The 57,671-nt window shown below is 50.8% G+C and carries 42 protein-coding genes and 2 tRNA genes (2 of these 44 running past the window's edge); 26 read left to right on the top strand and 18 right to left on the bottom strand.

Annotated features, from left to right (window positions below):
* Nucleotides 1–2,143: the 3' portion of a glycoside hydrolase family 78 protein gene (locus Q0577_RS02825; protein ID WP_298732592.1), read on the top strand. 623 nt of this gene lie to the left of the window's left edge; the window shows 2,143 of its 2,766 coding nt (coding positions 624–2,766); its start codon lies off the left edge, out of view; the stop codon is at nt 2,141–2,143.
* A gap of 222 nt (nt 2,144–2,365) precedes the next feature.
* Here Q0577_RS02825 and Q0577_RS02820 read toward each other — a convergent pair whose 3' ends face one another.
* Nucleotides 2,366–3,253, bottom strand: a complete 888-nt coding sequence (locus Q0577_RS02820; RefSeq protein ID WP_298732590.1) for a 3-hydroxybutyryl-CoA dehydrogenase — start codon at nt 3,251–3,253, stop codon at nt 2,366–2,368.
* 97 nt (nt 3,254–3,350) lie between these two features.
* Nucleotides 3,351–3,998, bottom strand: coding sequence for a carboxypeptidase-like regulatory domain-containing protein (locus tag Q0577_RS02815; RefSeq protein ID WP_298732588.1), 648 nt, complete (start codon nt 3,996–3,998; stop codon nt 3,351–3,353).
* A gap of 134 nt (nt 3,999–4,132) precedes the next feature.
* Between Q0577_RS02815 and Q0577_RS02810 the strand changes: the two genes are divergently transcribed.
* A complete protein-coding gene (locus Q0577_RS02810) occupies nt 4,133–5,230 on the top strand; it encodes an Mrp/NBP35 family ATP-binding protein (RefSeq protein WP_298732586.1) in 1,098 nt (365 codons plus the stop codon).
* Between the two features lie 2 nt (nt 5,231–5,232).
* Nucleotides 5,233–5,880 (top strand): FMN-binding negative transcriptional regulator, encoded by a 648-nt coding sequence (locus Q0577_RS02805; protein WP_298732584.1) that lies wholly within the window; start codon nt 5,233–5,235, stop codon nt 5,878–5,880.
* Nucleotides 5,881–5,968: 88 nt separating this feature from the next.
* On the opposite strand, the gene Q0577_RS02800 is transcribed toward Q0577_RS02805, so the two are convergent.
* Both Q0577_RS02800 and Q0577_RS02795 read right to left on the bottom strand, forming a co-directional pair.
* Nucleotides 5,969–7,321: a Gfo/Idh/MocA family oxidoreductase gene (locus tag Q0577_RS02800; protein ID WP_298732582.1), complete on the bottom strand. Its 1,353-nt coding sequence runs from the start codon at nt 7,319–7,321 to the stop codon at nt 5,969–5,971.
* A gap of 84 nt (nt 7,322–7,405) precedes the next feature.
* Nucleotides 7,406–8,263, bottom strand: a complete 858-nt coding sequence (locus Q0577_RS02795) for a sugar phosphate isomerase/epimerase family protein (protein WP_298732580.1) — start codon at nt 8,261–8,263, stop codon at nt 7,406–7,408.
* Nucleotides 8,264–8,668: 405 nt separating this feature from the next.
* On the opposite strand from Q0577_RS02795, the gene pyrF reads away from it, so the two are divergent.
* Entirely contained in the window at nt 8,669–9,487 is an 819-nt protein-coding gene (gene pyrF, locus Q0577_RS02790; RefSeq protein ID WP_298732579.1) for an orotidine-5'-phosphate decarboxylase, read from the top strand.
* Between the two features lie 349 nt (nt 9,488–9,836).
* On the opposite strand, the gene Q0577_RS02785 is transcribed toward pyrF, so the two are convergent.
* The 4 genes from Q0577_RS02785 to Q0577_RS02770 all read right to left on the bottom strand — a co-directional run bounded on the left by Q0577_RS02785 (nt 9,837) and on the right by Q0577_RS02770 (nt 15,760).
* The gene (locus tag Q0577_RS02785) at nt 9,837–11,132 is read right to left on the bottom strand and encodes a RagB/SusD family nutrient uptake outer membrane protein (RefSeq protein ID WP_298732577.1); all 1,296 of its coding nucleotides are present in this window, start codon (nt 11,130–11,132) and stop codon (nt 9,837–9,839) included.
* Nucleotides 11,133–11,150: 18 nt separating this feature from the next.
* On the bottom strand, nt 11,151–14,258 hold the full coding sequence (locus tag Q0577_RS02780; protein ID WP_298732575.1) for a SusC/RagA family TonB-linked outer membrane protein: 3,108 nt from the start codon (nt 14,256–14,258) through the stop codon (nt 11,151–11,153).
* Nucleotides 14,259–14,383: 125 nt separating this feature from the next.
* Nucleotides 14,384–15,130, bottom strand: a complete 747-nt coding sequence (locus Q0577_RS02775; protein WP_298732573.1) for a DeoR/GlpR family DNA-binding transcription regulator — start codon at nt 15,128–15,130, stop codon at nt 14,384–14,386.
* A gap of 201 nt (nt 15,131–15,331) precedes the next feature.
* On the bottom strand, nt 15,332–15,760 hold the full coding sequence (locus tag Q0577_RS02770; RefSeq protein WP_298732571.1) for a YciI family protein: 429 nt from the start codon (nt 15,758–15,760) through the stop codon (nt 15,332–15,334).
* Nucleotides 15,761–15,831: 71 nt separating this feature from the next.
* Between Q0577_RS02770 and Q0577_RS02765 the strand changes: the two genes are divergently transcribed.
* Nucleotides 15,832–17,010, top strand: a complete 1,179-nt coding sequence (locus Q0577_RS02765; protein WP_298732569.1) for an acyl-CoA dehydrogenase family protein — start codon at nt 15,832–15,834, stop codon at nt 17,008–17,010.
* Nucleotides 17,011–17,070: 60 nt separating this feature from the next.
* Nucleotides 17,071–18,066 carry an FAD:protein FMN transferase gene (locus tag Q0577_RS02760; RefSeq protein ID WP_298732567.1) on the top strand — a complete coding sequence of 332 codons (996 nt, stop codon included), beginning with the start codon at nt 17,071–17,073 and terminating at the stop codon, nt 18,064–18,066.
* A gap of 211 nt (nt 18,067–18,277) precedes the next feature.
* Here the strand turns inward: Q0577_RS02760 and Q0577_RS02755 are convergent, their stop codons facing one another.
* The 4 genes from Q0577_RS02755 to Q0577_RS02740 form a co-directional block, all read right to left on the bottom strand.
* Nucleotides 18,278–18,904 carry an OmpW family outer membrane protein gene (locus tag Q0577_RS02755; protein WP_298732565.1) on the bottom strand — a complete coding sequence of 209 codons (627 nt, stop codon included), beginning with the start codon at nt 18,902–18,904 and terminating at the stop codon, nt 18,278–18,280.
* 44 nt (nt 18,905–18,948) lie between these two features.
* Nucleotides 18,949–19,617, bottom strand: a complete 669-nt coding sequence (locus Q0577_RS02750) for a DUF4136 domain-containing protein (RefSeq protein WP_298732563.1) — start codon at nt 19,615–19,617, stop codon at nt 18,949–18,951.
* Nucleotides 19,618–19,902: 285 nt separating this feature from the next.
* On the bottom strand, nt 19,903–20,517 hold the full coding sequence (locus tag Q0577_RS02745) for an HAD family phosphatase (RefSeq protein WP_298732561.1): 615 nt from the start codon (nt 20,515–20,517) through the stop codon (nt 19,903–19,905).
* A 61-nt stretch (nt 20,518–20,578) separates the two neighbouring features.
* Nucleotides 20,579–21,829, bottom strand: coding sequence for a DUF2130 domain-containing protein (locus tag Q0577_RS02740; RefSeq protein WP_298732559.1), 1,251 nt, complete (start codon nt 21,827–21,829; stop codon nt 20,579–20,581).
* Nucleotides 21,830–22,300: 471 nt separating this feature from the next.
* On the opposite strand from Q0577_RS02740, the gene Q0577_RS02735 reads away from it, so the two are divergent.
* The 15 genes from Q0577_RS02735 to Q0577_RS02665 all read left to right on the top strand — a co-directional run bounded on the left by Q0577_RS02735 (nt 22,301) and on the right by Q0577_RS02665 (nt 48,080).
* Nucleotides 22,301–22,666, top strand: coding sequence for a hypothetical protein (locus Q0577_RS02735; RefSeq protein WP_298732557.1), 366 nt, complete (start codon nt 22,301–22,303; stop codon nt 22,664–22,666).
* 177 nt (nt 22,667–22,843) lie between these two features.
* Entirely contained in the window at nt 22,844–23,464 is a 621-nt protein-coding gene (locus Q0577_RS02730) for an RNA polymerase sigma-70 factor (RefSeq protein WP_298732813.1), read from the top strand.
* 35 nt (nt 23,465–23,499) lie between these two features.
* Complete coding sequence (locus Q0577_RS02725) at nt 23,500–24,501, top strand: FecR domain-containing protein (RefSeq protein WP_298732555.1); 1,002 nt, start codon at nt 23,500–23,502, stop codon at nt 24,499–24,501.
* On the top strand, nt 24,479–27,802 hold the full coding sequence (locus Q0577_RS02720; RefSeq protein WP_298732553.1) for a TonB-dependent receptor: 3,324 nt from the start codon (nt 24,479–24,481) through the stop codon (nt 27,800–27,802). The genes Q0577_RS02725 and Q0577_RS02720 overlap by 23 nt, the downstream gene beginning before the upstream one ends.
* Nucleotides 27,803–27,818: 16 nt before the next feature.
* Nucleotides 27,819–29,303 carry a RagB/SusD family nutrient uptake outer membrane protein gene (locus Q0577_RS02715; protein ID WP_298732551.1) on the top strand — a complete coding sequence of 495 codons (1,485 nt, stop codon included), beginning with the start codon at nt 27,819–27,821 and terminating at the stop codon, nt 29,301–29,303.
* Between the two features lie 7 nt (nt 29,304–29,310).
* Complete coding sequence (locus Q0577_RS02710) at nt 29,311–31,740, top strand: glycoside hydrolase family 38 C-terminal domain-containing protein (protein ID WP_298732549.1); 2,430 nt, start codon at nt 29,311–29,313, stop codon at nt 31,738–31,740.
* A gap of 10 nt (nt 31,741–31,750) precedes the next feature.
* Nucleotides 31,751–33,124 carry an SGNH/GDSL hydrolase family protein gene (locus Q0577_RS02705; protein ID WP_298732547.1) on the top strand — a complete coding sequence of 458 codons (1,374 nt, stop codon included), beginning with the start codon at nt 31,751–31,753 and terminating at the stop codon, nt 33,122–33,124.
* A gap of 5 nt (nt 33,125–33,129) precedes the next feature.
* Entirely contained in the window at nt 33,130–35,442 is a 2,313-nt protein-coding gene (locus Q0577_RS02700) for a GH92 family glycosyl hydrolase (protein ID WP_298732545.1), read from the top strand.
* A 183-nt stretch (nt 35,443–35,625) separates the two neighbouring features.
* Nucleotides 35,626–37,335, top strand: a complete 1,710-nt coding sequence (locus Q0577_RS02695) for a RagB/SusD family nutrient uptake outer membrane protein (protein ID WP_298732543.1) — start codon at nt 35,626–35,628, stop codon at nt 37,333–37,335.
* 11 nt (nt 37,336–37,346) lie between these two features.
* On the top strand, nt 37,347–37,784 hold the full coding sequence (locus Q0577_RS02690; protein WP_298732541.1) for a DUF5004 domain-containing protein: 438 nt from the start codon (nt 37,347–37,349) through the stop codon (nt 37,782–37,784).
* Nucleotides 37,785–37,800: 16 nt separating this feature from the next.
* Complete coding sequence (locus Q0577_RS02685) at nt 37,801–38,763, top strand: DUF4961 domain-containing protein (protein ID WP_298732539.1); 963 nt, start codon at nt 37,801–37,803, stop codon at nt 38,761–38,763.
* Nucleotides 38,764–38,773: 10 nt separating this feature from the next.
* A complete protein-coding gene (locus Q0577_RS02680) occupies nt 38,774–41,848 on the top strand; it encodes a SusC/RagA family TonB-linked outer membrane protein (protein WP_298732536.1) in 3,075 nt (1,024 codons plus the stop codon).
* Nucleotides 41,849–41,870: 22 nt separating this feature from the next.
* Complete coding sequence (locus tag Q0577_RS02675; protein WP_298732534.1) at nt 41,871–43,577, top strand: RagB/SusD family nutrient uptake outer membrane protein; 1,707 nt, start codon at nt 41,871–41,873, stop codon at nt 43,575–43,577.
* 23 nt (nt 43,578–43,600) lie between these two features.
* Nucleotides 43,601–46,669 carry a TonB-dependent receptor gene (locus Q0577_RS02670; protein WP_298732532.1) on the top strand — a complete coding sequence of 1,023 codons (3,069 nt, stop codon included), beginning with the start codon at nt 43,601–43,603 and terminating at the stop codon, nt 46,667–46,669.
* A 7-nt stretch (nt 46,670–46,676) separates the two neighbouring features.
* A complete protein-coding gene (locus Q0577_RS02665; protein ID WP_298732531.1) occupies nt 46,677–48,080 on the top strand; it encodes a DUF5005 domain-containing protein in 1,404 nt (467 codons plus the stop codon).
* Between the two features lie 526 nt (nt 48,081–48,606).
* Here the strand turns inward: Q0577_RS02665 and Q0577_RS02660 are convergent.
* On the bottom strand, nt 48,607–49,101 hold the full coding sequence (locus tag Q0577_RS02660; RefSeq protein WP_298732530.1) for a PaaI family thioesterase: 495 nt from the start codon (nt 49,099–49,101) through the stop codon (nt 48,607–48,609).
* Between the two features lie 329 nt (nt 49,102–49,430).
* Between Q0577_RS02660 and Q0577_RS02655 the strand changes: the two genes are divergently transcribed.
* Nucleotides 49,431–49,664 carry a hypothetical protein gene (locus tag Q0577_RS02655; protein ID WP_298732529.1) on the top strand — a complete coding sequence of 78 codons (234 nt, stop codon included), beginning with the start codon at nt 49,431–49,433 and terminating at the stop codon, nt 49,662–49,664.
* A gap of 76 nt (nt 49,665–49,740) precedes the next feature.
* Here the strand turns inward: Q0577_RS02655 and Q0577_RS02650 are convergent, their stop codons facing one another.
* Nucleotides 49,741–50,661, bottom strand: a complete 921-nt coding sequence (locus Q0577_RS02650) for an AraC family transcriptional regulator (RefSeq protein ID WP_298732527.1) — start codon at nt 50,659–50,661, stop codon at nt 49,741–49,743.
* Between the two features lie 54 nt (nt 50,662–50,715).
* Nucleotides 50,716–51,555 carry an SDR family NAD(P)-dependent oxidoreductase gene (locus Q0577_RS02645; protein ID WP_298732525.1) on the bottom strand — a complete coding sequence of 280 codons (840 nt, stop codon included), beginning with the start codon at nt 51,553–51,555 and terminating at the stop codon, nt 50,716–50,718.
* 204 nt (nt 51,556–51,759) lie between these two features.
* On the opposite strand from Q0577_RS02645, the gene Q0577_RS02640 reads away from it, so the two are divergent.
* Nucleotides 51,760–53,343, top strand: coding sequence for a DHA2 family efflux MFS transporter permease subunit (locus Q0577_RS02640; RefSeq protein WP_298732524.1), 1,584 nt, complete (start codon nt 51,760–51,762; stop codon nt 53,341–53,343).
* An 81-nt stretch (nt 53,344–53,424) separates the two neighbouring features.
* Here the strand turns inward: Q0577_RS02640 and Q0577_RS02635 are convergent.
* Nucleotides 53,425–53,511 (bottom strand) — tRNA-Leu (locus Q0577_RS02635).
* Nucleotides 53,512–53,571: 60 nt separating this feature from the next.
* Entirely contained in the window at nt 53,572–54,720 is a 1,149-nt protein-coding gene (locus tag Q0577_RS02630) for an ATP-binding protein (RefSeq protein ID WP_298732523.1), read from the bottom strand.
* A 168-nt stretch (nt 54,721–54,888) separates the two neighbouring features.
* On the opposite strand from Q0577_RS02630, the gene Q0577_RS02625 reads away from it, so the two are divergent.
* The 3 genes from Q0577_RS02625 (at nt 54,889) to Q0577_RS02615 (ending at nt 56,395) form a co-directional block, all read left to right on the top strand.
* A complete protein-coding gene (locus Q0577_RS02625; protein WP_298732522.1) occupies nt 54,889–55,914 on the top strand; it encodes a glycosyltransferase family 2 protein in 1,026 nt (341 codons plus the stop codon).
* A gap of 143 nt (nt 55,915–56,057) precedes the next feature.
* A complete protein-coding gene (locus tag Q0577_RS02620; protein ID WP_298732521.1) occupies nt 56,058–56,258 on the top strand; it encodes a hypothetical protein in 201 nt (66 codons plus the stop codon).
* 64 nt (nt 56,259–56,322) lie between these two features.
* Nucleotides 56,323–56,395: transfer RNA gene (locus Q0577_RS02615), tRNA-Gly, on the top strand.
* A gap of 70 nt (nt 56,396–56,465) precedes the next feature.
* Here Q0577_RS02615 and Q0577_RS02610 read toward each other — a convergent pair.
* On the bottom strand, nt 56,466–57,671 hold the 3' portion of the coding sequence (locus tag Q0577_RS02610; protein ID WP_298732520.1) for a two-component regulator propeller domain-containing protein. 3,138 nt of this gene lie beyond the right edge of the window; 1,206 of the gene's 4,344 nt are visible here — the last part of the coding sequence; its start codon lies beyond the right edge, outside the window; its stop codon occupies nt 56,466–56,468.

The raw sequence follows: 57,671 nt of genomic DNA, 5'->3' as shown, positions 1-57,671 counted from the left end.
CGGTCCGACGGAATATAACAAACGTGTTTTCTACAACACATTTGACGTAACCAGCGAACTGAAGGAAGGCGCTAACGTATTAGGCACAATCCTGGGTAACGGCCGCTTCTACCAGATGCGCTATTCTGCGCCGGGCTTACCGGGCATCACGCATTACGGCTATCCCAAAATGATCCTGCAGCTCAACCTGGTGTATGACGACGGCAGCACTGCCAGCGTGATCAGCGATGGCAGCTGGAAAGTAACTGCAGCTGGTCCCATCATCGCCAACAATGAATATGATGGTGAAGAGTACGATGCCACCAAAGAGCTGACAGGCTGGAGCCAGACCGGCTACGATGCCGCCAGCTGGCTGCCCGTGCAGCTGGTGCAGCAACCCGCTGAATTGCTGGTTGCCCAGCCCAATAACAACATCAAAGTGATGGATACCGTGAAGGCCATCAGCGTGAAAGAGATCAAACCCGGTATGTTCATCTATGATATGGGACAGAACTTCGTGGGTTGGGTGCGCCTTACCGTAAAAGGTGATAAAGGCGCCAAAGTGAAAATGCGCTTTGCCGAACGCCTGAAAGATGACAGCACACTGTACATGGATAACCTGCGTTCTGCAAAGGTAACGGACATCTATACACTGAAAGGCGAAGGCACTGAAGAGTGGGAGCCCCGCTTTACCTACCACGGCTTTCGCTACGTGGAAGTGACCGGTTATCCCGGCAAACCAGACCTGTCTGCCATTGAAGGCAGGGTAGTGTATGATGAAATGGAAACCACCGGGCAGTTTGAAACCTCCAATGAGGTGATCAACAAAGTGTATAAGAACGCTTACTGGGGCATCCGCGGCAACTACCGTGGTATGCCTACTGATTGTCCGCAGCGCGACGAACGTATGGGATGGCTGGGCGATCGTGCCGTAGGCGCCAGGGGAGAAAGCTTCATCTTCGGCAACCACCAGCTCTATGCCAAATGGCTGCAGGATATTGAGGATGCACAATCCCCCGAAGGCAGCGTACCCGATGTAGCGCCCACCTACTGGAAAATATATTCTGACAACATGACCTGGCCCGCGGCTTACGTGATCATCGCCAACCTGCTGTACGAACAGTATGGAGACGATCAGCCGCTGCGCAAACACTATCCTTCCATGAAGAAATGGATGGCCTACATGAAGGATAAATACATGAAGGATTACATTCTTACCAAGGATACCTATGGCGACTGGTGCATGCCGCCGGAATCACCGGAGCTGATCCACTCCAAGGATCCTGCACGTAAAACAGCCGGCGATTTCCTGGGCACCGCTTTCTATTATCACCTGCTCACCGTGATGGAGCGCTTTGCCACCATCACCGGTAACACGGCAGATGTGGCGGCATACAAGGAGCTGGGAGAAAAAGTGAAAGCAGCGTTCAATAACAGATTCCTGAACCAGCAGGAAGGTTATTACGCTAATAACACGCCTACTGCCAACATCTTCTCACTGGCTTACGGGCTTACGCCTCCTGAGCGCCAGGATACCGTATTCCGTCATGTAGTAGATAAAACGCTGCAGGATTACAAAGGGCACATCAGCACAGGCCTGGTAGGCGCAGAATGGCTGATGCGCGTGCTTACCAAATATGGCCGTGGCGACCTGGCCTATCAGCTGGCGACCAACACCACCTACCCCAGCTGGGGATATATGGCAGAACATGGCGCCACCACCATCTGGGAGCTCTGGAACGGCGATACGGCAGATCCGGCTATGAACTCAGGCAACCACGTTATGCTGCTCGGAGATCTGGTGGTATGGTATTACGAGAACCTGGCAGGTATCAAACCTGATCCATCAGCGCCCGGTTTCAAAAAGATCATCATGAAACCGCTGCCGGTGAAAGATCTGAATAAGGTAACGGCCAGCTATCATTCTGTACACGGCTGGATCCGCAGCGCCTGGGAAAAGCAGGGCGGCAGCTTCGACTGGAAGATCTCCGTACCGGCTAATACCCGTGCCACTGTCTACGTACCCGCCGCATCTGAAGATAAAGTGAAAGAGGGCAATGCCGCTATTTCAGCAGATAAAGGTGTGAAGTTTGTAAAGATGGATGGAGCGTATGCGGTGTATGAAGTAAGTTCCGGTGAGTATCATTTCAGCGCAGGGGAGTAGCGGTGTAGGTAAAAACGGGTCTTCATCCCGGTCATTGAGGAGCTGCGCAGGGCATAGTGCGGAGCGCGACGAAGCAATCTTTTTAACGGCAAACGTATAGCAATAAACGTAATTCCGCCATTTATTAAAAGATTGCTTCGGCCCGGCTCCCCGCTGGAGCCCTTCGGGCCCCGCAATGACGGGAATGAAGGCCCGTTTACACATAATACAGCCACCCGTCTGTCATTTAAACCTTTCACTCACTACCAGCTCCTTACTCCCCTTCGTATACTTATAAAACCCTTCTCCGCTCTTCACACCTAAATACCCGGCCGTTACCATATTCACCAGCAGCGGACAAGGCGCATACTTCGGGTTACCAAAACCATCATGCAGCACCTGCAGAATAGACAAACAAACATCCAGCCCGATGAAATCTGCCAGCTGCAAAGGCCCCATCGGATGCGCCATACCCAGTTTCATCACGGTGTCTATTTCGTTCACGCCTGCTACGCCTTCATACAGAGAGCAGATCGCCTCATTGATCATCGGCATCAGGATGCGGTTGGCAATAAAACCCGGATAGTCGTTCACCACACAAGGTACTTTCTCCAGCTTTTCACTCAGTGTTACAATGGCGCTGGTTACTTCCTTTGCAGTAGCATAACCGTTGATGATCTCTACCAGCTTCATCACCGGTACGGGATTCATGAAATGCATGCCGATCACTTTCTCCGGTCTTTTGGTAGCAGCGGCAATGCGGGTAATGGAGATGGAAGATGTGTTGGTAGCCAGTATCGCATCTGCAGGAGCGTATTGATCCAGTTCTGCAAAAATTTTCAGTTTCAGGGTGATATTTTCGGTAGCGGCTTCCACTACGAGGGATGCATCTTTTACACCTTCAGCCAGTGAAGTAAAGGTGCGGATGTGCTCCAGCGTGTGCGTTTTGATCTCTTCCGTGATAGTGCCTTTGGCCAGCTGCCGTTCCAGGTTCTGCCGGATAGTGGTCAGCGCTTTTTCCAGGGCCGGGGCAGCAACATCTATCAGGTTCACCTGGTACTGATGCTGTGCAAATACGTGTGCGATGCCGTTACCCATGGTACCGGCGCCAATAACTGCAATTTGTTGCATAATGCAAATGAGTTTACGACTTGGAATTTAGATTGATTGGTGTAAAAAATCCCTCAAATAAACGGGAATTATAGCAAATAACCTGAAGCGGGCAAGGCTAGTCCTTATTCTTGAAATCACCCCGTTTCCAGGCCTGTATGAACTGCGCCCAGGCCATCGGGTTGAAGATATTCTGCGGAGCCTGCTGACCTGCGTAGTAGAGCGATTGCGCCTGCCGCTTCATATACATATTGGTGCCTTCACGCCCGTCTATCGGCGTATAGCGGGCCAATGCGCGCATTTTGGCGGCGTCGGTGTTCTTGCGGGCAATCTCGTAAGCGTCGTCGGGTATATCGTCGCTGATAAATGCTTTCTCAAATTCCTCTTTGGAAGGATAGGGTTTGATGATGGTCACCGGCAGATAGGTGGTATCTTCCACCATCAGCTGGATCATGGAGAAATTATTCCCCCTGAGATCCGGCGGAATGTGATACACTTTCTTTTTGAAACCTACAGCAGTAAAAGTAAGGGTATCACCTTTAAAGGCCACAATTGAAAATACGCCCTGGCTGTTGGAAATGGTACCTCTTCCCTGGCCTTTGATCACCACACTCACGGCGGGTATGGCCCGCAGGCTGTCTGCCGTCATGGTAATACCGGAAATCTGAATAAGGCTGTCTTTAAACTGCGTGAACTGAGCTTTCAGCAGGACGGGAGACAATACCAGGAATGTAGCCAACAGTATGTAGGGACGAATCTTTCGCATGCGGTCCTAAGATAAATGAAATTGCCAGAACGATCAAGGACATTGATAGATTGACAAAATTCTATATTTAAACGCCCAAATTAACCACCGATTAGGTTAACTTTGCTTTCTGGAATCAAATTTAACAACATTTTATGATCACAAAAGAGCAGGTTTTACAGGCCTTAAGCCACGTTGAAGAACCGGATCTGGGAAAGGACCTGGTAACGCTGAACATGGTGAAAGACATAGAGATAGACGGCAATAAAGTTAAATTTACCGTGGTGCTGACCACACCCGCCTGCCCCCTGAAGGATATGATCCGCAATGCCTGCGTAAACGCCATCCAGCTGATGGTGAGCAAGGAAGCAGAGGTGCAGGTGAACATGACCGCTAACGTAAATTCCAACCGTAAAGACGGCAAATCCACACTGCCGAAAGTGAAAAATATCATCGTCGTAGCGTCTGGCAAAGGAGGGGTAGGAAAGTCAACCGTAGCCGCCAACCTGGCCCTGGCCCTGGCAGAGGGCGGCGCCAGCGTCGGACTGATGGATGCGGATATTTACGGTCCTTCTGTGCCTATTATGTTCGGCGTACGCGGAGAAAGGCCGATGATGGTGAACATAGACGGCAAAGGCATGATTGCGCCCATGGAAAAATACGGTATCAAGCTCATGTCTATCGGACTGCTGATAGATGAGAAGCAGGCAGTAGTATGGCGCGGCCCTATGGCCAGCAGCGCACTGCGCCAGTTCATCACCGATGTGTACTGGGATGAGCTGGACTACCTCGTGATCGATATGCCGCCCGGCACCGGGGATATTCACCTCACCCTTGTGCAGACCGTACCCGTTACCGGCGCCGTGATAGTGACCACCCCGCAGGATGTGGCGCTGGCCGACGCGAAAAAAGGTATCATGATGTTTGCAGGTCAGCAGGTGAATGTGCCCATTATCGGCCTGGTAGAGAACATGTCTTATTTCACCCCGGCAGAGCTGCCCGATAACAAATACTACATCTTTGGTAAAGACGGTGGCAAACGCCTGGCAGAAGATATGGAAATACCTTTCCTGGGCCAGATTCCCCTGGTACAGAGCATCCGGGAAGGCGGCGACGAAGGCGTTCCTGTAATGGTGGCCGGCGATGAGGTGACTAAAAACGCATTCATCGAATTTGCCGGTAATGCTGCGCGCAGCATCGCTATGCGGAATGCGAACATGGCGCCTACGAAGATCGTGGAAATTGCCCTGTAATTATGCATATCCCCAGATACAACCAGGAAAAGGACTGGCAGCGGATCTCCGCATTCATTAAGGAGAACAGCTTCGGCATACTGGTGAATGTATCCAACGGTGTTCCGCTGGCTACACACATTCCCATTGAGCTGGAAGAAAAGCCCGGCGGCACGGCGGTACTGCGCGGTCATGTGGCCAGGCAGAACCCGCAGTGGGAGGCTTTTACCAGCGGTACTGCGCTGGCTATCTTTACTGATCCGCACGCCTATATCTCCTCTTCCTGGTACGAAAAGGAAAAGATACCTACCTGGAACTACATCGCCGTACATGTATACGGACAGCTGCGCCTGCTTTCCGAAGCAGAGCTGCTGGACTCGTTGTCTAAACTGATGCACCGCTATGAGGCCGCATCAGCCAGGCCGGTGAGCATGAATGATATTCCTGAAAAAGAGCTCCACAATAACCTGAAAGCCATCGTAGGCTTTGAGATGAACATCTCCGATGTACAGGCCCGCTTTAAACTGAGCCAGAACAGGAACGCGCACGACTATGAAAGCGTGATCACCCACCTGAAGGAGCGGGGAGACGAAGGATCACTGAAAATTGCAGCCGAAATGACTAAGCGTAAATCCAAAATCCAGGGTCCGGATTCCAAACATTTGCAGTGAGTCACAATATGATCCAGTGCATTTGTTTGGAATCCGGACCCTGGATTTTGGTATTTCCTTTAACAGCATTGCCCCAAAGGAAATGCGGTTAAAGGGTAAACACTTTACCCCCCACCATCACATTCTGGCTTGCTTCATCAAAAGTAGCTTTCATACCTGTTCTGTATGCTGCTGTTCCCATGATCAATGCAATGGAGTGAGAATAGGCTGCTTCTATCGGTGCATTGGGTTGTTTGCGTGAACGCACACATTCCATCCAGTTACGTACATGTGAATTCGTCAGGGGATCGCCGCCGGTATTGGCGCTGGTCTCCACTTTGCTGCCTTCCAGGCTCAGTGAAGGCAGCAGGTTGGCGTGCATACCCATTTCCTGCGCTTCGCGTTCTCTGAGACCGCCGGTCGGGCTGATCTTGTTATCCGCCATATCGATGGTGCCGCCGTTGGAGAAGTACACTTCTTTGGTGCCACCGGCAGAGTTGTGGAAACGGGAGCTGTACATTACCTGGAAACCGCTTGTGGGATCGTTTTCCGGTCCGTATTCAAATACGGCGGTCAGTGTATCCGGGTTGGCGCGTCCGTCTTTCCATACGTAGATGCCGCCGTTGGCTACTGCAGTGCGGGGGTGTTTCAGTCCGCTGAACCAGTGTACGGTATCTATCTGGTGGGTCATCCACTGGCCGAAGATGCCGCTGGAATAAGGCCAGAAAAGACGGTATTCCAGGTATTTGCGGGGATCCCAGTTGTCTTGCGGACGGCTTGCCAGGAAGCGTTTCCAGTCGGTATCAGATTCACGGATGCTCTTCACCAGGTCGGGGCGGCGCCAGCGTCCGGGCTGGTTCACGTTCCAGGTCATTTCCACCATGGTGATGGGCCCGAATTTTCCTTCCTGTATAAATTTAGCGGCGGCATGATAGCTGGCGCCGCTGCGGCGCTGGGTACCTACCTGGAAGATCTTGCCCGATCCTTTCACGGCTTTCAGCGCGTTACGCGCGTCTTCCATGGTTTCTGCAAAAGGTTTTTCGCAGTACACGTCCATTTTATTGCCTACGGCTTCAATGGTATGAAAAGCGTGCTGGAAATCGGCAGTAGCAATGATCACTGCATCCAGGTCTTTGTTGCGGTACAGCTCATCATTGTTCATACAGGCCTGCACGTTATGCCCGGTCTTCTTTTCCAGGAATGCCTTACCTTCTTCGCGGCGGCGGTTCCAGATATCGGATACGGCAATAAGGTCGAAGTTCAGTTCCTTGTTATTGGCAAAAAAGCAGGGCAGCAAAGCCTGCCGGGCCCTGTCAGAAAAGCCAACCAATCCTACATTTACACGGTCATTGGCGCCCAGGATACGGGCATAACTGCTGGCGGGCATACCCATGGCAGTAAGCGTAATACCGGCGCCACCCATTAATGATTGTTTCAGGAATTCACGACGTGATTTTTTCATATGTCTTTTTTTAGCGTTTAGCGGTTAGCAGCTGGCCGTTGGCTGTTGGCGCTTAGCTAAAAGCTAACGGCCAACAGCTGACAGCTAATTTTTATATGCCTCTTCCAGCTGGCCTTTCAGGTAATCATAAACAGGCTTGCTTTGCGTGGCCACATCATCCCACCTGCATTCTACCATGATACGGCCGCTGAAGCCGATCTTGTGCAGGGCGGCAAAATAAGGGCGGAAATCCTGCCCGGCTACCCCGGGGGCGGCCCTTTTCTCCCTTTCTGCAATGTGACAGTGTACCAGGTTCTTACCTGCCTTTTCAATGGCGGCAGCCGGCTCATTTTCCTTCAGCATATGATAGATGTCGGCGGTCAGCTTGAAATTGGGATGGTGAATGGCGTTCACCACTTCGTTCGCTTCTTCGAGGGTATTGATAAAATTGGTTTCTGTGCTGTTCAGGTTTTCCATGGCGATGATGCGGCCGTAGCGGGCGGCCACCTCGGCCATCTTGCGGCACAATACAATGAACTGAGCTTTCACCTGTGCGTGATCCACGCCTTCGGGTATCTTGCGGGCTTCGCCGCTGCCCAGTACGATCAGCTCAATACCCGCCTGCCTGGCGCGATGCATTACCGTGTCTACATAGCCCAGTACCCGGGCTTCGTCTACCTGCGGCCCAACGATCTTGATGGTGCCCGGAATAAAACCGTTGCAGCTCTGTACACGGCAATGGGTGCGCTGCAGCTCCCCCGCCTGGGAGGCAAACTGCTGTTCATTTACCGTAGGCGCCAGCAACCTGGAAACACCATCTTCAATATATGCATATCCTGCTTTTGCAAACAGGCTGTCGTTCTTATAACTATTACACACACCGATGGAAGGCAACTTTTGTGCATTCGATTGCAGGGTGAGGCATAAAAGGAGGGAAAAAAGAAAGAAACAGTGCTTTTGCATGGGTTGTTTTTTCAGTTAACGTGGAATGAAACAGGGCATGGATCAGTACGTAAACAGTTGTGGATCAGATCATGCGAAGCTTCATTTTGCTCCAGGAATATTAAATAAAGTTTCTGTGGAAAAGTTAATAAGTTAATCGCTAAGATCAAAATTTAAATATTTGAGCGGTTGGGCCACCGGCTTTGCAAAGCGTTAACTAAAAGAATGCAGGAATTTGCCAAAAATAGCTGAACTTTAGATGGTGGTCATGCAGGATTGCCAACAGACAGTAACCATTTGTTGTATTTCGCCAACCCGGTGTACGCTGAGACCCAAGGATAAACGACCGATTATCTATGTTAATATAATTCAATCACTTGCATTGATTAAGTTTTACTTAACTTTGCGCCCCAAATTTAACTGACTATGAACCGACAGGAATTAGTGGGCCTGATCAAGGAAAGGCAATCTTATCTGTGTGTAGGACTGGACACAGACATACACAAGATTCCCAAACACCTGCTTTCTCACGCCGACCCCGTATTTGCATTCAACAAGGCTATTATCGACGCTACAAAAGACCTCTGCGTGGCTTACAAGATCAATACCGCCTTTTATGAATGCATGGGCATCCGTGGCTGGGAAACATTGCAACGCACGGTAGAGTATATTCCTTCCGGTATTTTCACCATCGCCGATGCAAAGAGGGGCGATATCGGCAATACTGCCACCCAGTACGCCAAAACATTCTTCGATACCTATAATTTCGATGCGGTGACCGTGGCGCCGTATATGGGCAAAGACAGCATCACCCCCTTCCTCAACTTCTCAGAGAAATGGGCCATCGTACTTGGACTCACCTCTAACGAAGGCAGCCGGGATTTCCAGCTGCAGCGCATAGGAGAGGAGTACCTCTACGAAAAGGTGATCAAAACCACCATGGAATGGGGTAGTCCTGACCACCTGATGTTCGTGGTTGGCGCTACCCAGACGGCACAGCTGGCAGCCATCCGGCAGCTGGCGCCGGATCATTTCTTCCTTGTGCCGGGCGTGGGCGCCCAGGGCGGGAGCCTGCAGGAGATCTCTTCCCTGGCCATGAATAAAGATTGCGGGTTACTGGTGAACGCCAGCCGCGCCATTATTTACGCCGGAAACGGGGAGGATTTTGCAGCAGACGCCCGCCGGGCGGCCTTGCAGTACCAGCGGGAAATGGCGGGATACCTGGAGGCAGCGGTGAGCCTGTAACTATTTAAATACGTTCCATACGGTATCTTTTACGGGTAAAACAGGGTATTGCTCCGGTGGATCTTCGGCTCTCACCCGGTATTGCTCCCAGGATATAGTACTGATATAGTATAGATAAAGTAGTGATGATGTACCTCTTTAAAGGGGTGCCACATGGATACGATATCTATGCCACATGTATACAATATACCGAAAGTAATACCGGGTGCAACACGGGTTTGGGCCGGAAACCTGTTACTAAACAGGCGGGTTTGAAGAGGTATTACCAGGTTAATAAATAAAAAGACCGGCGCCTGATTTGGCGCCGGTCTTTTTATTGTAACAGTTGAAGGCTAACAGTCAATGGCTGTTAAAGGTCCGGATCTTTGGGCGTATTTGGGTTATTATCCCTTTCAGAGAACGGGTACGGGAAGTAGTTCCGTTTGCGTTCTGTCAGCGGCCTTCCAAAGCGGCGCATGTCTTCCATTTTAAGGCCGGACATATACAGCTCTATACAGCGATGCTGATAAATGGCCGTTAGCTGCGCTTCCTTAGACAGCGGACCGCTGATGGCAGGCAGGTCTGCACCCACCCCCAGGGGATCTGCTGCAGGGCTTTTAGTCACTATTTTGTTCAGTTCTGCCAGCCCGGTGGCCAGGTCATCCTGGCGGGTGTACACTTCTGCCTTGATCAGCGTGATCTCACCCGGCAGGTAGATGGGGAACGGCGTCTGTCTGTCAGCGCCAAATCCCCTGATCCGGTAACGCGGCAATATGGTAGCATTGATGGATGTATAGAAAGGCACCCGTTTGTCTGCCAGATCAGGTTGTAACGCTACCGGCAGCCCTAAGGTGGAATCGATCACCTGGAACACGTTGTTGGTGGAGGTGGCCGTTTCCCAGATCGGGTTGGTAAACACCGCATCGTAAGTAAACACCGAAGATTTTGTAAGGTCTACTTTTTGTGCAGTGGTCAGCGCCAGGGGATAGTTACCTGCAAATAACGCATAACGGGCTTTTAAAGCCTGCAATGTATTGACGATGTCAAATCCCGCAGGGATATTGTTCATAAAGCCTGCGCTGGGCGGGTTGGCAGCCGCTAAAGCGAGGGCTTCATCGATCCATACGATGATCTTGTTAAAGCCCGCTAACCGGTCTGTAAAGGTAGCGCCCTGCTCCAGGGAACCGGTGGAATCCGGCACGTTGGTCCAGTACATGGCCATGTTGCCCATCGCAAGCGCTTTTAAGATCGTAACATAGCCTGTCAGGCCGCTGGCGTAGGCTTTATCATCCATCGTTCTGGCGTAAGCAATTACGCGGTTGGCGTCAAAGATAACCTTGTTGCTGTTGGCCCAGAGGTTGCCGAGAATAGTGTTGGTGCCATCTACCGTTCCGCCGCCCACACTCAGCTGGAATTCCGGTATGTTACCTTCGTTGCGGAGTGAGAGCTCATTGGTGCTGAAGCCATTGGCGGCCACCAGGTTATAAACCGAACCTGCGCGGCCGGATGAATAGATGCGTTGCAGGCCCACCGCTACACCCGTTACCGCCTGTGTGGAGGTAAATACATCTTCATCCCTGGCTGCGGAAGGGCTGGTAAAATCTTTCTTGCAGGATGCAGCAAACAGCGTGCTGAAGAGACATATACCTGCTACTATTTTTTGCATAAGCTACTTTTTAAATGGTTAGAATTTTGCAGACAGGCCTACACTGAAAGTCCGGGGTACCGGTACTGCACCAAAGTCAATACCGCGCAGCACGGTGCTTTGTCCGGCTGCATTCACTTCCGGGTCATAACCCTTGTAATTGTCCCGTGAAATAAGGTTACGGCCGCTTACGTTGATGGTCAGATCGCGGAAGCCTTTGATGCGGCCTACATTGTAGCCAAGGTATACTTCGCGCAGCTTTACAAAGGAGCCATCGTCCACACGCCATTCTTCCGTAGCATACACCCCGGAAATGTAACCCCTTGGCAGTTGTCCCAGGTACTCCTGTTCTGCTACTTTACCATTACCAACGCCCTGGCGGGTTCTCCAGTCTGCATTCCATACGTCGTTGCCCTGTACCGCATCCAGCTGTACGCGCAGGTTGAATTTCTTATAGCTGAACTCATTCACCAGTGAAGCGGTATAATCCGGGTTGGGATCACCTACCACCTTGCGGAGCGGCGTAGCGGTGGCTAACGGCAGCCCGTTGGCATCACGTTGTGGGGTATACGATAACGGCCCGTTTTGTATACCTCTTTCCATCTGCGGAATGCCGCTTGCATTCTTGACCTGGTTGCCACTGCCATCTGTGGCAAAGAAAGTACCGTAGAAAACGCCGATAGGCTGTCCTTCCAGGATGGCTACAGGAGCGCCGCCATTGGTATTATAGAGGATGAGCGATTGCCCGATCTTCAATGCCTTGTTGCGGTTGCGGTTAAAGATGGTGGTGAGGTCCCAGCGGAAATCTTTGGTTTGCACCGGCACCAGGTTCAGCACCACTTCTATCCCTTTATTCTCGAGCGAGCCTATATTGTTGCGGTAGCCTGTATAGCCGGTGGTGGAAGCAATTACGCGGTCCAGCAGCAGGTCATCCACCTTCTTGATGTAGTAGTTCACCTGGAGGCCTATACGATTGTTCAGGAAAGCCATGTCGGTACCGAACTCGGTTTCCTGCTGACGCTCCGGTTTGATATTTTCGTTGGCCAGGGTATTGCTGCCCGCAAAGGAGGTTTTGTTGTTGAATGCGTTGGGCGTGTAGGAGTTAAAACGGTCGTATGCGCCGATACCCGTAAGGTTACCGGATTGACCGTAGGCAGCCCTGACCTTTAACAGGTTCCACCAGTTAGCTACAGCAGAGTTTTTCCAGAAATCGCCTTCAGACAATACATAGCTGCCGCTGCCCTTTACGTATACCTGGTTGCGTTCGTTCTCACCGAACACGGAGGAGCCGTCCATACGCACCGCACCTGTAAGGAACAGCTGGTTTTTGTAGCTGAATGTTTGCTGCAGGTAAACCCCTGAAATGGATATTTCACTGCGGCTGTCTGCAGCAGGCAGCACGGTAGCCGCGCTGTTGGCTGCTTCCACAAAAGGAGCCAGGCCCCTGCCTTGTGTAAGGAGATAATTGTTCTTTTCGTATTGCACAGAATAACCCACCTGTGTGGTAGCGCCAACTTTTTCGGAGATATCCCATTTATAGTTGGCGTTTAGGTCATGGTTGATCTGGAAGAAATTATTGGTGGCGGAGCTGGCGTAACCGTTCTGGGTAGCATCCAGCGAGGGGCCGCCGCCAAAGAAGCCGGTGCTCACATTGTATGCGTAGGGAGGCATAAAGGTGTTACCGCGCTGGCTGTAATTATCTATACCCAGGTTATAGCTGATGCTGAGGTTCTTTACCGGGTAAAGTTTCAGCCCCACATTTGCAAGCACGCGGCTGGTTTGCTGCTGCTGTTTGAAATCCTCTATTACCGATACCGGGTTTACCCTTCCTCTTTCACCTACTGCCTGCAGGTTGCCGGCGGCATCGCGGGTGTAGATGTCATGTATGTTACCGATGATGGTCACGGAGTTCATGGGAGAGAAGAAGGAGTTGCCATCCGGTTTCTCATCCGCTGAGCTGTTCACATAGTTCACACCGGCTGTAAAGCTGAGCCAGTCTGTCATTTGCTGATCCAGGTTGAGGCGGAAGCTGTAGCGCTGGAAGTCGGTATTCTTAATGATACCCTGGTTATAGAAGTAGGAGGCGGATGCATAGTATCTGGTTTTATCTTTACCGCCGCTAACGGATACGTTGTTATCCGTACCGATACCGGTTTGGAAAATATAGTCCTGGTAGTCGTACCGTTTTACCGGAGTAGTTTCGGTTAAAGAAGGGGTCAGAATATCCTGGGTCACATTTTCCGGTCCGAATTTCACCGGCGCCTGGTTCACTTCCACTTTTTTCCTGACCTGGTTCACCATGAAATTGGTGGAGAAGCTGACAACCGGTGCACCTGAGCTGCCTCTCTTGGTAAAGATCTGCACCACGCCTGCGTTGGCCCGGGAACCATATATGGCAGCTGCGGCTGCGCCGTTCAGTACTTCTATACGTTCAATGTCCGCCGGGTTGATATCCACCATCCTGTTCTGACCGATGGTGCCGATGAAGTTAGTGCCATCATATGTACCGGCGGTATTGGTAACGCGGTTGGTGGCATTGTTTACAATGATACCATCTACGATATACAGCGGATCAGAAGAGCCGGAGATTGTACTGATACCTCTCAGTCTTACGGAGATACCGCCGGCCGGATCGCCGGAATTCTGCGAGATCTGGGCGCCTGCGGTTTTTCCCTGCAGGGCGGCCAGCGCATTGCCGGTGGCGCCTTTGGTGAGCTGATCGGCTTTTACCGTACTGATATAATTACCCAGCTGTTTACGTGTAGTACCTTCCGTGGTGCCGGTTACCACAACTTCATCCAGGCCGAGCGCGTCTGCTGTTAGCTGAGTGATAACGGAGTAGGTACCTGCATCGCCTATTTGCAGGGACTGTTCACGGGCGGCAAAGCCCACACCGGAAAACTTAATGGTATAAGGGCCCGGTTGCAGCGAGGCGTTAAAGCTATAGTTGCCGTCCGGATCTGTTACAGCGCCATAGGTGGTATTCTTTACCTGGACAGTAATACCGGGAATACCGTTCCCTTCCGGGCTGGTAACTTTACCGGCTATACGTACCTGCCCCATCGCGCTGGAAATGCCAAGTCCCGTAAGCAGGAACAGGAAAAGCAATGGCCATTTCCTGCAAGTTAAGAATAACAAATTGATCATAAACAAGTTTTTAATGTGAAAGAACAGTACAGTCAACAGTTTGAGCGTTTGAGCGTTTGAAGGTTTGAAGGCGACCTGAGTGGGAGGTCTGCTTCAAACGTTTAAACTTTCAAATGTTTAAACTTTCAGATTACTTCCAGCCCCTCCTTTATATAGTTTTTTAACAGCTGGTTGTCAGGAGACAATTCAGTGATCAGCGTATGGATCTCGTGGATACCGCATACCTGTATACGCTGAGCAGTGTTTACTTTTTCTGCAATGGTGAGTGATACCACTTTTTGAGCGGTGCTGACCATTGCCTTTTTGATCTGCATTACTTCCCAGTCATTTTCAGTAAGACCATGCGTAGTATCGATTGCGTTGGTGCCTAAAAAGCAGATGTCTGCCTTGATCTGCCGGATCTTTGCCTGTGCTTCTCCGCCTACCGTGATCTGCGCATTCTTTGACAGCTTGTCCCCGATGAGGATGATCTCGATGTTGGGATGCCGCATGTATTCTACTGCGGCCGTGAGGCTGACGGTAAAGAAGGTAGCTTTCAGATCAGGTGGCAGGGCTTTGGCCAGTTCGATGATGGTAGTTCCCCCGGTGGTCAGCACAAACATGCCGTCTTCGATCAGTGTTGCGGCTTTTTGCGCAATTCTGCGTTTTTCATCCAGTGAATAGATCTGTTGTGCGTTCAGGGAATAATGATACCCCTGTGATAAGGCGCCCCCATGCACCTTTATTATTTTCCCCATATCTGCCAGCTCTGCCAGGTCGCGACGGATGGTATCTTCCGATACTTTGATCTCCTGGCTAAGGTCGGCCGACAATACCCGGTTATGCAAGTTCACCTGGCGTAATATATAGGCTTGCCGTTCTTTTTTTAGCATGACAAAGACGATATAGATATTGGTTGCTACTGTTAATGTCGGCAGAAACCCGCAAATAAACAAGCAGAAAAATGCATCTTATAGAAAAAAGCCTGCAAAGACCTGCAAATTGATCTTGTGAGGGGAATAAAGTACAGGGTAGGAGGTATGTGGAGGATGTATGGAAGGTATATGAAGGGTAGGCGGGGGTTATACCGGCTGTTATTTAAAGACACAGTTCTTGGCCGTCCACCAGGCTTTGATCTCATAATCCAGGCGGCCGCTGATAATAGCGGTATCAGTTCTGACCAGGGCATTTGCTTCGGCACTATCGGCACAATCCAGTATAAAAATGCCCCGCAGATCGCCGTCATCTTCAAAGGGTCCGGCTACCAGCATTTTTCCTGATTTTGCCAGGCGTTCTATGTTGGCAATATGTTTTTGCTGTATCCGGTTTGCAAGGGCGGTATCCTGGTTGCGCTGAGGCCCTTTCTTCAGCAGTACCATCCAGTATTTTTTCATTACCACCTTTGTGGTGTCTGCAGCGGTGGTGATGGTATTGGCAGAACGGTTATGTGAGGGCCTGAACGACACGATCAGCAGAATAAGGAATCCCACTAACAACAGTGCCGGGAATACTTTACTTGACATGCTCCCTTATTTTCGGCCCAAGGTACATCTAAAATTGTAAATCGTTATATTGCTGATAAAACGTGGCCAACATGGGGAAAGACCTTTTCCAGTCACCAGATTATTTTTCATTGGATGAACTGTTAACCGAAGAACACCGGTTGGTACGGGATGCCGTACGCCAGTGGGTAAAAAAAGAGATATCGCCTGTTATAGAAGAGCATTGCCAGCAGGCCACCTTTCCCTCCCATATTATCCAGGGGCTGGGACAGCTGGGCTGTTTCGGGCCTACCATCCCAACGGAATACGGCGGCGGAGGTATGGACCATATCGCTTACGGGCTCATGATGCAGGAACTGGAAAGAGGGGACAGCGGTGTACGGTCTACTGCGTCTGTACAAGGCTCCCTGGTGATGTACCCGATCTTTACTTTCGGCAGTGAAGAACAGAAACGGAAATACCTGCCAAAACTGGCTACCGGCGAATTGATGGGATGCTTTGGGCTCACTGAGCCGGATCATGGTTCCAACCCTGCGGGTATGCTTACGCATTATACCAGCTCCGGAGACGAGGTGATGCTGAATGGTGCCAAAATGTGGATCTCCAATGCGCCCTTTGCGGATATTGCCGTGGTATGGGCTAAGAATGAGGAGGGGGAGATCAGGGGACTGATCGTGGAGCGTGGCATGGAAGGGTTCAGCACCCCGGAAACAAAAGGTAAATGGAGCCTGAGGGCCAGCGCTACCGGCGAGCTGGTATTTGATAATGTACGGGTGCCCAAAGCCAATATATTGCCCGGTGTAAAGGGCCTGAAAGGGCCTTTAAGCTGCCTTTCTTCTGCCCGTTATGGTATTGCCTGGGGCGTGGTGGGCGCGGCGATGGACTGCTACGATACAGCCCTGCGGTACGCAAAGGAAAGGATCCAGTTTGACCGGCCGATAGCCGGTTTTCAGCTTACACAGAAAAAGCTGGCAGAAATGATCACGGAGATCACCAAGGCGCAGCTGCTGAACTGGCGTTTAGGGGTGCTAAAGAACGAGGGCAAAGCAACCCCGGCGCAGATATCCATGGCTAAACGCAATTCCTGCGAAATGGCCACTAAAATAGCGCGGGATGCCAGGCAGATACTGGGTGGTATGGGCATTACGGGAGAATACCCCATTATGCGCCATATGATGAACCTGGAAAGCGTGATCACCTATGAAGGCACGCATGAGATACACCTGCTGATCACCGGTATGGATATTACAGGAATAGATGCATTTCATTGAGAGCGGTTAACTGCTGGCTGTCAGCGGTTAGCTGCCTGGTTTTTTAGAATAGAAAGGAGCATGAGGAAAAGTTTGGGGTTTATTCTTCTGGCTATATGCTGTAGTACCTGTGCGTATGCCCAGCGCTTACAGGTGTGTGAAGGGAAAGCGCAGGGCACTTATTACATTGTTAAGTACCTGCGTGATGATACTGCTTCCCTTCAGCCACAAATAGAAGCTGTTTTTGAAGAGATCGATCAGTCCCTGTCGCTCTACAGGCCCGGATCACTGATTAACCGCTTTAATGCAGGAGACAGCATCCGTATGGATGCCCATATGCAGGCGGTGGTAAAGCGGGCTTTGGAGGTCAGCAAGGCTACCAGGGGCGCTTTTGATATCACCATCAAACCCCTGGCGGATGCCTGGGGATTTGGGGTAGTAAAGCCTGCCTGGAAAGGCATTCCCCCGGCAGATACCCTGCGGCAGCTGTTACAGCGTACGGGGCACCGGTACCTGGAAGTAAAAGATTCCCTGCTGATAAAGCGGCAACCGGGGGTGGAAATAGATTGTAACGGTATCGCGCAGGGCTATACGGTAGATGTGCTGGCGCGCTTTCTTGAGCAGCAGGGCATCCGGCATTACCTGGTGGATGTAGGCGGTGAGCTGCGCGCCAGCGGACACAATGCCGCCGGGCGTAACTGGACGGTGGGGATTGAAGGCCCTGCGGCACATGGAGACAAGCACCCGGTTCAGGAATTAGTATCCCTGCAGGATGAAGCCATTGCTACCAGCGGCAATTACCGCCGTTTCTTTGACCAGGGCGGTACCCGTTTTGCCCACACTATTGATCCGCACAGCGGACAGGCATTGCATAATAACATCATCAGTGTAACCGTACTGGCGAAAGATTGTATAACCGCAGATGGTTTTGACAACGCCCTGATATTAATGGGGGTGAAGAAAGCACTCGCCTTCATAAAAAAACACCCTGAATACGGCCTGGAGGCCTATTTCATTTACAAGGACAAAAAGGGAAACATTCGTGTGGCAGGAAGTACGGGGTTTAAGGGAGTTTGAGGTTTGAGGTTTAAAGTTCGTTAGAGGTTCCAGGTTCGCTGCTGTTGTCTACCCTGGAAGGAAATTGCGCTATAACGGGAGGCGCTTGTCCTGAACTTTTTAACCGCCGGCGAACTTCAAACCTACCTTCAAACCTCAAACAAAAAAAGCCCCGGAACATGTTAATGTCCCGGGGCGCACTCTCACAGCTTCCCTAGAATATGGACGAACTTTAGTTGATATGCCATCTCAACCCAATATTCCCTTGTATAGTACTAAAGTTGGTGATCTCGGCTAATTTGTAAGGAGAGTAGTTGTATTGCACACTCGCGTTAAATAATAACGGTGAAGCCTTGCCAAATGGTATGTTGATACCCAATTCGGGGCTTGCCATGAACTGCCAGCTATTGTCCTTGTCAACAAACATGCCCCAGTATTTTTCGTAATTCATATTGGCTACACCCAGGCCCAGTGATGCATAGGGAATTACAACTGCATCCGGTTTGGTGAACTGGTATTGTACGGTGGCCAATACAGGAATTACCTGCAAGGTACGTGTTTGCACTGCAGAAATATCGCCGGACTTGGTAGGATACACGGCGCGCGGCGTTCTGTAGTAAAAGTCCTGGAAGCCGGATTTAATGCCTACTCCCACCTGGTCGGTCAGCATGTATTGTAAACCAGCCTGCCAGCCCCTGAAACTTGTCTTGTCACTATAATTTTTTACAGCGCCCAGTGGCTGCGCTATAGAATAGTTAAAATTAAAGGACAGTGGTGGGCGCACCTGTGCGGATGCCGCCTGTACGGCCAGGCATGCGGCAATGGCCAATATCCAGATCTTCACGTTTATCAGTTTCATTATATTCCGTTTCATCGTCTTCTTTTTTTAGGTGAACCACAGATTTATTTCTTCAGGTAAGCTGACTGGTTGAATGCGCCGTTGATCATATTGTTGATATAGCCGCTGTTCCATACACCGGCGCCTCTGAACATGGCGTTCCAAACCACTTTCACTTCCTTGTCGGCCTCCGCATGCTGCAGGTCCAGCAGGTCTATAGACACCGCTCTTTCCCTGGTGTACACGGTATAGTAGCTTGGCCAATAGTAACCCAGGCCGGGGTATCCCCAGTAGAAAGGATCCCAGTAACCGCCCCATCCGGACCAGTAACCCGGATCATAATAGGTGCTGGCGAAGGTTTCGTCGATGCGGGTGAGGTTGATGGCCAGGTTGGGTTTAGCGGATTTATCCACCAGTGTATACCCTCTTGACTGCATGGCAGATTTGACTGCCGCGATCAGTTGTCTGTCATAGTCTGTCAGCGCTCTTCTTGCGGTGTCGCCATTACCTGCAACAGCAACGGAATCGACGATGCTGAAAGTAGTATAGGAGGAAAAATCCGCAGTCGTATCCCGGTTGGTGATATAGATCTGGGATTCTTCTTCTGTCATGTCGTTCAGCGGATCTTTACGGCAGCTGCCGAGGGATAGTATTACTGCAGCAGCTACGATGGCGCCCAAAAAGACCTTTCTTCTCACACTAACAATTGTAAAGTTTTTCTTGCCCTTTTTCATATTACACACGTATTTAATTCATTAATGCTAATGCCCATATTAATCAGTGCTCTACCTGGATTTGTCATACACTAAGTATGCCAATAGTACGCGTACAGATCGACAGAAAAGTATTATTGAAGTGCCTGCATCATGGTTTTTGTTACATGCTGGTTAAGCATCTAACGTTCAACGGATTAGAGGGGTGCTTGTTACAGAAGTTTATTCACGAAATGTTAATGTATTCCTAAAGTTTTGTTAAAGGAACAGGGGATCAGTGTGTTATGACGGGTTTGGGAAAGATGATCAGCTCAGTACGGCTTTCTCAGTGAGGATATGTTTTAGCTGCCCGGGAGAGGTGAAATGAATGCTTTCTATACCGCAGGCTTCGGCGCCGGAGACGTTGCGCAGGTTGTCGTCAATGAACAGTGCTTCCCGTGCATTTACCCCGTAGCGGTCCAGCAGGAGCTGGTAAAAGGAGGGGTATGGTTTACGCATTTTTTCACGGCCGGATACCACGATGCCGTCAAACCATTGCAGGAAGGGATAGGATACCAGGGCAATGGGAAATGTTTCGTTAGACCAGTTGGTGAGTGCATAGAGTTTGTAACGCCGGCTGTCTTTCAGCTGCTGGAGGATCTCTACCGAGCCGGGAATGACGCCGCCCAGCATTTCTTTCCAGCGGCCGTAGTAAGCGCGTATCTGGGCTTCATATTGAGGATGGGTGCTAACCAGCAGCTCAGTGGCTTCTGCCAGTGCTCTGCCCGCGTCCTGTTCTTCGTTCCAGTCTGCGGTACAGATATGCTGAAGGAAATGTTCGGTTTCGCTTTCCGTGCTGAAGATCTTGTTATAGAGGTAGCGCGGGTTCCAGTCAATGAGCACGGCGCCAAGGTCAAAGATGATGGTTTTATATTGCTTCATGATAGCATACCTGTTTGCAGGTTAAGCGTAAAGGTAAAACAAATTTAATAAAAACATAATGTTACTCAGCCGGCGCGGCGCCGTTGCCCATGAGCAGTTCGTCTGCCGCATCTTCGAGGAGCTTGAGATCGACAGAGTCGCTACCGGCGATGCCTTCTACTGCGCCTTTGATATGGGCAGCGTTGAGCAGTACTTTTTCCAGTTGTTTTTCGCGGGCTTTCCATAGTTTTTCCATGGCTTCGCGTTCTTTCTGTATGGAGGTTTTCATGGCGAGGAATCCTTCGCGGATGGCTTTCCATTGTTCTGCAAACTCGCTACTGGTAAGATAATTATACAGCATATGCATTTTGTCGCCTTTGTTTTCCTGGCTTTTGAGGGCGCCGGCAATGCGGATCACCCCGTCGCGCAGTACGAGGGCCAGGGCTTTTACTTCTGCGAAGGAGCAGATCCATACGCCTTCCCGTTCGCCAAAGCGCTCCATATCTTTGGGCATGGCCTGTGTAACGAGTATGGCTACATCGGCGCCCTGGCTGCGCATATCGGCTTTCAGTTTTTCAACCCAGTCTTTGGAGAAATCTTTGGTGCGTTTGCTTTCATAGATGATACGGCCGCAATCCTGTCCATACTGGTTACGGATGATCTGAATGCAGTCTGCCCCTTTTACGCCTTTGCCTACTTCCGTCACTTCATCGAATGGGAATGCCTGTCTCAGCATCTCTTCGAGGGCCAGCTCCTGGATCTCTCCCTGCAGCTGTGTGGAGCCTTGTTCGGCTTTACGTTTCATCTCTTCCGCCAGTTTACGCTGATCTTCGAGCTGTTTCTCCATTTCGCGGAGGCGCAGCTGAAATTCGGTTTCCCTGAGTTGGCTGCGTTCTGCTTCTTCCTTACGGATCACTTCTGAAAGCTGGTTCCGGGCTTCCAGGATTTTTTTCTGCATGGCGATCTCCAGTTCCTCCTCCTTGTTGCGCAGTTCCTGTTCCCGGCGAAGGAACTCCAGTTCCTGGCGGCGGGCCTCCTTCAGGCGGGCTTCCTGTTCCTGGTTGGTCTGCTGCAGCATGCGCAGCTGGTTTTCAAAATCCGCGCTGAGGCTTTTGCGTATATTCTCAGAGAGGGAAGCCTGGAGCTTCTCCTTTTCTGATAAAAGACGTTTATTCAGTTCTTCCTCCTGTATCTGCCTTTGCTGCTCCACCAGCTGGCGTTGCTGCGCCAGCTGCTGTTTTTCTGCCTGCAGTACTTCCATCCGTTTACGCCACTCAGATTCCAGTTTGCCGCGCATTTCCTTTTCAATATCAGCAGCAAATGCATCTTCCATAACAAACTGGTGTTTGCAGCTAGGACAGGTAATTGATGTTCCCATATTTCACAAGACTAGTATCGATTGTAAACTAATTTTTTACTACGCAGTGTATCGGCGTAGCAAGCTGTAAAGGTAGGATAAAAAGAAAAAAGGAAGCAAAAACAAACAATAAGGAGAACGGGCACGAAGGCAATAAAGCATAGGTGTTATTCCTCCTTCGCTTACCGAATTTCGTAAGGAGATGTTAGGTGGAGGTTAAGGGTGGATTAAATGAAAGTTAAGCATCCTTTGTTTTTTACTGATGTGAGTAGCGGCCGCCGGTATGCGTAGTAAACTTTTCACACATTGTTGCTCCATGTGAATGAACGTGTAGCATTTCACCCGTCTCAACTGTATAAATTGTGTGTACATCAACGTAAACGCGTATTGCTGTAATTGGCACAGTGCTTGTTTTAGCAGAGTGAAAAAAGGGTTATGAAAAAGAGCATGAAACTTTTAGGAATCTTCTTTATTGCTATGCTGGTTTTTGCAGTTGGATGCAGCAAGGATGACGATCCTGCTGACAACGATTTTTTTGTAGGAACATACAATGGAACGATTACCTACAATGATGGAACGGAGTCTCATAACGACGAAGACGGACGTGTAACCGTGGTTAAGGTAGACGATACTTACACCTTTGATTTCGGAAGCGGTATTCCGAATATCAGCGGCGTAAGATTCCAGAAAGAAGGGGATAATACCTACGTCAGTGTGGGCGATGGCGTTACCGGTATCACCATTACAGCCAACACGCTGAAAATGCTGGTATCTAACAGTGAGGGAACATGGACAGCAGATTGTACGAGATAACATTACATTTTTACATCTTATCAGACAACAGCACCCGCGCATTCGGCGCGGGTGCTGTTGTTTTATACCGACACACACCTTATACGGCAAAAAAAATGTGCAAATAATCAATTTTACGGGAAGATTAAGAAAATACTGCTAAATCGATTAAATTAGCCGGTAGATTGAATTCCCGTGATGCGACAAGACCTTTCCACGTATGTTGATGAAGAATTATTCCTGCAGGTAAAGCAGGGAAATAAAGAAGCGTTTGAAGAGATCTTCCGGCGCTTCTGGCAGGAGCTGCTGGATGCGGCCTACCGGCGCGTAAAAGAGCGGGAAACAGCCATGGAGCTGGTACAAAGCCTGCTGGTGAACCTGTACCTGAAAAGGGAAACCATCATATTGCACACCTCTCTCCGCAGTTACCTGCATATATCTCTGAAAAATAAAGTGCTGAATACCGTACGGGCAGAGCTGGTACGCAATACCTATCGGCAGCGGATGCTGAAAGGCGGCGAGCCTTATCAGCACGATGCCGCCAGCCGCCTGCAGTTAAAGGAACTGCAGCAGCGGATAGACGAATCCTGCGCCAGTATGCCTGAAAAGTGCCGCGAAGTATTTTACCTGAGCCGCAGAGAACATTTGTCGTACCAGCACATTGCAGAACAACTGGGTATATCAGTGAACACCGTGGAGAAACACATGGGCAAAGCCCTGAAAATACTGCGTTCGCGCCTGAAGGAATACAATTTTACATTGTTCTGGTTCCTGGCCTTGCTGCTGCTGTTAGTGGAAAGATTTTTCAAACTATTTTGAACCACAATGGCGGTAGACCATTTTCCAGGTGTCTAATGTTAGAGACTATCAATATGAACAACGACCGGCTAAAAGCACTATTGACTAAATACCTGGACGGAACCGCCACGGAAGAGGAAGTCCGGGAGGTAGACGAGTGGTACCGCTCTTTTGAGGGGCACGCCGGTTTGACGGAACGGCTCAGTGAAGGGGAACGCAACGCGCTGGAGCAGCTGCTTTTCCTGCGCATCAGCCACGGAATAGTGGCCGGCTCCCCTGCCGCAAGGGTGGTAAAAGGTTCCTTCCGCCGTTACCGGTGGGCAGCCGCCAGTGTCCTGGTATTGGTGCTGGCGGGCGGCATCTATCTTGCCCGCAACCCGGGAAAAGGACCTGCCACAACGGGGCTTACAGTAACTGAGCAGGCAGACAGGAGCGCTGTCAAAAAGATCGCCTTGCCGGATGGAACGCTGATCTGGCTGAACTTTGACAGCAAGCTGCGTTATACGCAGGCGTCCAGCCGCGAACTGTGGCTCGAAGGCGAGGCCTATTTTGAAGTGGCGCCGCAGCAGGGGAATGCTTTCCTGGTGCATGCAGGAAAGCTGGATGTAGAAGTGCTTGGCACCAGTTTTAATATCGACGCCTATACGCCGGAGGCAGCCATCACCGTAACCGTGTCTGGAGGGAAGGTGGCTGTGGGAAATGAGCAGGGCCGCCTTATTGCGCTCAGCGAAAATCAGCAGGCGGTTTATTACAGCGAAAAAAATACAATAGATACAGCAAGGATCAACGCGGCAGATTATAACGCCTGGCGGGAAGGGCAGCTGGTGTTCAGGAACCTTACATTTGCCAGGATTGCACAAAGACTGGAACGCGCCTACAATGTGCGGATCCGCTTTGCAACGGCGCCTGTCGCCAACGCCATGCTCACCGCCCGTTTTGACAGGAACACCGCGTTGAAGGATATACTGAAAATGCTATGTGATATTTATGGATTCAGCTACCGGGAGGCGCCGGGTGGCAATGAATACCTGGTATATGATGATCAACCAAAGCATTAGGCGAATAATATGGCTGGCCTGCCTTGTACTGGTATTGTGTGGCGGGATCCTTCAGCCGATAGCCGCACAAACGGGAACAACGGAAGAGCTGCAGCGTACCCTGGTGAATATACAGGTAGTGAACCAGGGATTCGATAAAGTATTTGAACAGATAGAAGCCAATACACGGTTCAGGTTTGTGTACAATCCTGCAGAAATTGCAGGCAGCGGTAAAATAACGATCAGCAAAAAAAAGATTTCCCTGGCACAGGTGCTGCAACTGCTGCCGGCTGCCCTGCAGTATGAGCTGAGGGGCAGGAACATCCTGATCACGCGGCAGGAGAAAATGGCTGCTGAAACGGCTCCTGTACAGGAAATAAGCGGTCGTGTAACGGATGAGCAGGGCAATGCGCTGCCGGGTGTGAACGTGTTCACAAAGGGAATGCAACGCCGTGTGATGACCGACCAGGCAGGTGGATTTAATATCCGCGCAGGTCCGGGAGACACCCTGCTGTTCCGCCTGATGGGCTTTTACGAGGAAGCGCTACCGGTTACAGGTCCGGTATCCCTATACGTTACCTTATTGCCCAAACCGTCTCCACTGGGCGAAGTAGTGGTGATCGGCTACGGCACTTCCAGTAAAGAGCACCTCACCACGGCTGTTGGCACAGTGAAGGGGGAAGACCTGAATGAACGGGCCACCACCATGAACGTGATGCAGGGCCTGGCGGGTAAAGTAGCCGGTGTAAGCGTGATGATGAACTCCGGTAAGCCGGGCGGCAATCCCATTGTAAAGATCCGAGGCACGGGCTCCATCAATGCGTACAACGGGCCGTTGTACGTGATAGATGGCATTGTGGGCGCTGATCCACTGGTAATCGATCCGAATATTGTTGCCGCGGTAGACGTGCTGAAAGATGCAGCTGCCTCGGCTATTTATGGATCAAGAGGATCCAACGGCGTGATCGTGATCACCACTAAGAAGGGAGGAAAGGACAGTCCGGGTATTACATTCCGCAACACGCTCAGCTTTGGCACCCTGGCCCGTAAAGTAGACCTGATGGATGCCGGCGAAGCACTGGAAATGTTCAAACGCCAGTATGAATACGTGCCGGGCCGCCTTGCACCGCACCTGGATCCTGACTGGAAGTTCCCGCGCAAGGAAGAGTTGTTCAATGCAGACGGTACGCCAAAGTATCATACTGATTGGCAGGATGCCGCGAGCCGTCTGGCCATTTCGCACGAGCATGCGCTCTCTTTTTCTCTGGGGAAAGATGATATCAGCGCCCTTGCAAGTCTTTCGTATAACGATCAGCAGGGTATCCTGATCAACAGCTATTCGCGGCAGGTGAACGGGTTTATTAACCTGGGCTGGGACGTGAAGAAATGGCTGCATCTTCAGGCGGTGATCAACAGCGGTGCGTATAAACAGAATAATGTAGACATCAATACTTTCGGACTGAATGCCGTGCGGCAGGTCTATGAATTCCTGCCCTTTCTGCCGGTGAAGTATGCAGACGGCACCTATTCACGTAAAGGCGATTACCCGGGCGCAGAAGATTCTGAGAACCCGGTGCGGCTGATGAGAGAAGTTGAGTCTGTAGCCAGCCGTACGTATACGATGGGCAACCTGCTGGCCACTTTTTACCTGAGCAGCAAGCTGCAGTTTACCGCCAGCTTCAGCGGGCAAACCGGCGCTACTTATGACCTGTACTATTCAGGACGCGACATACGCGGTTATTCTGATACGCAAAAGGGCGTAGCTACCCGCGGACATGGCAATTCCGGCTCCTGGACAACGGAAGATTATTTTACCTGGAACGAGCAGCTGGGCAAACATAAGCTCACCGGCGTAGCGGGCGCCAGCTGGTATTACTTTGCCAACATGAGCACCAAAGCAGGCAGCGAAGGGTTCTTTGATGATTTCTTTTCGTATAACAGCCTGCAAACGGGCCTGGTGCCGCAACGCCCGGAGTCAGGATCCAGCAACACCGCCATGAACTCGTACTACATGCGGTTCAATTATGATTATGATAACCGCTACCTGTTCGGTTTTTCATTCCGGGCAGACGGCTCATCACGTTTCGGCGCCAATAACAGGTACGGCTATTTTCCCAGCTTCTCTGCTGCCTGGCGCTTATCTTCAGAACCCTTCCTGCGCGATGTGCGCAGGCTCAATGATCTGAAGCTGCGCATGAGCTACGGCATTGTTGGGAATGCAGATATCGGCGATTATGTAACGCAGGACAAGATCAACAGCGGCCAGGCGGCGTTTGGCGGACAGGTAGCGCCTTCGGCCACGTTAGCGGGACTGGGTAACAAGAACCTGAAATGGGAGAAGGCCCACCAGTTCAATTTCGGTATCGACGCCCTGCTGCTGGACGGCAGGCTGCAGTTCACAGGCGATATCTACAACCGGGTAACAAAAGATCTGCTGTACTATAAGTTATTACCTGCTACTACAGGTTACGCAGGGGCATTTGACAATATTGGTTCTATCCGTAACAGGGGACTGGAACTATCGCTGGTAACGAACAACGTCCGGCGCAGGTACTTTTCATGGAATACTTCACTGATCTACTCCATGAACCGCTCCCGCGTACTGGAACTGAACGGCGATATCATGTATCCATGGGCAGGCCGTATTATGGAAGGCCGTCCGCTGAATGAGTTTTACGGTTACCTGCGCCTCGGCACCTGGGGAACACAGGAAGCGGCAGCAGCAGCGGTATATGGCAGGCAGCCGGGCGACCTGAAATATGCAGACCTGAACAACAATAAAGTCAAAGACGCAAACGACCGTACGGTGCTGGGTAACGGCATGCCCGACTTTGAAGCCAGTATGGTCAACACCTTCAACTACCGCAACTTTTCGCTGGCGGTAGACCTCCAGGTGATCTACGGACACAGCCTGGCCAACCTGACGCGGCTGATCATGGAGAGTTCGGCGCCTACCACCAACAGCTACCGCAGCGTGCTGGATGCGTGGACACCACAGCACCAGGGTGTGATGAACGCCGCCCTGCGCCTGCCCGGCGATGGGCTTATCAATGAGATTGACAGCTATAATGTAGAGAAAGGATCTTTTCTGCGGGTGCGGAATATTACGCTGGGTTACCGGCTGCCTGCCGGATGGCTGAAGCGCCTGCACCTGAACACGGCGATGCTGGGCATCAGTGCAGAGAATTATTTCCTGTTCACCAAATACAGGGGATATGATCCGGAGGCATCGTCTTTTGACGGCGACTTTAACCAGGGCGTAGACCTGTATCAATACCCGAAGGCGAAAACGCTGGCCTTCACCATAAACATTACACTCTGAACAAAGAGATGATCATATGAAACGACCTATCGCGCTGCTGATCCTGGCAGCCCTTACCTCCTGCAGCAGGTTCCTGGAAGAGGAACCTTCAGGCTCACTGAGCCTGGCGCATTACTATAAAACGCCGGAGCAGGTGAGCGCAGCGGTGAACGGCTGCTATGAAGGACTGGCCACTCCCTTTGTAGAGAACATCGGTGTATCTGTAAGCCCGGTATACTCGCTGGAGTACATCACCGGTTATAGCCGCAGGCCGCGACCCTCGGGCTTTGAAGATGATCAGTTCCTGCGGCTGGAAAAACTGGATAATGCAAATACCAGGTTACAGGGATGGTGGGTGGCTACCTATTACCCGGTGGAGAACTGCAACAGCGTGATAGCGCATGTAAGTGTAACGGACCTCGTAGATGAAGTCACCAAGCAGCGCTACCTTGGGCAGGCTTATTTCCTGCGGGCGTGGTATTATTTCCAGGCAGTGCGCCTGTTCGGGGATATTCCCCTGAAGCTGGCTACCACAAAAGATCTGAACGATGTGAAGATCCGCCGTTCACCAAAAGAAGCAGTGTATGAGCAGATCGTGAAAGATCTTACCATGGCAGAGAACAGCGGATTGCCCTGGGTGGATCCCAGCGGGCATGTAAGTCTTGGCGCGGTGAAATCGCTGCTGGCGAAAGTATATATCACCATGGCCGGTTATCCTTTGCAGAAGGGAATGCCTTATTATGAAAAAGCATATGCCAAGGCAATGGAAGTGATAGACAGCCACCAGTTTTCCCTGTTTGAACAGTATAGTGATCTGCGCAATCCTGCCGTACAGAATACCCGCGAACATATTTTCATGATACAGCATCATCCTACGGTGGCGGTGAGCAATATACATGGTGCTTACCTGCCGTACCCGGTAGAGCCCATTTCCATACAACCTGCCTATGGCGGAGCAATGGCGCCCACACAGGCGTTCTATGATTCCTATGCGGCTGATGACGGCCGTAAACAGGAGCAGGCTTTCTTCTATACAAAATACCCGCGTTATGGGTACCCGGCTGAAATGATCCATCTGCCAGCGCCTTATATCTTTAAATTCTGGGACAACGATGCAGAGAAGACAGGCCGCTCCGGCGCCAATTTCCCGCTGATCCGTTATGCAGATGTATTGCTGCTATGTGCAGAAGCAAAGAGCCATATAGATGGGGGCACTACTTCAGACGCTGCTGCCATTGATGCTTACTATGCCGTGCATCACCGGGCTTTTCCGACGGCCGTAAAACCGGCGGCATTGAATACGGACGATATTCTGAAGGAAAGATACTGGGAGCTCTGCTTTGAATTTCAAACCTGGTATGATATGCTGCGCACCCGCAGGGCCTTTGATGTAGCCAGCGGCCGTATCACTGCGCTGATAGGATACAGGGCGCCGAATCATACCCGGGCGTTTATTGAAAGTGATCTACAATTTCCATTACCATTCGCTGAAGTTCAGAAGAACCCGGACTTGGCACTTTAACAACAGCATGAAAAGAATTTTTATTGGCCTGGCGGTATTGCTCACCGTTGTGGCACAGCGATCTTTTGCGCAGCACTATTTTATTGACGGTTATCATGGCGGCAGGTATGGACATTACCCGGAAGGATATACGGCGTTTATGACCAGCCAGCTGCAGGCGCACCCTTACTGGAACATCAACCTCGAGCTGGAACCGGAAACCTGGGATATGGTACGCATTACGGAGCCGGAGGCTTATGCTGCCTTTAAAAAAATGTTTGCAGATCAGTCGGATGCCGGGCGTATCGAATATGTAAACCCCGGCTATGGTCAGAGTTATCTTTACACCAGTTCAGGTGAAAGTATGATCAGGCAGTTCAGTTATGGCATACAAAAGGTGAAGGAACATTTTCCCGGAGCGGTGTTCAGTACCTACTCCAGCGAGGAGCCCTGTTTTACCAGCGCACTGCCACAGGTGCTGCTGTCGTTTGGGTTTAAGTATGCATCGCTGAAGAACCCGAATACCTGCTGGGGCGGCTATATCCGCGCTTTTGGCGGCGAGCTGGTACAGTGGGAAGGGCCGGACGGCAGCCGTTTGCCAACCGTGCCCCGCTATAGTACTGAGAAGCTGGTGAGCAATTCTACCTGGCAAACCACTGCCTGGAATAACGGTGAAGCATATATACAATCAGCGCTGGCAGCCGGTATCCGGCGCCCGGTAGGGATGTGTCTGCAGGATGCGGGCTGGCGGGTAGGCCCCTGGCTGAAGGAGAACGCACAGTATGCAACCTGGCGCCATTATATTGGCCATATAGCAGACAGGCAGCAAGCCACCTTGTGGAAGCTAAGCCAGGAAGACATACAGGTAAGCCTGGTGTGGGGCGCACAGGTATTGCAGCGTATTGCACAGCAGGTAAGAATGGCGGAGAATAAACTGGCGGCGGCTGAAAAATATGCCGCCATCCGCGTTTTGCACGATCACCAGACCTGGCCGCAGCAATCGCTGGACACGGCGTGGAAATCACTGCTGCTGGCGCAACACCATGATTGCTGGATTGTTCCCTATAACGGCCACAAAGGTGATCAATGGATCGATAAGGTAAAACGCTGGACAGACATGACCCTTGCGGTAAGCGACAGTATACTGCAGCAGCATGAAACAGCAGCGCAATATGTCCGCATCGTGAATACTACTGCGCAACCCCGTGAAGAATGGCTGACAATTACAAATACAGATGGCAGTCCGCTGCTCATCAACGCGAAAGTGCCTTCCATGGGGTATAAGGTTTACGAGCTGCAGGCTGCAGCAGCACCTGTCATTCCCGCCGGGCAGCATCAACGGTTGACAGATGGCCGCTATGCCATTGAAACGGATCAGTACCGGGTAGTAATAGACCCTTATAGGGGCGGTGTGATCACCAGCCTGCAGGATAAAAAAAGGGGCCGTCGCGAGCTGGTAGACCGCAGGAATGCACGCGGCTTTAATGAACTGCGGGGATATTTTTACCGGGAAGGAGCCTGGCGTTCCAGTATGGATACAATGGCTGATGTGCGCATCATAACAGATAACCAGGCGCAGGTAACAGCGGAGATCAAAGGCTTTATTGCCGGTCATCCCTTTACGCAACGCCTTACACTGGTGAATGGAAGACGAAGGATAGACATGCAGCTGAAGATTGACTGGCAGGGCGATCCGGGTATAGGCGCACCACAGGCAGCGTATTACCGTGCAGAAGATTATCACAAGGCATTCTATAATGACAGCTTTAAACTGCAGGTATTGTTCCCGCTTCAGCTGTCGCAGCAGCAGCTCAGCAAGGATGCACCCTATGATGTAACAGAAAGCCGGCTGCCCAACACTTTCTTCAGCAGCTGGGACAGCATCAAAAACAATGTGATCCTGCACTGGGCCGCTGTAACAGACGGTCATACCGGGATGGCCATGTTCACGGATCATACCACCAGCTATGTGCATGGACAACAGTATCCCCTGGGGCTTACGGTACAGTATGCAGGTACTGCCTTATGGGGACGTAACTATCACATTGATGGCCCTACGGAAGTAAAGTATGCCATTCTTCCGCATCGTGGTAAATGGGATGCCGCTGGTGTCAGCCGGGAAGCCGCCAACTGGTGCGAACCGCTGCAGCTGATGCCTGCTGCCGCTGAGCGTGATTTCTCTCTGCTGTCCCTGCAGGACGAAAACTGGGAGATACCCGCGCTGCTGATGGATGGAAAGGATCTGCTGATCAGGATCTACAACGCTGCGGGTGACAGCCGTGCGCATAATGTTTATTTTTCCGGAACGGCTGCGGAGGCAGTATTGGAGCAGCTGAACGGCCAGGCATTGCAGACACTGCCGCTGAAGACTGCCGCCGGGAAGTCGGTTATCCGCTTAGCTATTCCGCGATTTGGCATACGCACTATCCGTTTAAAAAATGTAAACGTTCAACACTAAACAGTACGATATGAAAAAACTATTTTTTGCTTTTACACTGGGCCTTGCATCATTGGCTGCACAGGCGCAGGTGAAACCTTTTCAGCAGAACGACCGTGTGATCTTTGTAGGCAACAGTATTACAGAGCAGGGCGCTTATGTGTCTTACGTATATCTGTACTACATGACGCATTTCCCAGACAGGAAGCTGCTGATCATGAATGGCGGTATCGGGGGCGACAGAGCGTCTGATATCTACCGCCGCCTCGACTATGATATCCTTGCCAAGAAACCGAATGTTATGGTGCTGACTTTCGGCATGAACGACAGCGGTTATTTTGAGTTCAACGGCAATGATGCCGATAAGACTGCACGCGAACGTATTGAAGCGTCGCGCCGTAGTTATGAGCAGATAGAGCAGCGGCTGGTGGCAGCGCCGGGAATACAAAAGATACTGATGTCATCCCCGCCCTATGATGAAACGGCAAAGATCGGGGGCAATGTATTCCGTGGCAAACACAAGGCCATGCAGGAGATCATTAAATTCCAGCAGGCAGCGGCAAAAAAGAATAACTGGCCCTTTGTGGACCTTTTTTACCCGATGACGGAGTTGAATACACGCTTCCAGCAAAAGGATTCAACGTTTACGCTGATCGGCCCGGACCGGGTACACCCCGGTAATGGCGGTCACCTGGTAATGGCTTCCCTGTTCCTGAAGAGCCAGGGGCTGAGCGGACAACCGGTAGCGGATATACGTTTGAATGCCACCGGTAAATTGCAGGCAGCGGTTAACTGCAAGGTCAGCAATCTTGCAGCAGGTACAGGTAAAATAAGTTTCGACTATCTTGCAGGGTCACTGCCTTTCCCGGTGGATACGGTGTCCCGGATGTGGGGGAATGATCAGAAACAATCTGATGCCCTGCACTGGATACCGTTTACGGAAGAATTTAACCGTGAAATGCTGCAGGTGGGCGGGCTGCCCGCGGGTGAATATGCCTTGCGGATAGACGGGCATACCATTGGGCAATGGCCTGCCAGCGTTTTTGCAGCCGGTATTAACCTGGCCACGCAGCAGGAAACGCCGCAGTATAAACAGGCTGCTACAATTATGCAGCTCAACGCGCGCCGTGCGGAAGTGGAATCACGTTTCCGCCGTTACTACTGGGTACAGGGTAATTTCTTTGACAAAAGGAATATGCTGATGAAAGACAATGCTGCCGCACTGGATAGCGTGCGTAAATACGCGAAGACGGACGGTATGCTGCGTTATCATGAAGAAAATTATGAAACGGCCATGTACAAAGAGCTGCGCGACCTCTGGCAGCAGGAGATCGATACGCTCATTCGCCTGATCTATCAGCAGAACAAGCCTGTTTCACATAAAATTGAGATCGTTAAAATTTAATTATTGTGAAGATCATTGCTCAATTATTCCTGTTCATTGTTTTGAGTGTTCCTGTTGTCAGCTTTGCACAGGAGCCGGCTGATTATGTAAATCCGTTCATCGGTGCAAGCACCAGTGTGGGTGCAGCCGGTATCTATCACGGCCTGGGTAAAACCTTTCCGGGCGCCGCTACGCCATTTGGTATGGTACAGCTCAGTCCCAATACGATCACCGGTGGCGACAATGGTTCCGGTTACAGTTATGAGCACACTACCATAGAAGGTTTTGCCTTTACACAAATGAGCGGCGTAGGTTGGTATGGCGACCTGGGAAATTTCCTGGTGATGCCCACAACGGGTCCGCTGCAAACTGCAGCAGGCAGGGCGTCTCACCCGGAGGAGGGCTACCGCGCCACCTATTCCAAGCAGGATGAAAGAGCCGCTGCAGGGTATTATGCGGTAAAGCTGAAGGAACCCAATATCACTGCAGAAATGGCCGCTGCGCCGCACAGCGGTATCATGCGGTTCACCTTTCCCGCCAGCCAGCAATCACGCATACAGATAGATCTTGCCCGCAGGGTAGGAGGCACTGCTACCTGGCAGGAAGTAAAAGTGATAAATGACTCCACGATTGCCGGTTATATGCAGTGTACGCCTGAAGGCGGCGGCTGGGGCAATGGCGATGGCAAGGCAAATTACACCGTGTATTTCTACGCGCAGTTCAGCAAACCGCTTGCAAAATATGGCGTGTGGAGCGCCGACATACCGGATGACTGGACGCGTAAGCGGGAAGATATTGAGAGCGAGCGTTATCAACAGCAGGTGGCCCGGGCGGCTGTGTTGCCGGGAGTAAAAGAGAAAGCAGGCAAACACCTGGGGTTCTATACTGAATTTGGTACAACAGCGCAGGAAGCGGTGTTGATGAAAGCAGGCATCTCTTTCGTGAGCATTGCAGGCGCGCAGGCCAACCTGGAAGCAGAGATCAAAGGCTGGGATTTTGACGCCGTACACCGCGATGCCTGGCAGCTATGGAACGAGGCGCTGGGAAAAATGGCGGTTACAGGCGGTACGGAAGAAGAAAAGTCGGTATTCTATACTGCTTTATACCACACAATGATAGATCCCCGCAACTTTTCAGACGTAGACGGCAAATATACCGGCGGCGATGGCAAAATACATACTGCACAGGGTTTTCATAAACGCACCATCTTCAGCGGGTGGGATGTGTTCAGAAGCCAGATGCCTTTGCAGACCATCATCAACCCCGCGGTGGTAAATGATATGATCAATTCACTGGTTACCCTGGCGGATGAAAGCGGTCAGCATTACCTGGAGCGCTGGGAGTTCCTGAACGCCTACAGCGGCTGTATGATCGGTAACCCGGCTGTTGCGGTGATCACCGATGCCTACGCCAAAGGCATCCGCGGATATGATGTGCCAAAGGCCTATACCTATGCCAGGAACACCGTAGAAAAATTTGGCAACGGCAGCAAGGGCTATTCCACCGGTGGATTGAGCGTGTCGCTGACCCTGGAGTATGCCTATTTTGACTGGTGTATGGGACAGCTGGCAGGCATGCTGGGCAAGACAGCAGACGAAAAAAACTATACGGCGCGGGGCAATAACTACCGCAACGTGTTTGACACGGCAAAGGCCTGGTTCCGGCCGCGCAATGATGACGGCAGCTGGCAGGACTGGCCAAAAGAAGGGCGGATGAAGCAGGGGTACGGCACCATTGAAAGCAGTCCCTATCAGCAGGGCTGGTTCGTACCCCAGGATATATCGGGGATGGTGAACCTGATGGGAGGAACGGAAAAAGTGCTGGCAGACCTGAATACCTTTTTTGATAAAGTTCCAAAGAACATGATGTGGAACGATTATTACAATCACGCCAATGAGCCGGTACACCATGTGCCCTTTTTATTTAACCGCCTGGGCGCTCCCTGGCTCACCCAGCAATGGACACGGGAGATCTGCGCACGCGCCTATCATAATTCCGTAGAGGGCCTGGTGGGTAATGAAGACGTGGGGCAGATGTCTGCCTGGTATGTATTAGCCGCCAGCGGCCTGCACCCGGTGTGCCCGGGCAGCACCCGCTATGAGATCACCAGCCCGGTGTTTGATACCGTGGCCATTCAGCTGGACCCGGCTTATACCAAGGGCGGACAATTCAGCATCATAACCCGTAACAACTCGCCGGCCAACCGTTATATCCAACGGGCATGGCTGAATGGCAAACCCTATATCCATTGTTATATAGATCACGCCGGTATTGCCGCAGGAGGAACGCTCGTCCTGGAAATGGGCAATAAGCCGAATAAAAGCTGGGGGATCAAATAAAATTTTCTGCAGGAATGGCGGTACCGGTTTTTCCAGGTGTCATTACAAGTAGGGACAACAGTAACTGATCAGATAGTATCGTGTTACGGACCACTGTAAAAGGCTGCTTTTTACAGACAGGGACCGCCATGTCCTGCTAGCAGATTTATCACCAAAAGCTGAACGCTACCACGTATGTACGTTATGAGACTGAAAAGCATCCCTGCTATTCCTGCCTTCCTGTGTTTAGGGATGTTCACGCTGATTTCCTGCGGGAAGAAGAACTTCCTGGACCAGACCGTCACCACTAACCTGGATGAACAAACTGTGTTTGCTGACAGTGCCCGGACAGTGGCCTTTCTTACAGGTATTTACGGGGATATTGGCTTTACCGAGCATGCCACCCGTTTTGGAAATGGCGGACTGGATGCCGCCTGTGACGAGGCAGAGCCGCAGAAATCGGCTTCCATCACCACCTCGGTACAGTTTGCCACCGGTACCGTAAACCCTTCCATTATCAGTAAAGACGCCTGGGATCTGCCCTATACCAACATCCGCCGGGTGAACCAGTTGCTGAAACATTTGCCGCAAACACCTATTCCGCCGCATATCCGTAATGTTATGAGAGCGGAAGCGCGTTTTCTGAGGGCATGGTACTATGCCATTCTGCTGAAGCATTATGGGGGTATTCCGCTGCTGGGGGATTCTGTGTACAATGTAACGGACAAGATCCCTGCCGTGCGCAATACCTATAAGGAATGTGTGGACTATATCGTTTCGGAATGCGAGGCAGCTGCAGGCGCATTGCCACTGGAACGCATACGCGAAGACTATGGCCGCGCCAGTGGCGGGGCCGCCATGGCGCTGAAAGCAAGGGTGCTGCTGTATGCTGCCAGTCCGCTTTTTAATGGCGGCAACATTGCCCCGCAAAACCAGGTGACCGGCTATACAGATTTTGTGGCAGAACGCTGGAAACTGGCGGCAGATGCGGCCGCCGCCGTCATGCAGAGCAATGCCTATTCATTGTACGAAGACAATACAACAGCCCCGGGATACGGCTTTTACAAAGTGTTTACCATGCGGGTAAACCCCGAGTATATCCTGGCCAGGATGCAGCCAGGTAACCGCGAGCTGGAAACAGCCTGGCAGCCGCCTTCGCGCGATGGGGCCCACGGCGGATTTCCCTACCAGGATTTTGTAGACGCTTTTGGCATGGCCAATGGTAAGCTGATCACAGATCCAACCTCGGGCTACGATCCTGCTGATCCTTATAAGGATCGTGACCCGCGCCTGGCATACTCCGTGATACGTGACCAGACGCCCCTGATACAGAACAATGGCCTGAAAGAACCGGTGAATATCTACCTGGGCAGCGATGGCAAAGGCGTGAGCCAGGATGCCGTGTATGCAGGTACGCCAACCGGTTACTATACCAATAAGATGCTGGATGAAAATATTGCCGCCAATTTTATCCACGGCAGTCAGCGTTGTTTTCCCCTGATGCGCTATGCAGAAGTACTGCTGAATTTTGCGGAAGCCACCAATGAGTATACCGGTCCCACACGGGAGGTATATGACGCTGTGGAGCTGGTGCGCAAACGCGCGGGCCTGTCGCCTTACCAGCTGCCCGCCGGCTTTAGCAGGGAGCAGATGCGGGAAGCCATCCGCGCAGAAAGGAGAGTGGAGCTGGCTTTTGAAGGTCATCGTTTCTGGGATGTAAGAAGATGGAAGATCGCTGAAGAAACGGAAACCCGGATGATGAGCGGTATGGAAGTAAGGCGTGCAGGCGGCAATGTAACCTATACCATTTTTCCTGTACGTAAGCATAATTTCCGCACAGCCATGTACCTGTGGGCCATTCCGCAAAGTGAAACAGCAAAATCGCCCGAGTTAACACAAAACCCTTCCTGGTAAAACACACAATCATGCAAATAAAATTCCCGGTATGTTTACTGATGATGATCCTCTTAGTGGTCATCCATGCGTGTAAACGCGATGAAATACGTGTGCCTGAGCAGCCAAAGGATATTTCCGGCGCCTGGCGCATTACCAAAGCCATGCGCAACGGTGTGGACATTACAGCGCTGGCAGACTTTACACAGTTCAGGATACACTTCAGTCCCGACGGGCAATATACCCTTGAGCACCCGCTGCCTTTTGTAGTGAGCAGGGATGGCAGCTATAAACTGGATGATCCGAAGCATCCCTTCCGTATGAGTTTCCGGCAAAGCGGCCTGAGTGTGGAGATCAGCACCAGCTTTACCTACCCGATCGTGAACGGCAAACGTAATCTGAACCTTACGTTCAGCCCGGGTTGCGCGGCCAACACTTACCTGTATACGCTTGAAAAAGTAGCACCCTAATCCAACACCGTACACAATGAAAAAATATACTTACAGCATCAGCTTGTTCCTGCTTTTACTTGCAAGCTGCGTATTTCTGGACGGAGTAGATCAGCCGTCTTCAGCAAAGGCAGGAGAGGGGCTGACCATTGTCATGCATAACCGCATTGATGTGGCAGACGGCGGACGTTCCAACGTGCGGCTGATCATCGGTTTCCTGGCGCCTAAAAGCTGGCAGGCCACTGTCAACTCCACCATTACCTATACCACTACCTCTTATGGCAACGGTAAAATGGTACCGGTACCATCTACCGTGGAGCCCTCCAATGGCAAAAACTGGCCGGCGGCCCTGAAAGATCGCTTTGGCATGGGCGGCAATTTTATGACGGACGACCTGGAGTGGGTGGTGTTCTGGACCGAACAGACTTATAATGTGCCGCAGGGCGTAAAGGAAAACATTGATGTGACCATCGTTACCAAGGCAGGTCCGGAGAACACACAGTTCAAAACCGGTTACTTCCTGGGTACCAGCTCTGAAGGCCTCAGTGATGTATTTGGTTCCAACAATGTTTACAAATGCCAGTTCAAAGATTGTTTTATGATCACGGACGGAGAAGGCGACCTGATAGACTTCTGTAATCCGCAGATAGCTGCAGTTACACCCGGCATGGCTACGGATAACGATTTTCTGACTATCGCTTTTGACCCGGATGTGATAGAAACGCCGCTGAGTGGGGTGGGTGATATTTATTTCTGTGCAAAGGCTTACACCACTGACGGACAAATGCTGGAAGCCTGTATGCAGACAGCGGCTTCAAAACTGAAGAAATATACCGGGAATAAATCCGCTGTCACCATCTGGCCAAGGGCTTTTTTCAATATGCAGGAAGGGCAGGTGCTGCAAAAGATAGAATACTTCTTTACAGATGCTACCGGTACCGTAAAGGTTGGGTTCAGCAATACTGCCAATCCATTTGTGTACACATTCAAATGCCAATAAAACTGATACAATGGCTTACCGCTACATCCAACAATATATTTTCATGCTCAGCTGCCTGATGCTTTGTGCAAGGGCACAGGCGCAGCAGCCCGCCACGCTCAACGGCCGGCTGGTAGACAGCTATGGCCAGGCCCTGGAAAAGGCCACTGTTTTTGTAAAAGGCAGGGGCGACAGCACCAGCAGTGATGATGCAGGCAATTTTACCGTACGTGCTGCCATGAACAGTACCCTTATTATCAAGCGCAGCGGATACCAGACACTGGAGTATAAAGTACGCGATACCGGCTCGCTGACGCTGCGTATGGAGGAGGTATTCATCCCATCGCCGCAACGTATACCCGTGTTGTATGGAGAGGCATCGCCCAAAAGCATGGTAGGCGCTGTTGCCACCGTATACACCAACCAGCTGGCCACCACACCGGCTACCTTGTATGCTTATGCTTTGCCAGGACGGCTGGCAGGACTTTACACACAGCAAACCAGCGGCTTCCGCACTCCCGGTACAGGTAACAATTTCGATGTAGACATATTTGTAGGAAATATACCAAAGCCCGGCGCAATGGAGCCGAGCGACAATACGGAAATAAACCTGTGGCTGAGGGGACAGCGGCCGGTAACCATTGTAGATGGTGTGCAGCGCGATGTGTTTTCCATCGATCCGGAAAATATAGCATCTATTTCGGTGCTGAAAGACGGGTTGTCTACCATCCTGCTGGGGCAGCGCAGTTCCCGCGGCGTGCTGCTGGTGACCACCAAAAGGGCGCAGGCAGGTAAGCCGCGCCTGTCATTTACCGCGCAAACAGGTGTGCAGCAATCACTGCGCTTACCTAAACCATTACCTGCCTGGGAATATGCCTACCTGCTGAATGAAGCGCTGCAGAATGACGGCAAAACACCTTTGTATAAGGAAGCAGACTTTATTGCCTTCCGTGATCACACCAATCCATATACGCACCCGGATGTAAACTGGTATGATGCTATCCTGCGGGACAACGCGCCTTTGTCGCGCTACAACCTGAACATCAATGGTGGCGGTAATGTAGCCCGTTATTCCGTATCGCTGAACTATACTGATCAGCAGGGCATCTTCAAAACATCGCCTGGTAACAGCTATAATACCAATGCAGGATTAAAGCGCTATCTCATCAACACGGATGTGAATATTGATGTAAGCCGCAACCTGAATGTGGGCATGCAGATCTTTGGCCGCCTGCAGGAGGGAACGCAGCCTGGCGCGGGTACCAACAGCCTGCTGAATAACCTGCTGGGAACACCTAATTCAGCCTATCCTATCTATAATCCTAACGGCAGCTGGGGTGGTACGGGTAACCTTACCACTAACCTGCTGTCGCAAACCATCAACAGCGGTTATATACAGGATAACAGCAAAGACGTGATGGCGAACATAGACCTGCGCTATGATATGGGGGACTGGGTGCCGGGACTGTCTGTAAAAGGCAAAGGCAACCTGTCCATACAATCGGCCAACGCCTTTGACCGCAGCAAACGTGAGCTGGTGTACCGTATGACAGCTGATCCGGGAGATACCGCTTACACCAAATATGGCGAGGCCATTACACAGAAGAATGATTTCATTACCGTTTTTAATGCGCAGTACTTTTTTGGGCAGTTATCGCTGAACTATGACAGGCAGCTTGGTTTGCATGGCATAAGTGCAGTGGTGCTGGCCGACAGGCGGCAGACGGTCTTTAACTATGATCTGCCGGGTAAGTCTACCAACCTGTCGGGTAAAGTGGCCTATAACTATGCAGACAGATATTTTATAGAAGGGGCCATTAACAGGAGTGGCTTTAACCGCTATATGCCCGGGAAACAATATGGAACTTTCTTTGCCGGTGGTCTTGGCTGGGATATAGCGCAGGAGTCTTTCATCAAAGGTAAAGCCAGGTGGCTGAACCAGCTGAAGCTGAGAGGTACTTATGCGCATACCGGGAACGGTATTGATAATTCCGGCTATTACATCTGGCGCCAGGATTTTAGCGAGAACAATGGTATAGGCGGCGGTATATATGAGCAGGGCACTGCGCGTTCTCCCGCCACCGGTTTCCAGGAGAACGGCCTGGCCAATGTGAACATCTCCTGGGAAACAGCACGCAAACTGGATGTAGGGGTGGATGTATCGCTATTCGATAACCAGTTGCAGATAACGGGAGACTACTATCGTGACCGTTATGCCGACCTGCTGCAGATACGGGGAAAGAGCATTGCTTTATCGGGCGCCAGCTATCCGCCGGAGAACATTGGTGTTAACCTGTACTATGGCGGTGAGCTCACGATCACCTACCAGGGCCGGGTGAGCGATCTTAACTACTTTATTACCGCGAATGGCAGCATAGAACAAAGCAAGGTACTGTTCATGGATGAGCAGCGCCGTGATTATGAATGGAACAAAAGAACCGGGCTGCCGGTGGGCATGCGCTTCGGATATATTGCAGATGGCTTTTTCGGGTCTGCAGAAGAAGCAGCAGGCAGCGCCACCATTGCGGGTTATACACCGATAGCCGGTGATATCAAGTACAAGGACCTGAATGGCGATGGCACTATCAACCAGTTTGATGAGGCGCCTATTGGCAGCTTTAAACCACGCATCTACTATGGTGTTTCCGCAGGTTTATCCTGGAAAGGATTTGAAGTAAGCGCCTTGTTGCAGGGCGTAGCCAACCGGATCAACTATGTGTCCAACTTTACAACGGAGATGGGTTTCCAGTTCATGAACTTCACTTACGGACAGGCCTATGAGCAGATCACCGGCCGCTGGACGCCTGAAACAGCTGCTACGGCCACCTATCCCCGTCTAACGGCAGATGCCAATCACAATTATAACAAGGCTGGTTCCTCTTTCTGGGTACGTAATGGCAGTTATTTCCGGTTAAAGAACCTCAGCATTGCCTATAACCTGCCTTATGCCTGGATGCACCGCCTGCGGCTGGGCAGTGTGAAAGTGTTTGCCAATGCGCAGAACCTGTTCACCCATGCCGCGTATGATTTTGTAGATCCCGAAGTAGGAGTGGGGGCTTATCCCATTCAGCGGGTATTGAACACCGGTATCAATATTAAATTTTAGTCAGCCATTTAAATAAAGCACAATGAAGCAATCCCGCATGATGATCCTCCTGGCTGGCTGCCTTATTTTCCTGGTTGCCTGCAGAAAGGACTACGAAGCCATCCCACTTGAAAAAGTGACGATAGAATATGTATTTGACAAAGATGATTCACTGGGTACCTATGCCAATAAATTCCTGAACAGTATTTACTCAAAGCTACCCGAGGGCTATAACCGCGTTGGCGGCGATCTGCTGGATGCCGCATCAGACGATGCGATCTCGGGCCTCAGTGGTACGTCCGCCGTATCGCAGCTGGCTACAGGGGCATTTACCTCTTATGCTACCATTGCGGATGAAACGCCCTGGGGCAATGCCTATGCAGCGATCAGGGCCGCCAGCATTTTTGTTTCCAATATTGATGTATCACCGGTGAAGGAGAAACTGCCAAACGGCAGTTCTATCCGGTATGCCTGGAAAGCAGAAGCGCGGTTTATACGTGCCCTGTTCTACTTTGAACTGCTGAAGCGTTACGGCGGTATACCGCTGATGGGCGATAAGGTAAGAGAGCTGGGCGATGATGTGCAGGTACCGCGTAGTTCCTTTGCCGATTGTGTGCAATATATCGTAGGGGAATGTGATGCTATCAAGGACAGCCTGCGTCCTAATCCTGTAGTAGCGCCGGAGCTTAACAGTCATCGTGTTACCAGGGGCGCAGCCCTGGCATTAAAAGCACGTGTACTATTATACGCCGCCAGCCCGCTTTTCAATGGTCAGAACATTGAAGCCGGTAATGTGCTTACAGGGTATACCAGCTATGACAAAGAACGCTGGAAACTGGCAGCAGACGCTGCGCGCGAGCTGATCAGCGAAAATACGTTTGCATTGCTGCCTGATTTTAAACACATCTTTACCACGCAGAACAACAGCGAAGTGATCTTCTTCAGGCAGGGAAGCAATAATACCACGATTGAAACCACCAACGGGCCGATCGGTTTTGCGCAGGTGGCCCGCGGCCGTACCAATCCAACACAGGAACTGATAGACGCTTTTCCTACTGATGCAGGCCTGCCTATCACGGATCCTTTATCGGGCTATAATTCAAATGATCCCTATGCACACCGCGATCCGCGCCTGGCCATGAGCGTATTGTATAACGGCGCACGCTGGCTGAATACGGAGATACAGACTTTCCAGGGCGGACAGCATATTGCCAGCGGAGCAGAACCGGGTACCAAAACAGCGTACTACATGCGCAAATTCATGGGTGATTTTGAGAACGCAGTTCAATACAGCAATGTCAGCCGCGACTGGATCATGTTCCGTTATGCGGAAGTGCTGCTGAATTTTGCGGAAGCAGAAAACGAGTACAGCGGGCCTACGGCGGCCGTGTACCAGGTGCTGAAAGATCTGCGCGCCCGCGCAGGCGTTGCCGCGGGGGATAATGGCATGTATGGCCTTAAAGAAGGTATGAGCACTGCAGAGATGCGCAATACGATCCGTAATGAACGAAGGATAGAACTGGCATTTGAAGAGCACCGGTTCTGGGACATCCGCCGCTGGAAAATTGCGGAACAGGTATATGGAAGGCCCCTGCATGGCATGAATATCCTGAAAGAAGGAGCCGCATTCAGTTACAGCATCGGGGAAGTATTCAAACCCGTGTTTGCTGCGCCCAGGATGTATCTCTATCCCATCCCTTATGATGAAGTGGTGAAGAATGATAACATACGTCAGAACCCCGGATGGTAAGCCTTATTCCTTACAAGAAATCAATGAAGAAGATGAAAAATGCTATACTGTTTTTGTTGCTGGTTGTTGCGCCCATATTGTTAATGGCCCAGCAGAAAACTATCACCGGTACGGTGAAGGATCTGAACGGGGTGCTGCCTGGCGCCGCCATTTCAGAGAAAGGCATGCCTGCCAATGGCGTGATCGCCGATTCAGACGGAAGGTTCAGATTAACCTTAAAAGGTCGCTCCAATACGGTGCTGGTGAAGCTGATCGGTTTTACGGGGCAGGAGATCGACGTCAGCGGTCAAACAGCTGTTGATGTGGTGCTGCAGCCTTCTACACAGGGTTTGGATGAAGTGGTGGTTGTGGGTTTTAACCAGGCCAGGCGTATCACCAATACAGGGGCGGTCAGCGCCATTACCGGTTCTGAGATCAGGAATGTCCCCACCGCCAATGTACAGAATACCCTGATGGGTAAGCTGCCGGGTTTTGTATCGCAGCAGCGTTCGGGTCAGCCCGGAAGAGATGCGTCTGATTTCTTCATCCGTGGGGTCAGCTCGCTGAACAGCGCGGGAAACCGGCCGCTCATCATTGTGGACGATATTGAGTATTCTTATGACCAGCTGCAGCAGATCAATGTGAATGAGATAGAAAGCATATCTATCCTGAAAGATGCATCTACTACGGCCATATATGGTATCAAAGGCGCCAACGGCGTATTGGTGGTTACCACGCGCCGCGGAAAAAGCGGTCGGCCACAGGTAAACCTGCGCCTGGAATCCGGGCAGCAGTCACCTGTAAAAACGCCGAAGTTCCTGGATGCTTACAATACCGCCCTGCTGGTGAATGAGGCATATAAGAATGATGGCTTAGCGCCCATGTTCACTGCGGCAGACCTGGAGCTTTTTCAAAACGGGCAGGATCCCTATGGTCATCCCAACATCAACTGGTATGATGCCATCTTCAAGCAGCATGCTTACCAGGCCAATACCAATATTGATATTTCCGGTGGAACAGAAGCGGTGAAGTACTTTATATCCGGCGGCTTTCTTACACAGAACGGCCTGGTGAAAGACTTTTCAGATCCGAGGAATGAGGTGAATACCAATTACTTTTTCCGCCGCTATAATGTGCGTTCCAATTTTGATATGCGCGCCAGTAAAACGCTGACCTTGCGGGTAGACCTGACGGCCCGTTTTGGCGACATCAACCAGCCTCATGCATCCAACGTGGTATCAGAAGTATATAATTTCGAAAAGATACATCCTTATTCTGCGCCGATGATGAACCCCAATGGCAGCTATGCTTTTGCGGCAGATACCAAGGATAAGCTGCCCACGATCAACGCAAGGCTGGCGAACGGCGGTTATAATCGCAGCAAGCGGACAGATTTTAACGTGTTGGTAGGCGCTACACAGCAACTGGATTTTATGACCAAGGGATTATCTTTTACGGCGCGCGTGGCTTATGCAGGGGTTGAGCAGTATTCGAGAAATCTTTTCCGCCCGGAGAATCCGCCGTCCTTTCACTATAATCCCGTTGACCAGTCTTATATCCTGGACCCCCGTGGCAATTACCGCCTGCAGGCATACCGCGTAACCGGCACTACTGATCTTTACAGCCGCAATGTAAACACGCAGGCCTTCCTGAGTTATGATCGTACTTTTGGACATCATGCGCTGAATGGCCTGGCCTTGTACAACCGGCAGAGCTATGCTTTCAAATCAGATATACCGGCTAATTTCAGGGGCTTCTCTTTCAAGGCTGGGTATAACTACAAGCAGAAATACCTGCTGGATATCAACGGCGCTTTGAACGGTTCTGACCGTTTCCAGGCAAAGAGGAGAAACGGCTTTTTCCCTGCTGTGGGAGTGGGCTGGAGCATATCGCAGGAGCCCTTCTTCAGGGATCGCATAAAATCTGTAAGCCTGCTGAAACTGCGTGCTTCCTATGGCGTGGTAGGATCGGATGTTACCGAGGGTAACCGCTACCTGTACCGCCAGGAATATAATTATGGCAACAACTATTCTTTTGGCGAGAACCATACCGATCAAAACACCATCTATGAAGGAGAGCTGGGCAACCTGGACGTAACATGGGAAAAGGCAAGGAAAGCAGATGTGGGCATTGATGTAAACCTTTTCAATGACCGGCTTTCATTTACGGTGGATTATTTCCATGATGTGCGCTATGATCAGCTGGTACGTAAAGGATCTGTACCCGATATGCTTGGCATTGGCTTCAGTCCGACGAATGTGGCCAAGACCAGTAACAAAGGATTTGACGGGCAGATCAACTACCGCACCAGCATCCACCAGGTGAATATCAACACAAGCCTGGTATTCCAGCACTTCAGGAACAAAGTGCTGTTCAAAGATGAGGCGCAGCCTGCTTATCCATGGCTGCGTGAAACAGGTTTGCCCATTGAGCAGCCTTTCGGTTACACCTTTATCGGTTACTACACACCGGAGGATATAGCGAAGATACAGGCGAATGCCCATGATAAACCAGCTACACCGCTCAGTGAGTATCCCATTCAGGCCGGTGATCTTAAATACAAAGATATCAATGGCGATGGCGTGATCGACAATAACGACCGTGGCCCTATCGGGCGGCCTAACCTGGCAAATACGGTGCTGGGCCTTAACCTGGGAGGCAATTATAAGGGCTTCAGTATTAACCTGCTTTTCCAGGGCGCCTTCGGGTACAGCTTCAGCGTGGTGGGCACCGGTATAGAAACTTTCCAGAGCCAGTTTCAGCCCATCCACCAGGAGAGGTGGACACCTGAGAATGGTGCCAGTGCAGCATTTCCGCGCCTTACCAGCAACCCGACCACGGTTAACAGCGCCCGTACCTATATGTCGGATTTCTGGCTGATAGATGCGCGGTACGTGCGCCTGAAAACAATAGATGTGGGCTACCAGCTGCCCAGCCGCTGGCTGCCGAAGCGGCTGAACAATGCACGTCTTTACCTGAGCGCATATAATCTCTTAACCTGGACCAATTACGATAAATACCAGCAGGATCCTGAAGTAGCGAGCAACAGCGCAGGCGATGCCTATATTAACCAGCGCGTGGTGAACCTGGGTATCCAGATTGGTTTTAAATAAAAACAGCATGATGAGTAAAGTAATATTACTGGTGGCCACCAGCTTATTTTCTTCCTGTGTAAAGAACCCGCTGGAAGGCTACAAAAGCCAGGAGCGGGCCATTGTGTCTTTCCGCTTACCTGAAGGACAGATAGGCGAAGCCGAGATCGTGAATGGTACAGATTCTGCCACGGTTACCGTATGGGTGGAAGATGAGCTGGATCTGCAGGCTATCAGCCCGGTAGTGACGGTTTCCAAAGGCGCTGAAGTACTACCTGCGCCTGGTGTAAAAGTAGATTTTTCGGCTAATGGCAACCGTTATACGTATAAGGTGACTGCCGCCGCGGGAATCACCAAACTGTGGTATGTGCACCTAAGAAAGCAAAGTGAGCTGCCCGCGGCGCCGCGCCTGCAGCTGTTGCCCAATAACGGCAGGTGGGACCCGCGGGTGATGGTATACAGTGACCTGGACTACAATGATTACCTTACCCGCTACCAGGACTGGAATGGAGGCGATGGCTGCTATACTGCGATGTTGCCGGACGGGCGTTTGCTCTGGTCTTTCCAGGACAGCTTTTTCGGACAGGTGAGCGCCGACAGGAACCGAACCAATAACGTGATGCGCCGTAACGCAGCTCATTTGCAGCAGGATACCTCTTTACAAAGTTTTATTTCACTGAACCCCGGATCGGGCAACCAGCGTGAAACCTGGATAAAGTATGGGGATGCGCCTGAAGACCAGGATTGGTACTGGCCCGGCGCGGGGCAGGTGCATAATGGCCAGTTCCAGATGTTATTGAGCCATGTGAAAAAAAACGGGGACGGCATGTGGGGCTTTGCGCATGTGAGCACAGATCTTGCCGTGTTTGACCTGCCTTCCATGCGGCTCAATCATATTGTGAGGGACAAGGACACTAACAGCAATTATAGTGCGGGCAGCATGCGTGCTCCGGATGGATACACGTATATGTACAGTACAGAGAACGGGTTCCTGACCTCGTTTATGTATGTAGCGCGCGTGGCAGGGCATGATCTCACCGGCAATTGGGAGTATTACGGACCGGACGGATGGAGCACTACTTCTGTGAAGCATAACGTGTGCAATGATATAACGCAGCCGAACGTATTTTATAAAGACGGCAAGTACTACCTGGTATCGCAGCAGATACTTTTCGGGCTGGATATTTATATACAGGAGTCCGGTACCCCGGTAGGCCCCTGGACCAACAAGCGCACATTGTATCATATACCGGACCGTTACAGTGGTGATATTATCAGCTACAATGCATTTGTGCATCATGCGCTGAGCAGGGAGGGGGAGCTGGTGATATCATACAATATCAATCCCACGGATTTTAACAGCAACTTCAACATGCCTGGCAGTGCAGACAGGTACAGGCCGTATTTTGTGCGGATATTTAACTGGAAGTAAGCGGGGCATTGTTTGGTATGGAATGAAAGAGATGCCAATACCAGGTTAACGATGATCGGAAAGATCTACAGCCCCGCTGCCCGCCTGTACCATCCAGGCCACGAGGTAAGCGGAGCAGATGCCATCAATGCCAGTATAACACCACATTAAAAAGTCTTCCGGGTAATTTTGTATTCACCAGACTGAAGCCGGTGGTTATAAACAACGACCTGGGCAGACTGATTTGGGGAGCCGGACCAGAAGGCCAGCCGCCTGTTGCAACAGGGATGGATATTGCCTGTTTTGAAAATGGAAAAATAGCATCACTCTATGTCTTTCTTGACACCTGAGCGGTGCTTTGTGTTGTATGAATCCGTTAGATCAGATGGCGGTGGCCGCCGTTTATTACCAGTTCTGAACCGGTAGTAAAGGTGGATTCGCCGGAGGCCAGGTACAGTACGCCATAAGATTTTAAATATTTATGTCAATAAAAATGGCAGCTCCCGGGCGGAAGCTGCCATGGTAAATGTGATGGTTTTATGTGTGTTTAAGCTGTCAGGATCATGCAGGTGGAAACACCGTGGGCGTACAAGATGCCGTTTTCACTTCTAAGGTCTCCTTCCACTAAGGCAGTACTTCTGCCCGCATGAATGAGGCGTCCTTCAGCGATCATTTTCCCGCTTTTGATGGTCACGCCTTTGATGAAATTTACTTTCAATTCTAACGTGGTGTATGCCACACCTTGTGGTAACGTTGAGTGTACGGCGCATCCCATTACGGTATCCAGCACGGTACAGATTACGCCGCCGTGAACGGTGCCAATCGGGTTATAATGAAATTCCTGTGGTATGAACTCAAACCTGACTTTGCCCTGCTCTGCGCTCAACGGTGTAAAGTCTAACGTGCTGGCAATAGGCGGGTATGGAATTTCTTTATTCAGTGTTGCATTCAGGAAGTCGATGCCTGCCAGTGTTTTGGCTTTTTCGGCAGTTTCCAGGGGATTGGCCCAGTCGTGCGTTCTTATTCTGTTTGTTGCAGCCATAATCAGCATTTTATCTTACATGGTTAACCAGTTGCTATAAAGGTATGTAAAATACCGATCGGTATATTAATTACCGGAAAAAATATTCTTCCTGATATCCGGAGGGATGCTTAGCGCTATGCCCCGGGTGGCTATGTGGTTTTGCTGTTCCCGTCAATGTAATTTTCTTTGAAACAGTATGGTTGATCGCTTTAAAGATTATCTGAAAGCCAACGCTGGGGCTGGATAGTACGGGGATCGACTATGTCAGTTCCCTGGCCGTTTCCCGTCGTTTAAAGAAGAACGAGGCGTATCTCTCCGGACGCTGGACCGCAGCTCATGTTCAGGATGTGGCAGTGCTTTACCGCCTTGTACTGGAAAGCAACAAACCGGGCAGGTATCATGCAGTTGCTGAAGAAGGTATTTCCTTAAAAGAGATAACAGCGGCCATTGGCAGGGGATTGAACATTCCTGTTGTGAGTCAGACAGAGGAAGCGGCTAAAAGTCATTTTGGACCGCTGGCCATGTTTATGCGCTTTGATATGTCTGCATCAAGTGAACAGACAGGGCAACAGCCGAGATAGCAACCCAGCGGGCCGGGACTGCTTGAAGACCTTGGGCAGGTGAAATATTTTTAGCCGCCGTATAGGGCTGGTCTCATCACCTGAACGACTTCCTGAACTCCAATGGCGAGAGATTGGTTTTTGTTTTAAACAGTTTACTGAATGATTGGGAATGCTCAAATCCCAGTTCATATGCCACTTCGCTTACGGACAGGCTGGTGGTAGAAAGCTTTTCCTTTGCTTTTTCTATCAGCTTGTCGTGAATATGTTGCTGGGCGCTTTGCCCGGTTAATGAGCGAAGCATATCACTCAGGTAACTGGCAGAGACGTTCAGGTTTGTTGCCAGGTAGGCTACGGTGGGGATGCCTCCTCTTAAGGACTTTTCATCCTGGAAATAATCCTCCAGTATTTCCTCGAACTTTTGCAGGAGGTCGTTGCTGGCGGCTTTGCGGGTAATGAATTGGCGCTTATAGAAGCGGTTGGCGTAGTTAAGTAATAGTTCGATCTGTGAGATCATTACATCCTGGCTGAAATCGTCTATCCTGCTGTTCAACTCTGATTCCATAAAACTAAAGATGGACAGTATGATGTTCTTTTCCTCTTCGGAAAGGTGCAGGGTTTCTTTGATGGAGTAGGAGAAAAAGCCGTACTGCCTGATCTTTTTAGCCAGTGGATAACCCAGGAAGAAGTCGGGGTGAATCAGTAATGAGTACTGCGAACAGGCGGTGTCATTATCCGGGTTACCACCGATGATCTGTCCGGGAGCTGCAAACAGCAGGCCTCCTGCATCAAAATCATAGTAACCTTGTCCGTACTTTAGCCGTCCGCCCAGCACAGGTTTATAGGAAATTTTATAAAAGCCCAATACGTGACGCTGCGCGATCCTGTCTGGTTCGGCCTTAACATGTACGCCGTTAATGATACTGATTAAGGGATGCCGCGGCATTGGCATATCAAAAAAACGGTGCGCATCTGAAAGCGACTCAAACCGGTGCAGATGATTATCTTCTGTTTTCATTGTAAAATATTTATAGATAGCCGGTTGTCAACAGACAACCGGCTATCAGTGATATTACATAGGCTCACCTTGAGCCGAGCTGGATACGGCATCCCATGCTTCCCAGATTTTTATCCGTTCCGCATAGGCGGCTTTTGTTGACGGCAGGTTATGACTGCCCAGGTTGAAGCGGAGTGGCGGGTTTTCCGCATCCACCATTTTAAAAAGCGCCTGGGGAGTAGCTGCCGGATCTCCGCGTTTCAGGTTTCGGAGGCCGCCGATGAATTCGTTTTTGAAGTCGGTGTAAACCTCTAAACCCGGTGCAAATTTAAGCGATTCCGGGCTGCCAAACTCTGTTGCGTAAGCGCCGGGCTCAATGATGGTTACTTTAATGCCAAATTGTTGAACTTCTGCGGCGAGGCTTTCATGGATGGCTTCGAAGGCCCATTTCGAAGAGCAATAATAACCAATTACCGGCGCTGTAATATGGCCAAGGTTGCTGGAAGTTCCTAAGATGTGACCATAACCCTGCTGGCGGAGCAGTGGCAGCGCTGCCTGTATAACGGCAACGGGCCCAAGAATATTTGTTTCATACAGTGACCTGATGTCGTCTGCCTTTGCCTCTTCAATGGTGCCGATCAATGAATAGCCTGCATTGTTCAGTACAATATCAAGCCTGCCAAAATGCTCATGAGCCTGTGTAACTGCCTGTTTCACCTGGTCTGCATTGGTTACATCCAGTTGCAGGGTTAACACATTGTCGCCATATTTCTTCTTCAGATCGGCAATGCTGTCAATGTTCCGTGCGGTAGCGGCTACTTTGTCCCCCCTTTCTAAGGCGGCTTCTGTCCAGATGCGTCCAAAACCGCGAGATGTGCCGGTGATGAACCATACTTTGTTATTTCCCTGTGTCATAATGTTTTGATTTTAGTACAAAGGTCATATGTCCGGCTGTAACACCTGTAGCCTGATTGTGGATTTTTGTAGGCGGATTGCGGTTGTAACCCGGCGGGCAGTTTTTTTAGAAAAAGCCACCTGATTTAACTTAAGTGAAAAAACAGGGCCGTTGCATGCCGCAAATTTGTATCGACAATAAGATGATCAACTTTAATTAAAGGTATGGAAACGTCGATAGATTCCCTTGTGGAGTATGGTCCGCGCAGGATCATAATAACGGTAACAGCGGTGATATGCGCGATGCTTGAGCTGATAGACACGACGATCGTGAATGTGGCACTAAACGATCTCCGCGGTAACCTGGGTGCTACGGTTAATGAGATCAGCTGGGTCATTACCGCCTATTCGCTGGGTAATGTTATTATTGTGCCGATGACGAGCTGGCTTTCCCAGCAGTTTGGCAGGCGTAACTATTTTGCCGTCTCCATCATTGTTTTTACGCTTTGTTCGTTCCTGTGTGGTAATGCAACGGGTATCTGGGAGATGATCATTTTCAGGTTTATCCAGGGGCTGGGCGGCGGCGCTTTACTGGTTACGTCTCAAACGATCATTACGGAAAGCTGGCCTTTGGAGAAGCGGGCGGTTGCACAGGGTATCTATACGCTGGGATTGCTGGTGGGGCCTACCATCGGGCCAACATTGGGAGGGTACCTGATCGATAACTATTCCTGGCCCCTGATCTTTGATATCAATATCCCGTTTGGCATCCTGTCAACCGTACTGGCTATCCAGTTCATTAAAAGTCCGAGGTATGAGCAGAAACGACCGGCAAACCAGGTAGACTGGCTGGGCATCATACTGCTCACGGTGGGCGTTTCTTCCCTGCAGTATGTGCTGGAGAAAGGACAGGAAGATGATTGGTACAGCAGCAATACCATCATCATACTTACCGTAACAGCGGTATTGGGTATCTTTTTCTTTATCTGGCGGGAGTTAACTTACCGCTACCCGGTTGTGGAATTGCGGGTGCTTAAAAATACCAACCTGCGTGTTGGCGTGATCCTGACCTTTTTGATCGGCTTTGGCTTATTCGGTACAACTTTCGTACTTCCGCTGTTCACCCAAAGCTTGTTAGGCTGGACGGCCCTGCAATCGGGCTTATTGATGCTGCCGGCAACCATATTTGTAGCAGTCGTAGTAGCGGCTGTATCACAGCTGGTGCAGCGCGGTGTATCATCAAAATACCTGATCATTATCGGGATGATCGTTTTCTTTATTTACGGGGACTGGTCATACCATCTGCTCACGCCGGAAACCGGAAGTGATAATTTATACTGGTCGCTTTTCGTGAGAGGTTTGTCGCTGGGACTACTATATGTTCCGGTAACAGCCATGTCCGTATCTACGCTTCATGGTAAAGAGATTGCGCAGGGCGCAGCGCTTACAGGTATGTTACGCCAGTTGGGCGGCGCATTTGGAGTTGCCATCATATCAACGTTTATATCAAGGCAGTCACAACTGCACAGGATCACACTTGTCAGCCATTTGAACGCAGATGACCCGGTGGTACAGGAAAGGCTTAGCCAGTTGTCGCGCCGGTTCCTGATGCAGGGCTATAACCTTCAAAGCGCCAGGAGGGCTGCCTACGGTGTACTGGAGAACACGGTGCAAAGGCAATCGACCTTGTTGTCTTACATGGATGTGTTTCTATGGGTAGGTGTTTTGTTCCTGTTGTGTGTTCCCTTTGTGCTGATCTTTGTGAAGCAGGCGCGGAGTAAAGGATCGCTGGCGGAGGCGATGCATTAGGGAGGCTTACGCTTTGAGTTCATCCAGATAAACAGTTTGTCCAAATAAAAAAAGGCTCTATAATCAGAGCCTTTTTTATCGTGGTGCGGAGGAAGAGATTCGAACTCTCAAGCCCTTTCAGGCACTACCACCTCAAAGTAGCGCGTCTACCAATTTCGCCACCTCCGCTGGTCCGGGGTGCAAAAATAGAATGTTTTTCAAAATGTACAAATTTATTATGCATTCCGGCTATTTTCTTAACAGGATCCTGAAGGTGGTTCCTTTGGTCAGCTCCGATGACTTAACGTATAAACGGCCCTTGTGATAGTCCTCAATAATACGCTTGGCCAGTGAAAGGCCCAGTCCCCAGCCCCTTTTCTTGGTACTGAAGCCGGGTTTGAACACTTTTTCGTAATAAGCTTTGGGAATACCTTTCCCTGTGTCGGCAATATCTACAATGATATCTGCCGGGTGGCTTTCTATATGGATATCGATGGCGCCTTTACCTTCCATGGCGTCGAGGGCGTTTTTTAGCAGGTTCTCCACCACCCAGTCGAACAGGGGAGGGGAGATCATAGCCGGGATGTCTGTATCCCGGGTGTGAACGGTGAACTGCACCTTCTGGGGGGCTCTTTTCCGGATATAGGTCACCATGTGCTGGATCTGTTCCACAAGGTTCTTCTCTTCCAGTTTGGGTACGCTGCCGATCTTGGAGAAGCGGTCGGTGATCAGTTTCAGGCGGTCTACGTCCTTACGCAGTTCTGTCACCATGTTGGTATTATCCGGGTTTTCCTTCAGGATCTCCAGCCAGGCTTCTATGGAGGAGAGCGGCGTGCCAAGCTGGTGGGCGGTTTCCTTGGCCAGTCCTACCCATACCAGGTTCTGGGTGGCCCGGTTTGTAGAGGAGAGGGCAAACAGCACCACGCCAATGAAGAGGGTCACCACCAGCAGCTGGATGTAGGGGTAATACCGCACCTGTTTCAGGATGAGGGAGTCCCCATAGTATATATAATTATAGATTTTCTGCTCGGCATCTACCTCCATGATAAAGGGCGGATGCTTCTTCTTGAAGATGTTCAGCTGTTCCTGCAGGTATTTGGGATGGCTGGCAATTTTAGCGGTATCCAGGTTGCGGCTGTCGATGATCTGCCCAAATTCATTGGTCAGGATCAGGGGGATGGTGGTGTTGGTGGTCACGATCTCTACCGCCAGGTTCAGGTTGGCATCCGGGGAGGCTTGCAACAGTTCGCGGTTAGCTTCCACCCATGTGGCCACTTTCTTGGTCTCTTCTTCCTGTATACGCTGGGACAAACTGCTCACAAACCAGATGGTGGCTACAATGATGACCACCGCCATGGAAACCAGTACAAACTTCCAGCCTATGTATTGTTTAAACATTTACGCCTAAGTTAATATTTTAAGTTCATAGTCTATGACCGGTGCGATTTGAGGCGATGGCCCCTGCCCCATGGCACGGTTCCTGCTTTGTGGCAAGGGGGCGACTAAGGACTTTTACTTTATATTTGCTTTCGCAAAAATATTTATCACGCATAAACGAAATATCTTTTGTCGGTATTGCCATCGGTAGCTGTCGTTATTTTGAACTGGAATGGAAAAAGTTTCCTGGAAAAGTTCCTGCCTTCGGTATGCAAGTCTACTTATGGTAATTTACAGCTATATGTGGCGGATAATGCATCTACAGACGATAGTGTAGCTTTTACAGCATCACATTTCCCGGAGATAAAGATCATCCGAAACCCTTCCAACAATGGTTTTGCGGGCGGGTATAATGAGGCCCTGCAGCATGTGCAGGCGGATATTTATGTACTGCTGAACCAGGACGTGGAGGTAGAGCCCGGCTGGATAGAGCCTGTGGTGGCCATGATGGAGCGGCAGCCGGATATTGTGGCCTGTCAGCCCAAGCTGCGGGCTTACGCCAACCCGGATGAGTTTGAGTATGCGGGTGCTGCCGGCGGCTGGATGGATATCCTGGGATATACCTTTTGCAGGGGGCGCATCCTGTATACCACAGAGAAAGATAACGGCCAGTATGACGATGCCCAGGATATTTTCTGGGCGACCGGTGCGGCGCTCTTCATCCGTTCCAGATGTTTTCATGAAGTAGGAGGCTTTGATGCCGACTTCTTTGCACATATGGAGGAAGTAGACCTCTGTTGGCGCCTGCAGCGGGCGGGTTACCGCATTGCCTACTGCCCGGGTTCCCGGGTGTATCATGTGGGCGGAGGCAGCCTGCCGCAGGGTAATCCACGCAAATTATACCTCAACTTCCGGAACAACCTGATGATGTTATGGAAGAACCTGCACCCGGCAGACCGCTGGATCATCCTGGCGCAGCGCCTGTTCCTGGACATACTGGCAGCGGTAAAGAGCCTGGTGGCCGGCAAACCGAGGGACATGGCGGCTATCTTCCGGGCCTATCGTGATTATATGCGCTGGAAGCAACGCTACAAACCCGCCAGCGACCAGTTGCCGCGGAAGAAACTGCTGCAGATGAAAGGGGTGTTCCATGGTATCATGATCTGGCGTTACTACTTCCTGGGCCGAAAAAAATTCTCAGAACTGGAGCGCTGAAACCTGCTGAGCGCCTAAAGCTGAACGTTTAACGCATAAAACAATAGCATTCAGCATTAAGCACACCGCTATCAGCTTTTTATAAATATTGCTTTGATTATTATCTGACATAATGTAAGTTTGCAACGCGAAAAGAAAAATCTATGGAACAAAACACGATAGAAAATAAGAGCGACTTTTCCCGTGACTGGGTTGCATCCTCCCGTTTCCTGTTTTATGTGAAAGTATTTTGTATACTGGCTTTTGTGTTGGGTGGTTGCTATAACCTGTACAAGCACCGTTATAAGGGAAAGCCTGAAGTAGCAGTGCCTGAAAGCACCCTTTACAATCCCAAGTATAAATAATTTGGATATTTCGGACTCTTTCTTATTTTTGCAGTCCCGAAAACAAAAAAGATAGTTCTTATCAGCGGAAGTAGCTCATTTGGTAGAGCACGACCTTGCCAAGGTCGGGGTGGCCGGTTCGAGCCCGGTCTTCCGCTCAGCAAAAAAAATAGAATAAAGGCCTTACAAGGGCCTTTTTTCATTTGTACCCATCCCACACTCATGTTGTTATCCCGCTTTTACACGTTTCAGGTAAGCAGATGGCGGTATGCCGAATTGCGCCTTGAAACATTTACTGAAATAGAACGGATCGTTCATGCCAACTTTATAAGCCACCTCCGATACGGTATAATCTCCAGTATTCAGCAGCGTAGCAGCCTGCTTTAATCTTACCAGCCGGATGTATTCATTGGGAGAGTAACCGGTGAGGCCTTTTACTTTTTTATAGAACAGCGTTCTGCCCAGTTTAACGGCAGCTGCAAAGTCATCAACAGAGAATTGGGTATTGTCCAGGTTCTTTTCAATGATAAAATGCAGCCGGTCCAGGAATTTACGGTCTGCTTCATTCTCCGCGATGTTCACTTCAAAAAAGCCGGGATCATTGGAGAAACGTTTCCTGATCTTTTCTCTCTGTTCGATAATGCGGATGATATTGGTCAGCAGAAAGCGTGTACTGAAAGGCTTTGGTATGTAGGCATCTGCTCCTGCGTCGATGCCCTGCAGCTGATGTTCCCCGGAAGAGAGGGCGGTCAGCAGCACTACCGGTATATGGCAGGTCTGGAACTCTGCCCGGATGCGGCGGGTAATGTCTAAGCCGTTCAACTCCGGCAGCATTACATCGCACACCACCAGGTCTGGTGCCAGCTCAATGGCCTGCGCCAGGCCATCGCGCCCGTTGTTGGCCGTATGTACATGGAAGTAATGCCCCAGCTGTTCTGCCAGGTAATCGCAGATGTCGGGATTGTCTTCAATGACCAGTATCCTGTAACGGGAAGAGGGCTCCGGTATATTCATGCCTTCTGCATCTGCGATATAGGCCGCCTGCAGTACGCTGGTTATTGTAGTTGTGTTGTTCAACGCCTCCGGTGTGGCCAGCTCGTCTGCTGTATACAGATCACGGGAAAGGGGCAGTGTGATTATAAAGGTAACACCTGCTCCGGCATTATTGCGGAAGCTGATACTGCCATGATGCAGTTCTGCCAGTTCCTTGGTAAGCGATAATCCTATACCCGTTCCCGTAGGAGAGAAGCTCAATTGTGTGAAGCGCTGGAAAACCTGTTCCCTTTTACTTTCAGGAATAGCAATGCCGGAGTCAGACACCTGGATCTGCAGCTGCCCGGCATTTTCATCTATCAGTGCGCGTACGGTGATGCTGCCATTGGCAGGGGTGAACTTGTGCGCGTTAGACAACAGGTTGTACAACATCTTATCCAG

It is taken from the genome of uncultured Chitinophaga sp., from assembly GCF_937898475.1.
In the GTDB taxonomy this organism is placed as follows: Bacteria; Bacteroidota; Bacteroidia; order Chitinophagales; family Chitinophagaceae; genus Chitinophaga.
This window is presented reverse-complemented; position numbering and strand designations above follow the sequence as displayed.

Coding starts and splice junctions, on each gene's coding strand:
- Q0577_RS02820 (WP_298732590.1), bottom strand. CDS start 3,253: ATGCAACAAATTGCAGTTATTGGCGCCGGTACCATGGGTAACGGCATC.
- Q0577_RS02815 (WP_298732588.1), bottom strand. CDS start 3,998: ATGCGAAAGATTCGTCCCTACATACTGTTGGCTACATTCCTGGTATTG.
- Q0577_RS02810 (WP_298732586.1), top strand. CDS start 4,133: ATGATCACAAAAGAGCAGGTTTTACAGGCCTTAAGCCACGTTGAAGAA.
- Q0577_RS02805 (WP_298732584.1), top strand. CDS start 5,233: ATGCATATCCCCAGATACAACCAGGAAAAGGACTGGCAGCGGATCTCC.
- Q0577_RS02800 (WP_298732582.1), bottom strand. CDS start 7,321: ATGAAAAAATCACGTCGTGAATTCCTGAAACAATCATTAATGGGTGGC.
- Q0577_RS02795 (WP_298732580.1), bottom strand. CDS start 8,263: ATGCAAAAGCACTGTTTCTTTCTTTTTTCCCTCCTTTTATGCCTCACC.
- pyrF (WP_298732579.1), top strand. CDS start 8,669: ATGAACCGACAGGAATTAGTGGGCCTGATCAAGGAAAGGCAATCTTAT.
- Q0577_RS02785 (WP_298732577.1), bottom strand. CDS start 11,132: ATGCAAAAAATAGTAGCAGGTATATGTCTCTTCAGCACGCTGTTTGCT.
- Q0577_RS02780 (WP_298732575.1), bottom strand. CDS start 14,258: ATGATCAATTTGTTATTCTTAACTTGCAGGAAATGGCCATTGCTTTTC.
- Q0577_RS02775 (WP_298732573.1), bottom strand. CDS start 15,130: ATGCTAAAAAAAGAACGGCAAGCCTATATATTACGCCAGGTGAACTTG.
- Q0577_RS02770 (WP_298732571.1), bottom strand. CDS start 15,760: ATGTCAAGTAAAGTATTCCCGGCACTGTTGTTAGTGGGATTCCTTATT.
- Q0577_RS02765 (WP_298732569.1), top strand. CDS start 15,832: ATGGGGAAAGACCTTTTCCAGTCACCAGATTATTTTTCATTGGATGAA.
- Q0577_RS02760 (WP_298732567.1), top strand. CDS start 17,071: ATGAGGAAAAGTTTGGGGTTTATTCTTCTGGCTATATGCTGTAGTACC.
- Q0577_RS02755 (WP_298732565.1), bottom strand. CDS start 18,904: ATGAAACTGATAAACGTGAAGATCTGGATATTGGCCATTGCCGCATGC.
- Q0577_RS02750 (WP_298732563.1), bottom strand. CDS start 19,617: ATGAAAAAGGGCAAGAAAAACTTTACAATTGTTAGTGTGAGAAGAAAG.
- Q0577_RS02745 (WP_298732561.1), bottom strand. CDS start 20,517: ATGAAGCAATATAAAACCATCATCTTTGACCTTGGCGCCGTGCTCATT.
- Q0577_RS02740 (WP_298732559.1), bottom strand. CDS start 21,829: ATGGAAGATGCATTTGCTGCTGATATTGAAAAGGAAATGCGCGGCAAA.
- Q0577_RS02735 (WP_298732557.1), top strand. CDS start 22,301: ATGAAACTTTTAGGAATCTTCTTTATTGCTATGCTGGTTTTTGCAGTT.
- Q0577_RS02730 (WP_298732813.1), top strand. CDS start 22,844: ATGCGACAAGACCTTTCCACGTATGTTGATGAAGAATTATTCCTGCAG.
- Q0577_RS02725 (WP_298732555.1), top strand. CDS start 23,500: ATGTTAGAGACTATCAATATGAACAACGACCGGCTAAAAGCACTATTG.
- Q0577_RS02720 (WP_298732553.1), top strand. CDS start 24,479: ATGATGATCAACCAAAGCATTAGGCGAATAATATGGCTGGCCTGCCTT.
- Q0577_RS02715 (WP_298732551.1), top strand. CDS start 27,819: ATGAAACGACCTATCGCGCTGCTGATCCTGGCAGCCCTTACCTCCTGC.
- Q0577_RS02710 (WP_298732549.1), top strand. CDS start 29,311: ATGAAAAGAATTTTTATTGGCCTGGCGGTATTGCTCACCGTTGTGGCA.
- Q0577_RS02705 (WP_298732547.1), top strand. CDS start 31,751: ATGAAAAAACTATTTTTTGCTTTTACACTGGGCCTTGCATCATTGGCT.
- Q0577_RS02695 (WP_298732543.1), top strand. CDS start 35,626: ATGAGACTGAAAAGCATCCCTGCTATTCCTGCCTTCCTGTGTTTAGGG.
- Q0577_RS02690 (WP_298732541.1), top strand. CDS start 37,347: ATGCAAATAAAATTCCCGGTATGTTTACTGATGATGATCCTCTTAGTG.
- Q0577_RS02685 (WP_298732539.1), top strand. CDS start 37,801: ATGAAAAAATATACTTACAGCATCAGCTTGTTCCTGCTTTTACTTGCA.
- Q0577_RS02680 (WP_298732536.1), top strand. CDS start 38,774: ATGGCTTACCGCTACATCCAACAATATATTTTCATGCTCAGCTGCCTG.
- Q0577_RS02675 (WP_298732534.1), top strand. CDS start 41,871: ATGAAGCAATCCCGCATGATGATCCTCCTGGCTGGCTGCCTTATTTTC.
- Q0577_RS02670 (WP_298732532.1), top strand. CDS start 43,601: ATGAAGAAGATGAAAAATGCTATACTGTTTTTGTTGCTGGTTGTTGCG.
- Q0577_RS02665 (WP_298732531.1), top strand. CDS start 46,677: ATGATGAGTAAAGTAATATTACTGGTGGCCACCAGCTTATTTTCTTCC.
- Q0577_RS02660 (WP_298732530.1), bottom strand. CDS start 49,101: ATGGCTGCAACAAACAGAATAAGAACGCACGACTGGGCCAATCCCCTG.
- Q0577_RS02650 (WP_298732527.1), bottom strand. CDS start 50,661: ATGAAAACAGAAGATAATCATCTGCACCGGTTTGAGTCGCTTTCAGAT.
- Q0577_RS02645 (WP_298732525.1), bottom strand. CDS start 51,555: ATGACACAGGGAAATAACAAAGTATGGTTCATCACCGGCACATCTCGC.
- Q0577_RS02640 (WP_298732524.1), top strand. CDS start 51,760: ATGGAAACGTCGATAGATTCCCTTGTGGAGTATGGTCCGCGCAGGATC.
- Q0577_RS02630 (WP_298732523.1), bottom strand. CDS start 54,720: ATGTTTAAACAATACATAGGCTGGAAGTTTGTACTGGTTTCCATGGCG.
- Q0577_RS02620 (WP_298732521.1), top strand. CDS start 56,058: ATGGAACAAAACACGATAGAAAATAAGAGCGACTTTTCCCGTGACTGG.